We start from the raw sequence: 56,572 nt of genomic DNA on the forward strand, positions 1-56,572 counted from the left end.
ACGACGTTCTCGGACGTCGCCGGGTCGGACGAGGCGGTCGAGGAGCTCCATGAGATCAAGGAGTTCCTGCAGGAGCCGGCGAAGTTCCAGGCCGTGGGCGCCAAGATTCCCAAGGGCGTACTGCTGTACGGCCCGCCCGGTACGGGCAAGACGCTCCTCGCGCGCGCCGTCGCGGGCGAGGCGGGTGTGCCCTTCTACTCGATCTCCGGCTCCGACTTCGTCGAGATGTTCGTGGGTGTCGGCGCCTCGCGTGTCCGTGACCTCTTCGAGCAGGCCAAGGCGAACGCCCCGGCGATCGTCTTCGTCGACGAGATCGACGCCGTCGGCCGGCACCGCGGTGCGGGCCTGGGCGGCGGTCACGACGAGCGTGAGCAGACGCTGAACCAGCTCCTGGTCGAGATGGACGGCTTCGACGTGAAGGGCGGCGTCATCCTGATCGCCGCCACGAACCGGCCGGACATCCTGGACCCGGCGCTGCTGCGGCCCGGCCGCTTCGACCGGCAGATCGCGGTCGACCGCCCGGACATGCAGGGCCGTCTGGAGATCCTCAAGGTTCACCAGAAGGGCAAGCCGGTCGCGCCCGACGTCGACCTCAGCGCGGTCGCGCGCCGTACGCCCGGCTTCACCGGCGCGGACCTGAGCAACGTCCTCAACGAGGCCGCGCTGCTCACCGCCCGCAGCGACAAGAAGCTGATCGACAACCACTTCCTGGACGAGGCGATCGACCGGGTCGTGGCCGGACCGCAGAAGCGGACCCGGATCATGTCGGACAAGGAAAAGAAGATCACCGCGTACCACGAGGGCGGACACGCCCTGGTCGCGGCGGCCTCACCGAACTCCGACCCGGTCCACAAGATCACCATCCTGTCCCGCGGCCGCGCGCTCGGCTACACGATGGTGCTCCCGGACGAGGACAAGTACTCCACCACGCGCAACGAAATGCTGGACCAGCTGGCATACATGCTGGGCGGCCGCGCGGCGGAGGAGCTGGTCTTCCACGATCCGACGACGGGCGCCGCGAACGACATCGAGAAGGCGACCGCCACGGCCCGCGCGATGGTCACGCAGTACGGCATGACCGAGCGGCTCGGCGCGATCAAGTTCGGCTCCGACAACTCCGAGCCTTTCCTGGGCCGCGAGATGTCCCACCAGCGCGATTACTCGGAAGAGGTCGCGGCCCTGGTGGACGAGGAGGTCAAGAAGCTGATCGAGACCGCGCACAACGAGGCGTGGGAGATCCTCGTCGAGAACCGCGACGTCCTCGACAACCTGGTCCTGGCCCTCCTGGAGAAGGAGACCCTGGGCAAGGAGGAGATCGCCGAGATCTTCAAGCACATCGTGAAGCGCCCGTCCCGCCCCGCGTGGACCGGCTCCTCACGGCGTACGCCCTCCACCCGCCCGCCGGTGCTCGCTCCCAAGGAGCTGGCCGCGGCCAATGGCGCGGCCACCGTGACGCCGACCGTCTCCACGGAGAAGGTCGAGCTCCCGGAGGACTCCGGCAGCAGCGAGGCGTGACAGGTCGGCCGCTCGCCTCAGCGGCCCCGGAATGAATGCCGCGTCCCCCAGGTTCTAGCCTGGGGGACGCGGCATTCCGCGGTTCGTAGCGGGGTGAATGACGGAACGAGGCACGAGATGACCGACCCGGTGACGCTGGACGGCGAAGGCAAGATCGGCGAGTTCGACGAGAAGCGCGCCGAGAACGCCGTGCGTGAGCTCTTGATCGCGGTCGGCGAGGACCCGGACCGCGAGGGTCTGCTCGAGACGCCGGCGCGGGTGGCGCGGGCGTACAGGGAGATATTCGGCGGCCTCTGGCAGAAGCCGGAGGACGTCCTCACGACGACCTTCGACCTCGGTCACGACGAGATGGTGCTGGTCAAGGACATCGAGGTGATGTCCTCCTGCGAGCATCATCTGGTGCCGTTCGTCGGTGTCGCGCACGTCGGTTACATCCCGTCCACGGACGGCAAGATCACCGGGCTGTCCAAGCTGGCCCGGCTGGTGGACGTCTTCGCCCGCCGCCCCCAGGTCCAGGAGCGGCTGACCACGCAGATCGCGGATTCTCTGATGGAGATACTGGAGCCGCGTGGGGTGATCGTCGTGGTGGAGTGCGAGCACATGTGCATGACCATGCGCGGCGTCCGTAAGCCCGGCGCCAAGACGACGACCTCGGCTGTCCGCGGCCAGCTCCGCGACGCGGCTACGCGCGCGGAGGCGATGAGCCTGATTCTGGCTCGCTGAGGAAGCCCGTTCGGGCCGTGAGTACCGCCGTCAGGCGTTCAGGCGGCCCGCCAGCCAGGTCAGCGCTGCCGGGATTTCTCGGCGCCAGGTGTTGAAGTTGTGGCCGCCGGTGTCGAGGACTATTGACGCGATGCGGGTGGGGGACTTGGTGCCCGCTATGAAGCGCATCGTGTCGGCGTAGTTTGTTTCGCCCTGCTTGCTGGTGGTGACCAGCAGGTTCACCGGCGGCGGGGGCAGATGTCGCTGCCGCCACATCAGGTCGTTCTCGCGCTGGAGCTGGGCGTTGCCGGCGAAGAGGTCGCCGGTGGTGGGGTCCAGCGGGGCCTTGTAGTAACCGGAGAGGGCTACGCCCGTCGAGTACGCCTCCGGGTGGCGCATGGTCATCTTCAGGGCGCAGTAGCCGCCCGTGGAGTCGCCCATCACGCCCCAGCTGCGGGCGGTCGTGCCGGTGCGGTAGTGCGCGGCGATGTCCGCGCGCAGTTCCTTGGTGAAGAACGTTTCGGTCTGCGGGCCGCCCGGTATGTCCATGCATTCCGTGTCGCGGGGCGGGGCGACCGTCGGGCGCATCATGACGAGGATGGTCGGCCGCATTTTGCCCTGGCCGATGAGCCGGCGTTCGGTCTGGGGATAGTGCAGCTTCGTGTAGAGCGCCTCGGCGGTGCCCGGGTAGCCGGTGAGTACGACGGCCGTGGGGAAGCGGTCGTGGGCGTGCCGGGGCTGGAAGTACTCCGGTGGCAGGTAGACATACGCGGGGCTGGTGATGCCGGTGGATTCGCCGCGTATCAGGACCTTGTCCAGCCGGCCCGCGACTTCGGGGCGCCGGTTGTCGTGCGGCAGGCCGGTGCGTTCCACGCCCTGTCGTTTCAGGCCGGTGCCGCCGGGGCCGGTGGTGTGGTCGACCACGACGCCGGTCTGCTGCTCCTGGCCGAAGAGGTCGGCCCAGGACGCGTAGAAGCCGAAGGCGTTGTTGACCACGAGGCCGACCGAGGCGAAGAGGGTCAGCTGGGTCGCCAGCAGCAGTGCGATCCGGCCCGTCACGGCGCGCCAGGTACGGGCCGCGAGGCGCGGCCACAGCAGCACCGTCCAGGCGAAGAAAGCCACCGCGACCAGCACGGTGAGCGCCAGCACGGTCTTACTGGTGAGATCCATGTCCACTTCCTGCCGGGCGACCGGGCGGCCCGGTCGTCTGATGGAACCCCGGGCCCTGAAGCGCCGTCCTACAGCGCGAATTGTCCACGTAGTGGCGACTTTGATGCTCCGCGTTCTGAAGGTCAGGCGGCTTGAGGAGCGGGCGACGGGAAAGTGATGTCTGACAGGCTAGATGGCGAAAAGTCCGGAGTGGTTGCGTGGCGTCGCGCACGCTGGGTGCGGGGACCGCGCCCGGAAGCGGTGCCCACGGCGGTCGGTACGGCCTGCACGCTGATCGGTCTGCTGAACGTGGCGTCCGGAGTCTTCCCACGCTTCCGGCACAGCCGCATGCACGCGCTGGCGGAGGTGCTGCCAGGTGCGGTGAGCCCGCTGGCCGCGGCCGCCTCGATCGTGGTGGGCCTGCTGCTCCTGCTGCTGGCGCACGGCCTGAAGCGGCGCAAGCGGCGGGTGTGGATCGCGGCGGTGACGCTGCTCCCGGTGGGCGCGGCGGCGCAGTTCGCGTACCGCCACTCCGTCATCGGAGCGGTGCTCTCGCTGGCGCTGCTGGCCTATCTGGTGCGGCACCGACGGGAGTTCGCGGCGCTGCCGGACCCGCGCAGCCGCTGGAAGGCGCTGCTGAACTTCGTCGTGCTGGGCGGCGTGAGCGTCGCCCTCGGCATGGTGATCGTCAATTCCCATCCGCACCGCACCGTCGGTGACCCGACGGTCTGGGCGGAGCTGCAGCACGTCATGTGGGGCCTGTTCGGCTTCGAGGGGCCCGTGGCGTACACCCACCACGTCGACTACACGGTCGGTTACTCGCTCGGCGCGCTCGGGCTGCTGACCCTGGCGACCACCGCGTACCTCGCCTTCCGGCCCGAGCAGCCGGCCGCCCGGCTCACGGTGGAGGACGAGGACCGGCTGCGGGAGCTGCTGGCCCGGCACGGCAGCCGGGACTCCCTCGGCCACTTCGCGCTCCGTCGTGACAAGGGCGCGGTCTTCTCGCCCAGCGGCAAGGCGGCGGTCTGCTACCGCGTGGTCTCCGGGGTGATGCTGGCCAGCGGCGACCCCATCGGGGATGTCGAGGCGTGGCCGGGTGCGATCGAGCGCTTCATGGAGGAAGCGCGGGTGCACTCCTGGACGCCCGCGGTGATGGGCTGCTCCGAGACCGGCGGCGAGGTGTGGACCCGGGAGACGGGTCTGGACGCGCTGGAGCTGGGCGACGAGGCCATCGTGGACGTGGCGGACTTCACGCTCTCGGGGCGCGCGATGCGCAACGTACGGCAGATGGTCAAGCGCATCGAGCGCAACGGGTACGAGACCAAGGTGCGCCGGGTGGCCGAGCTGTCCCCGGAGGAGGTCGAGGCGGTCCAGCGGGCCGCCGACGGCTGGCGGGGCACCGACACCGAGCGCGGCTTCTCCATGGCGCTGGGCCGGATCGGCGATCCCCGGGACGGCGACGCGGTGATCGCCACGGCGCACCGCGCACCCGAGGAGGGCGAGGTGCCGGGCTCTTACGGGGACCTGAAGGCCGTACTGCACTTCGTACCGTGGGGCCCGGACGGCATGTCGCTGGACCTGATGCGGCGCGACCGCAGCGCCGACCCCGGGATGAACGAACTGCTGATCGTGGCCGCCCTGCAGGCGGCGCCGAAGCTGGACGTGGCCAGGGTCTCCCTGAACTTCGCGATGTTCCGCTCGGCGCTGGCCCGCGGCGAGAAGCTGGGCGCGGGGCCGGTGCTGCGCACGTGGCGCGGGCTGCTGGTGTTCCTCTCGCGCTGGTTCCAGATCGAATCGCTGTACAAGTTCAACGCCAAGTTCCAGCCGCGCTGGGAGCCGCGCTTCGTGGTCTTCAGGGCCACTCGTGACCTGCCGCGGATCGGCTTCGCGGCGATGCAGGCCGAGGGCTTCGTGCAGCTCGGGCTGCCCCGGCTGCTGCGCCGGCGGCGTCCGGAGCCGGTGGCGCGGCCGTGTGCGCACCGGGCCCCGGGGCTGCGCGGCACGTCGGTCGAGCGGGCCGCCTGAGGGTCCGAGGGGCGGGCGCGGTGGCGGCGGGGGAGTCGGCGATCAGGTACGTGCGCGGACGTACAGGTGTACCCATACGTCCGCGTTCGCCCAGGTACGCGCGGTGCGTGGGGCGAGCCGCCCGGTTACAGCGCCTAGGCTGGATGTATGAGTACTTTGCGTGGCCGGGTGGCCGGTCTTCCCGAGTGGGACCGGTGCGCGGTCATGGGCGTGGTCAATGTGACCCCCGACTCGTTCTCCGACGGCGGCGACTGGTTCGACACCGAGCTCGCGGTCAAGCACGGCCTGGACCTGGTGGCCCAGGGGGCCGACCTGGTGGACGTGGGCGGCGAGTCGACCCGGCCCGGTGCCGCGCGGGTGGACGAGGCCGAGGAGCTGCGCCGCGTCATCCCGGTCGTACGGGAGCTGGCGGCGGCCGGGGTGGTGATCTCCGTGGACACCATGCGGGCCTCTGTCGCCGAGCAGTCGCTGCAGGCGGGCGCGCGGCTGGTCAACGACGTCAGTGCGGGTGCCGCCGACCCGGCGATGATCCCGGTGGTGGCCGCGGCGCACGCGCCGTTCGTGGTGATGCACTGGCGCGGCCAGTCCGTCGACATGAACGACCGGGCGGTCTACCGCGATGTCGTCGGCGAGGTCGTGGCCGAGCTGCGGGTGTCGATGGACCGTGCGGTCGCCGGGGGCATCGACCCGGAGCGCATCGTGATCGACCCGGGGCTGGGCTTCGCCAAGCAGGCCGACCACGACCTGGAGCTGGTCGCGGGCCTGGAGCGGCTGCACGAGCTGGGCCGGCCGCTGCTGGTGGCCGCCTCGCGGAAGCGGTTCCTGGGCCGCGTGCTGGCCGGTGCCGGCGCCTCCGCCTCGGTGCCGCCGGCCCGGGAGCGGGACGCGGCGACGGCGGCGGTCACCGCCCTGTCGGCGCGCGAGGGTGCCTGGGCGGTCCGCGTGCATGAAGTGCGGGCGAGCGCCGACGCGGTACGGGTCGCGCGCGCCGTGGAGGCCGCCGGTTCCGCGGCCCGGCGCCCGGCGTAGAACGGGGCCCGGCAGGGCACAGGGCAGCCAGGTGGTGCGCGGTGTGCTCGGTGACGGGGGCGCGGGACACGTATGCGTGCACGTACGGGTGCACGCCCATAAAGACGCGAAGTACGCACGAGGAACATGACGGGAGCGGTGTGAGCGGTTTGAGCCCACGTACGGACATCGAGCTGGTGGAGCAGGCCAATACCGCGTTCTACGAGGCCATCGAGCGCGGTGATCACGAGGCGATGTCCGAGCTGTGGCTGGACGGCCAGGTGAGCGTGGTGCACCCTGGCTGGCCGGTGCTGCGCGGCCGCAGCGAGGTGCTGCGCTCCTATGCGCTGATCATGGCGAACACCGAGTACATCCAGTTCTTCCTCACCGATGTGGAGATCGACGTGGTGGCCGACACCGCGCTGGTGACCTGCACGGAGAACATCCTCAGCGGCGGGCCTGCCGAGGAGGACGGCTCGGTGGGACCGCTGATCGGCCAGCTGGTCGTGGCGACCAACGTCTTCCGGCGCACGGAGGACGGCTGGCGGGTGTGGTCGCACCACGGGTCGCCGGTGCTCGCCGACCGGGACGACGAGGACGACGAGGACGGCCCCGAGGACGAGGACGACGGCGTGGGCGGGCTGCCGGGCGGCCTGTGACACGTGTCTCGGCGGGCGCGACGCCGCATGCTGAGATGGCTGGGCGGGCGCGTGCACCGCGCTGACATGGGCGGATACCGTGTCGAGGTCAGCGGTCGGGGTCAGCGGGGTGACTGGGGGAGCACTCGTTCGAGCCAAGTCGCGACGGGGTAGGGGTGGAGCGCGGGGCCGCGGGGTAAATGGCCGCGCGGACGGGGACTCGGCTTGTGCAGCAGCTGTGCGGGGTGCCGTCCATGGCCCCCGTGAGCGAGCGCTGTCAGTGCTCGCAGGTAAATTCGATGACCGGGTGGTGTTCCGGACCGTGTCCGGTGCGTGCCCGGTAATCCGACGATCAGTGGTACCAGTGGGAGTGATTCGCGTGGACCGTGTCGCGCTGCGCGGGCTGAAGGCCCGGGGACACCACGGTGTGTTCGCCCAGGAACGCGAGGCGGGCCAGGCGTTCGTCGTGGACCTGGTGCTCGGCCTGGACACCCGGCCGGCGGCGGCGACCGACGACCTCGCGAAGACCGTGCACTACGGAATCGTGGCGGAGGAGGTCGTGGCGATCGTCGAGGGCGAGCCGGTCGACCTCATCGAGACGCTCGCGGAGCGGATCGCCGCCCAATGCCTGAAGCACCAGGGGGTGGAGGAGGTCGAGGTCGTCGTCCACAAGCCCGACGCCCCGATCACGGTCCCCTTTGACGACGTGACCATCACCATCACCCGGAGCCGAGTATGACCAGCAGTGACCCGACCGTACAGCCGGTGCCCGCCTCCGTGGTGGAGCAGGTGGACGCGGCGGACGTGACGCTCACCAACCCCAAACGCGCGGTGATCTCCCTGGGGAGCAATCTGGGCAACCGCCTGGAGACGCTGCAGGGCGCCATCGACGCGCTGGAGGACACCCCGGGCGTGCGCGTGAAGGCCGTCTCGCCGGTGTACGAGACCGAGCCGTGGGGCGTGGAGGCGGGCTCCCAGCCCTCGTACTTCAATGCCGTGGTCCTCCTGAAGACCACGCTGCCGCCGTCCTCGCTCCTGGAACGCGGTCACGCCATCGAGGAGGCGTTCGAGCGGGTGCGCGACGAGCGCTGGGGTCCGCGCACGATCGACGTCGACATCGTCGCGTACCAGGACGTGATCTCCCAGGACCCGGTGCTGACCCTGCCGCACCCCCGCGCCCACGAGCGCGCCTTCGTCCTCGTGCCGTGGCACGACGTCGACCCCGAGGCCAAGGTCCCCGGGCACGGCCCGGTGGCCGAGCTGCTGGCGGAGCTGGGCCGGGGCGGCGTCGCACCGCGCGCCGACCTGGAACTGCGACTGCCGGAGTGATCGTTGTCCCTGGGGCGGACACGCCCTACGGCCCTCCGGGGGCCGGTAAAGGGATCATGATGGTGTCCGGTGGACATGACGGCCGGCGCGTCCGCGTGGGCGCGTGGCCAGAACGGTGTGAGGGGCGACGAGCTCGATGAAGCAGCTACGGATCAAGGTGCTGGTCGGGCTGTTCGTGGTGGCGGGCGTACTGGCCTGGGCCGGCGCCCGGCTGTGGGACGCGCTCGGCAGCCTGCCCAGCGTGCCGCTGGCGGCCCCGATCGTGCTGGCGCTGATCGCGGCCGTGCTGGCGGCGACGGCCCTGTCGCTGCGCAGCCGGCTGAAGGCCCAGCGCGAGCGGGTGCCCGGTGCGAAGGGCGTCGAGCCGATGATGGCCGCGCGGGCCGTGCTGTTCGGCCAGGCGAGCGCGCTGGTCGCCGCGGTCGTGAGCGGCCTGTACGGCGGCGTCGCGGTCTTCCTGCTGACCTCGGGCTCCGCGGCCCAGGGCCGTACGGACCAGACGGTGTACGCGGGCCTGGCGGTCCTCGCCGGCCTGGCGGTGGTGGCCGCCGCCGTCTTCCTGGAACGCGTCTGCAAGCTTCCGGACGATGACGACGAGGCGGGAGTGGCGGCGGCCTGACCAGGGGGCTGCGCCCGTAGGCGCAGCGGCCCCGGGCGGGGCGTGTCTCACGCGTCCAGTACCGACTCCAGGGCCACGTCCGCGCGTGCGATCTTCGCCGCGTCCGCCGTGGTCGAGCGGCGCAGTGCCTCGTGGAGGCGGCCCGGGGTGAGGACGCCGAGGAAGCGGTCGCCGTCCAGTACGGCGATCCAGCCCGCGTCGTGCTGCAGCATCGTGCTGAACGCCTGCTTCAGGGGCGCCCCGACCGGCAGCCATGCCTCCATGCGCCGCGCGTGCTCCCGGACCGTGCCCTCCTCGGCGAGCGCGAGGGTGTCCGCCGCGACCCAGCCGTGCAGCCGGTCCTCGTGGTCCAGCACGACCGCCCAGCGGGCGCCGTCCGCCGCCATACCGGCCAGCGCGCGCCCCACGGGGTCGTCGAGGTGGATGACCGGCGGCTGTTCGAGGTCGCCGGTCTCGATGGGGGTGACGGACAGCCGCTTCAGCCCCCGGTCGGCGCCCACGAACTCCGCTACGTACGGTGTCGCGGGCGCGCCCAGCACCGTCGCCGGAGTGTCGAACTGTTCGATGCGTCCGGCCCCGTAGACGGCGATGCGGTCGCCGAGCCGTACCGCTTCCTCGATGTCGTGCGTCACGAAGAGCACCGTCTTGCGCAGCGAGGACTGCAGTCGCAGGAACTCCGTCTGCAGGTGCTCGCGGACGACCGGATCAACGGCACCGAACGGCTCGTCCATCAGCAGCACGGGCGGATCGGCGGCCAGCGCGCGGGCCACGCCGACGCGCTGACGCTGGCCGCCGGAGAGCTGTTCCGGGTACCGGTCGCCGTACACGGACGGATCCAGGCCGACCAGGTCGAGGAGTTCGGCGGCCCGGGCGCGGGCCTGCTTGCGGGGCCGGCCGAGCAGGTGCGGGACCGTGGCGGTGTTGTCGAGCACGGTCTTGTGCGGGAACAGCCCGATCTGCTGGATGACGTATCCGATGCGCCGGCGCAGCTCGACCGGGTCGACGGTGGCGATGTCGGCGCCGTCCAGGAAGATGCGGCCGCCGCTCGGCTCGATCAGGCGGTTGACCATCTTCATGGTCGTGGTCTTGCCGCAGCCGGACGGGCCGACGAGCGTGACGAGCTCGCCCTCAGCGACCTCGAAGGAGAGGTCGTCGACGGCCGTGGTGCCGTCCGCGTAGCGCTTGGTGACGTGCTCGAAACGGATCATGCTTCCCCATTGTCGTCGGTCCGCCCGGGGCGGGATGAACGGGATGTTGCGAGTGAATGGCGGTCCGGTCCGATTGTCAGTGGCGGGGGATAAGGTCGCAGACAGTCACCGGATTTGTGAACGAGCGGACGGGGGAGGTGACGTGGCGTGAGCACGCCCATGAGCACGGTCGCGAGTGCATACGTGAGCGCGGCCGTGAGCCCGCACAACTGCCTGCGGGCGAATGACTGGATCTGCGGTGAGTACCTCCGCAGCCGAAGCCAGGAGCTGGTGGACGCCACCGTCCAGCACGTCTGGATCACCGTCCTCTCCGTGAGCATCGGCCTGTTGGTGGCGTTCCCGCTGGCGCTGCTCGCGCGGCAGCGGCGCGGTGCGGCCGGGCCGGTGCTCGGCCTGACGACGATTCTGTACACGGTCCCGTCGCTGGCCATGTTCGCGCTGCTGACCCCGGTGTTCGGGGTCTCGGCCGCCGTGGTCGTGACGGGCCTGGTGCTCTATTCCCTGACGATCCTGGTGCGGAACATCCTCGCGGGCCTGCAGGCGGTCCCCGCGGAGGTGCGCGAGGCGGCCCGCGGGATGGGGTACGGTCCGCTGCGGCTGCTCTTCCAGGTCGAACTGCCGCTGGCGATACCCGCGTTGATGGCAGGGCTGCGGATCGCCACGGTCTCGACGGTGGCGATGACGACGATCGGCGCGGTCGTCGGCTTCGGCGGCCTGGGCAATCTCATCGACAGCGGGATGCAGGGCTTCTTCAAGGCCGAGGTGCTCACGGCATCCGTGCTGTGCGTACTGCTGGCGCTCGTCGCCGATCTGCTGCTGGTAGGCCTGCAACGGGCGTTGACGCCCTGGACCCGGGCCGGCCGGACGCGGCGGGTGCGTGGCGGGGCCGGAGGGATACGCAGGTCCGGGCGCGAGCGGAAGGCGGTGGCCTGAGCGATGGACGCGATCACGGGCGCATGGGACTGGCTGGGCTCTGCCGCCAACTGGGCGGGGGAGAACGGCGTATGGCACCGCCTCGGCCAGCACGTACAGCTCAGCGTGGTGTGCCTGCTCATCTCCTGTCTGCTGGCGCTGCCGGTGGCGCTGTATCTGGGCCACATCGGCAAGGGCGGGGCGCTGGCGGTCAATCTCGCCAACGTCGGCCGCGCGGTGCCGACCTTCGCCGTACTGGTGCTGCTGACGCTCAGTCCGCTGGGCAAGGCGGGGGACTGGCCGACGATCGTGGCGCTGGTGCTGTTCGCGGTGCCGCCGCTGCTGACCAACGCGTACGTCGGGATGCGGGAGGCCGACCGCGATGTGGTGGAGGCGGCGCGGGGGATGGGCATGTCCGGCTCGCAGCTGCTGCTCCGGGTCGAGCTGCCGCTCGCGTACCCCTTGATCATGACGGGGCTGCGGTCGGCTTCGGTGCAGGTCGTGGCGACGGTGACGCTGGCCGCGCTGGCCGGCGGCGGCGGTCTGGGCCGGATCATCACGGCGGGCTTCGGCAATTACGACACCCCGCAGGTGGTCGCGGGCGCGGTGCTGGTCGCGGGGCTGGCGCTGATCGTCGAGGCGGTGCTGGTGGCGGTGGAGCGGCTGTGCGACCCGATGCGGGGGCGCCGTCGGCGGCGGGTGTCGGACAAGACAGGTGGGCAGGAGCCGGTGTGCTCCACTGGCTGACCTCGAAGACTGGATGGGGAGTTCGGATGAACAGCAAGTCGCGTACCGCGCGGACGGCTCTCGTCGCGGGGACGGTGCTGGCGCTGGCCGCCGGGCTGTCCGCGTGCGGCGGTCAGAGCCTGGAGGAAAAGGGCGGGAAGAGCGCGGGCGGCAAGGGCACGATCGTTGTGGGTTCCGCGGGATTCACCGAGTCCCAGGTGCTCGCCGAGCTCTATTCCAAGATCATTTCCAATGCCGGGTACAAGACGTCCGTGCAGACGCTGAAGAATCGCGAGCTGTACGAACCGGCGCTGGAGAAGGGCGAGATCGATGTCGTTCCGGAATACGCCTCCACGCTCGCCGATTTTCTCAACGCCAAGGAGAACGGCGCCAAGGCGAAGTCGGTCGCGTCCAGCGACGCGGACGAGACCGTCGCGGCACTGAAGAAGCTCGCCGCGCCGCGCGGACTGAAGGTTCTTCCGCACGGCGCGGCGACGGACCAGAACGCCTTCGCGGTCACCAAGGAATTCGCCGCGAAGCACAAGCTGAAGACTCTCTCGGACCTTGGCGCGTCGAAGGAGAAGGTGAAGCTCGCGGCGGGCGAGGAGTGCGAGACCAGGCCGTACTGCCTGCCGGGCCTGAAGAAGACGTACGGCATAGCCGTGACGGGCATCGACCCCAAGGGCGTGGGCACGGTGCAGGCCAAGCAGGCGGTCAAGGACGGCACGGACCAGCTGGTGCTGACCACCACGACGGACGCCACGCTCGACAGCTTCGGGCTGGTGCTCCTCAAGGACGACAAGCACCTGCAGAACGCCGAGAATGTGCTGCCGGTGGTGAATGCCGAGAGCGCCGGTGACAGCGCGATCGCGAGTGCGCTCGGCAAGCTCACGAAGGCGCTCACGACGAAGGACTTGATCGAGCTGAACCGCCAGGTCGATGCCGACCGGCGCAAGCCGGCGGATGTCGCGACGGCCTATCTGAAGGAGAAGGACCTGCTCAAGAAGTAACCAGCGGGAAACGGATTGCAGGGCGGGGCCCCACCAGCCTCGTACGCACGGTAAATTTCAGGCCATGCCACGAGGACGCCATCGCCATTCCCCACCCCTGCACCGGCTTCTTCCCCCTACGACGGTCGCCGGTGCGTCAATTGCCTGCGCCGCCGGTGCCTGGCTGGTCGGCGATGCGCTGGTGCTCCGGGTCCTGGTCGCCGCCGCGGCCGTCGCCGCGGTCGGCGGCGCCGTGCTGGCCCGCACCTGGGACCGTACGGCCGGCAAGCGGGTCGCCGAACTCACCCGCGCCCGGGTGCGCGACGAGTGGCGGACCGAGGAGCGCATAGCCGAACTGGAGACGGACGTCGAGGAGGCCCGGGAGATCCGGGCCGCGCTGGAGACCAAACTGCGCGCCAAGCGCGCGGAGCTGGCCCGGCTGCGCAATGAACACGCGGCGCTGCTCCGCCGGTACGCCACGGCCGAGACCGAGCGGGCCAGCGCCCTGGAGGGCCGCCGCCGGCTCGCGATCGAGGCCACGGCCCCGGCGCGGGAGCTGACCGCGGGCGGCGCCGTGCCGGTACCGGGCCTGACGGCCGTCCGGCCCGCGGCCGTTGGCCCCGTCGCCGACGGCACGACGGCGGCCGCCATCACGCCCGGCACGCCGGCCGCCGCTCCGGCCGCCACCGCCGCCCCGGCCCCCACCGCCTCCGCGGCGCCCACCGCGCGGGACTTCCGCAAGGCGGACGAGGCGCTGTTGCGGCTGAACGAGAGCGCCGTACGGCAGGAGGCCGCCCGCCGCGACGCCGCCCACCGCGCGGAGCGGGAGCGGGCGGAGCGGCAGCGCGCCGCCGAACAGGCCCGCGCCGCCGCGCAGGTCCGTGCGACGGCCGAGGGCGCCCCCGCGCTGCGCCCGGTGCCGGCCGCCGCTGTCGCGCCGATCGGCGCGCAGCCGCGGACCGCCTCGCGGGCGACCGGCGGCTTCGACTTCTTCGGTACGGGCACGGTCGCCGTCCGCAACGAGGCCCCCGCGGCGCCGCTGGAGGAGGACCTGGCGGACGTGGTGGGCGACGAGGCGGTGGCCGAACAGTCGGCCCGCGCGGTGGCCCGCCGGGCCACCCGGCAGGCCGCTCCGGAGACCGCCCCGGAGGCCGTCTCCGAGGTGGCTCAGGGCGCCGAGCCCGAGGCACGGGACGAGGCCGCGCCGGAAGCCTCCGGTGAGTCCGCTGCCGGTGAGCCCGCGGCCGGCGAGGTCATCGACCTGACCGCGCACGACGAGACCGAGCAGATCGACGTCGTGGAGCTCCGCAGCGCGGCCGCACAGTAAAGCGAGAAACGCCCGCACCGGTCGATGACCGGTGCGGGCGTTTTTTTGCGTGCACCCAGGGCTCGGAAAGTTATCCACACCCTGTGGATGGCCCTGTTGGTGTTGGCCCTGGCGCTACCCCGCGTACAGCGGATCACGCCCCGCCCGTCACCCCGGGCCCGGCCGTCACTTGTCGATGTCGCCCACCACGAAGAACAGCGAGCCCAGAATGGCGACCATGTCGGCGACCAGCGTGCCGGGGAGCAGCTCCGTCAGGGCCTGGATGTTGTTGAACGAGGCGGAGCGGAGCTTGAGGCGGTACGGGGTCTTCTCGCCCTTGGAGACGAGGTAGTAGCCGTTGATGCCGAGCGGGTTCTCGGTCCAGGCGTACGTCGCGCCCTCGGGGGCCTTGAGGACCTTCGGGAGCCGCTGGTTGATCGGCCCGGGGGCCAGCTCCGCCATCCGGTCCAGGCAGGCGTCGGCCAGGTCGAGCGCGTTGTGCGTCTGCTCCAGCAGCACCTCGAAGCGCGCCAGGCAGTCGCCCTCGGAGCGGGTGACGACCTTCAGGGTGTCCTGCAGCTCCCCGTAGGCCAGGTACGGCTCGTCGCGGCGCAGGTCGAAGTCGACACCCGAGGCGCGGCCGATGGGCCCGGAGACGCCGTACGCGTGCACCGCCTCCGGGGTCAGCACGCCGACCCCGCGGGTCCGGCCGCGGAAGATCTCGTTGCCGAGGACGAGCCGGTCGAAGACGTCCATACGGGAGCGGACCTCGGACACCGCGTGCCGGGCGCGGCCGAGCCAGCCGGCCGGCAGGTCCTCCTTGAGGCCGCCGACGCGGTTGAACATGTAGTGCATCCGGCCGCCGGAGAGCTCCTCCATGACATTCTGCAGCTCTTCGCGCTCGCGGAAGGCGTGGAAGACCGGGGTGATCCCGCCCAGCTCCAGGGGGTACGACCCGAGGAACATCAGGTGGTTCAGTACGCGGTTCAGCTCGGCCAGGAGGGTGCGCGTCCAGACCGCCCGCTCCGGGACCTCCATGCCGAGCATCCGTTCGACGGCCATCACGACGCCGAGCTCGTTGGAGAACGCCGACAGCCAGTCGTGGCGGTTGGCGAGCACGATGATCTGGCGGTAGTCGCGCGCCTCGAAGAGCTTCTCCGCGCCCCGGTGCATGTAACCGATCACCGGTTCGGCGTGGCTGATGCGCTCGCCGTCCAGTACCAGGCGCAGCCGCAGCACTCCGTGGGTGGAGGGGTGCTGGGGCCCGATGTTGAGCACCATGTCCGTGCTCTCCGCCGCACCGCCAATGCCGACCATCGTCTCCGTCATGGGGACAGTCTGACAGCTCCGGCCGGCAGGCCGACCGGCTGGACCAGCCAGTGGAAGGCCCCCAGGCCGCCCGGGTCGGTCAGCTCGGCGGCCTCGCCGGCGCCGCTGAGGGCCCGCAGGTAGGCGGCCGGATCGGTGGTCGCGAGGGCCAGCGGCGGGCGGCTGCCGTCGACGCCCAGGGAGCGCAGCGCGGCCCGCTGGGTGAGCAGCAGCGCCCCGGTGCCGCCGGCCGCCGCGCAGGCGTCCAGCGCCACGTGTGCGGTGATGTCGCGGCTGCCGTCCGGTACGGGGGCCGCCTCGCGGCCGTCACGGAAGCCGGTGAGGGTGCCGTACGGCGGGCGGGCCTCCCGAAGGTGCGCGTAGTCGGCGGTCACGGCGAACCCGCGGCGCAGCGTCCGTACCGCACGCGCCCACGCCGCGTCCCGCGGCCGCCCGATCTCGGCCCGGCACCCCGGTCCGCCGTCCCCCTCCATCGGCCCGCCGTCCCCGCCGGTGGGCCACCACTCCGCCAGCCACGCCGCGTCCTCGCCCGTCACCGGCTCGCCGAGCCGTTCCGCGCCGTCCTCCGCGCGTACGAGTACGCGGCGCACCACGCCCTCCGGGTCCGTCTCGACGACGTCCACCGGGACGTTGTCCAGCCACTCGTTGGCGAAGAGCAGCCCGGTGAGCGTCCACGGGGGCGGCAGCTCGGCGAGCCAGGTGATGCGCGGGTCGAGCCCTTCGGGGCGGGGCGCCTTCTCGACGGCGTACGCGCGCAGCCGCCCCGGGAGCGAACCGGCCGACGCACCGGCGGCCTCTCCGGTGGCCTCCCCGGCGGCCGACGCCCCGGCCGCGTCCAGCGCCGCCAGGACGCCGCTCAGCAGCTCGCCGCGCCCCGCCCCGACGTCCAGGACGTCCAGCCGCTCCGGACGCCCCAGCGCCTCGTCCACGCGCTCCAGCAGCGTCGCCACGGCGCCCGCGTACTGCCGCGAGGCGTGCACCGAGGTGCGGAAGTGTCCGGCGGGCCCGGGGCCGTCCGGGCGCGTGTAGAAGCCGCCGGGGCCGTACAGCGCCCGTTCCGTCGCGTCCCGCCAGCCGCACCACTCGTTCGTCACCGCCCCACCGTACGGGCGGCCGGGGTACCGTCCGGCATCCACCTTGGGGAGTAGGGCGCGCGCCCAGGATCGCTCCTTCGGTTGACCCGTACACCTATACGTCCTGCCTACGCTGGGTGACGTGCAGCGTCTCTACGACTTCTTCCGCAGGCACCCGACAGGTGTGGACACCTTCTGGGCGCTGCTGCTCCTCGCGTTCTGCGGCCTGTGGCTGGTCTCCGACATACTCACCGGCTCCGTCCAGCGCGCCGTCGGGGTGCTGGTCGTCCTCGCGCTGTGCACGGTCGTCGCGCTGCGTCGCAAGGCCCCGCTGAGGATGTTGCTGCTGGCGACGCTCGCGGGCGTCGCACAGCTGATCTTCGACGTGGAGCCGAACCCGGCGGACTTCGCGATGCTGGTGATCATCTACACCGTCGCGTACGGGAACGTCCGCTGGGCCTCCCGGTACGCGCTGGCCGGCGGCATCCTCGCGCCGGTCCTGTCCAGGCTCCGCTGGCACCAGCCCGACCCGTACTACACGGTGTGGCAGGACGTGGTCGTCGTCGTCTTCCTGACCGTCCCGTTCGTACTGGCCTGGGTGATGGGCGACTCGCTGCGCACCCGGCGTGCCTACTGGGCGCAACTGGAGGAGCGCGCGTCGCGGCTGGAGAAGGAGCGCGCGACGCAGTCCCGGATGGCGGTGGCGGCCGAGCGCGCCCGGATCGCCCGCGAGCTGCACGACGTGGTCGCGCACAACGTCTCGGTGATGGTGGTGCAGGCCGACGGCGCGGCGTACGTACTGAAGTCCGCGCCCGAGCAGGCCCAGCAGGCGCTGGAGACCATCTCCGGCACCGGCAGGCAGGCGCTCGCAGAGATGCGCCGGCTGCTCGGCGTGCTGCGGACCGGCGAGGGGGCCGAGGGCGGCGAGTACGTCCCGCAGCCCGGCGTCGACCAGCTCGCCGACCTCGTGGAGCAGGTGCGCGGCGCGGGCCTGCCCGTGGAGTTCACGGTGGACGGCCGGGAGCGGCCGCTGCCCAGCGGCGTGGAGCTGACCGCGTACCGCATCGTCCAGGAGGCGCTGACCAACACCCGTAAGCACGGCGGGCCGGGCGTCCGTGCGACGGTGCGCCTCGTCTACGGGGAGGAGCGCCTGGAGCTGCTCGTCGAGGACGACGGCCGGGGCGCGCAGCACGAGCTGTACGAAGAAGGCGGCGCCGACGGGCAGGGCCACGGCCTCATCGGCATGCGGGAACGCGTCGGTATGGTCGGCGGCAGCCTGGACGCGGGGCCGCGACCGGGCGGCGGCTTCCGTATCAGCGCCGTGCTGCCGCTCACACCGGCGCGTTAGGGCACTTGGACGCGCCACCACATTCTGTTGACCTGATGCCCCGAAGGGACGGACCCCGCATGACGATCCGCGTGATGCTCGTCGACGACCAGGTGCTGCTGCGCACCGGCTTCCGGATGGTCCTGGCGGCCCAGCCGGACATGGAGGTCGTCGCGGAGGCGGGCGACGGCGTGGCCGCCCTGGAGGCGCTGCGTGCCACGCAGGTCGACGTGATCCTGATGGACGTGCGGATGCCGAACCTGGACGGCGTGGAGACCACCCGGCGGATCTGCGCGGGCGGGACGGCGAAGGACGCCCCGAAGGTGCTCATCCTGACCACCTTCGACCTGGACGAGTACGCGTTCTCCGCGCTCAAGGCCGGGGCCAGCGGCTTCATGCTCAAGGACGTGCCGCCGGACGAGCTCCTGGGGGCGATCCGCGCGGTGCACAGTGGTGACGCGGTGGTCGCGCCGTCCACCACCCGCCGCCTGCTGGACCGTTTCTCGCCGATGCTGCCGTCGGCCGCGCCCCAGGAGGGCCGCCCGGAGCTGCGGCGGCTCACCGAGCGGGAGCGCGAGGTGCTGCTCCTGGTGGCGCAGGGGCTGTCGAACGGTGAGATCGCCGCCCGGCTGGTCCTCTCGGAGGCCACGGTCAAGACCCACGTGGGCCGCATCCTCACCAAGCTCGAACTGCGGGACCGAGTACAGGCGGTCGTGCTGGCCTACGAAACGGGCCTGGTGCGGGCGGGCGGCGGCGCATCATAGAAGGACCGCTGTAACGAAGGACCGCTGTCTCCTACCTTCAGGGAGAGCACCGTGACCGACCGCAAGCCGCCGGGCGTCAGCTTCGAGACCTGGGTCGACCGGCAGATCAGGGAAGCCGCCGAGCGGGGCGAGTTCGACGATCTGCCCGGGGCGGGGAAGCCCCTCAAGGGCCTGAACAAGCCGTACGACGAGATGTGGTGGGTGCGGGACAAGATGGAGCGGGAGAGCCTGTCCTACCTCCCGCCCACGCTCGCGCTGCGCAAGGAGGCCGAGGACGCGCTCGCCGCGGCACGCGGCGCCCGCTCCGAACGCGAGGTCCGGCGGATCGTCGCGGACATCAACGGCAGGATCCGGGAAGCACTGAAGAACCCGCCTCCGGGGCCGCCGCTGGGCCTCACGCCGTACGAGCCGGAGGAGGTCGTCCAGGACTGGCGGGCGGCCGTACGGGAGCGTCTGCGGGGGCGCGACGCCTCCTGAACGCCGCCCTCAGCGCAGAATCCCCTCCAGGAAGTCGCTCCCCAGCCGGGCGACGACCTGGAGGTCGAGCTGGTGCAGCACGTACCGGCCGCGGCGGCGCGTCTGGATCAGGCCCGCCTTCTTCAGGGCGCCGAGATGCCGGGACACTTCGGGCGCGGTGATGCCCTGCTCCGCGGCGAGTTCGCCGGTGCTGTACGCGGTCCGGGCGAGATTGCGGCAGATCCGGATGCGCACCGGGTGCGCCAGCGCTTCCAGGCGCTGCTGGAGCAGCTCCACGGAGGCCGTGCGCGACAACTCGGGCGCGGCCACCGGGTAATGGATCACCGGCCGCCAGCCCGGCGCGTGCAGCACCATCAGGTGCGGCCAGCCGAAGGAGGACGGGACGAACGTCAGCCCGGCGCCGACCTCCGGGTTCACGGCGGTGGTCCGCCCGTTGCTCAGCTTGTCGACCGTGATGCGGCGCTGCTCCTCGTCCACCGCGAGGGCCGTGGACACCTCCGTGAGCGCGTCGGCCAGGCCCTTGCGGCGCAGCACCTCGGTCTTGTGCCGGGCGTCGGCCGCCAGTTGGACGCGGACCCGCTGCCAGACGTCCGCGAAGAACGCCTGGTCGCAGTCCTCGAAGAAGCGGCGTATCCAGGCCCGTACGGCAGGCGGGTCGGCCAGCAGCCGGCGTGCGAACTCCGCCTGGCGCGGACCGCGCGCCACCGCACGCTCCAGCGCCTGTTCCCGCGCCTCCGCGTCGACCAGCGGCGAGGGGCCGCCCCGGCTGTAGAGGCTGGCGCAGGAGATCTCCAGCGCCGCCGCGACGTACAGCTCGTCGTCCAGCCGGTCGAGCAGGTCCAGATCCTCGGTGAGGGTCGCGCCGGGCATGCCGTGGGTGTCGGCGAGCGCCGCGAACGGCATCGAGATGTCGGAGAAGGTCGGGCCCCACAGGAAGTCCGCCTCGTGCAGCCGGTCGGCGAGGTCCGGCTTGAACGCGGCGCAGGTCGCCGTGGTCCAGCCGTGCAGCCCGGGGTGGTGGCCCGGCTCGGTGAGCGCGTGCAGCGCGGTACCGAGCTCCGCGAGCGGCGAGGGGGCGAAGACGAAGCGCTCCTCCGGCAGGCCGGTGATGTCGATCTGGATCCCCACGTGTTCCTCCCCTGTGTGCGCGCCGTCGCCGGCCCGGTACGCCCATCATGCGTGACCCGGGAGGCGCGCCCGCCGACGTTTGACGGCTCCCGTCAATCGGCGTGCTCCGGGCGGCGCGCGCCGCCCACCGTGGAGGGCATGAACGCGATGCAGCAGCACATGATCGATGTCTACCGCGCAGCTCAGCGGGGTGAGGCCGCGCCGCCGTTGCCCGGGGCCGGCGACGTACGGGCGCTGCGGGCGGTACGCGACCGGCGGCGCTTCGAGGCCGTCGTCACGCCGTCCGCAGGCCGGCTGCCGGCCCGGGGCCTGCTGCGTGCCGTACGGGCCCTGCTCGGGCGCCGTACGCCCGCCTCAGCCCCCGTCGGCCACCGCCCGTACCCGCGCCAGGAAGTCCGGGAGCACGCCCCGCACGTCGGCGGCAGTCCAGCCCAGTGCGGCTGAGCCCACGTGGACCTCGGTCATCGCCACGCCCGGGACACCGCCGCCCCACCAGCGGCGGAAGAGCGCCGTACGGGTCTCCTCGGCCAGCCGCACGCTCGCCTCGTCCAGCACTTCGGGGGCGTACGGCAGCCACACCTGGAAGTCGTGGGTGTGCGGCGGGTCGGGATGCACCCGGAACCACGGCACGCCGCACTCGGCCAGCCCCTCGGCCAGCGCCCGCGCGATCACCTTGGCGTGCGCGACGTACTCCGGGAGGCGGGGCAGCTCGCGGTCCAGCCCGCTGAGCGCGGCGAGCGCGGCCGGCCACTGCTGGAACGGCAGCCCGCCGTACCGGTGCCGCCAGGCCCGCGCCTCGGCCACGAAGTCCTCGCTGCCGGCCAGCGCGGCGCCGGATATCCCGCCGAGTGACTTGTAGAACGACACGTACACGCTGTCGGCGAGATCGGCGATCTCCGGGAACGGGCGCCCGAAGTGCGGCGCCGACTCCCACAGCCGCGCGCCATCGAAGTGCACCACCGCGTCGCGCTCCCGGGCCGCGTCCACCACGGCCACCAGCTCGTCCCATGAGGGCAGCACGAAACCCCCGTCCCGTAGGGGCAGTTCCAGCGCGAGCGTCCCGAAGGGCTCGTCCAGGCCGCGTACCTCCTCGGCGGCCGGCAGCCGGGGCTCCCGCGTCGGGTGGATCATGCGCAACCCGCTGACCACGGCGTACGCGTCCCGCTCGTGCACCTCCAGGTGCGACATCGGATGCCCGGCCACCGTGGCGTTCCCCGTACGCCCCGCCCAGCAGCGCAGCGCGACCTGCTGCGCCATCGTGCCGGTCGGGAAGAACGCCGCGGCCTCGGTGCCCAGCAGCTCCGCCGTGCGCCGCTCCAGGGTGCCGACGACGCTCTCCTCGGCGGCGTAGAAGTCCACCGGGGCGTCCAGGTCGTACTCTCCGGGCGCTTCGGCGGTCAGCCGGGCCAGCCGCTCGGCGACGCTCTCGTCGCCGACGCCGCGCATCAGTGCCCGGTCGCAGCCGCGCCAGGCCGCCAGTCGGCGCGTCCGCTCCTCTTGGTCGGTCATCTGCTGCCCGCCTCCTAGGCCCGCCCGCGCTCCGCCTGTATGCGGCCCGATCATCCCGTACCGGCCGGAAGGGCGGCGAGCGACTTTCGGCGCGGCCACGAGACGCCCGTCTCACCTGCCGTCCGTCCCTCGGGGCGCGTCCGGAACACCGCGTAGCATGACCAGGAAACGTCCGGTACCCCCCGCGGACTGGAACGGAAGGCCATTGCCGCGTGAATGAGAATCCCCTTACAGAGGCCCAGGACCGCCCCGCCCGGCTCACCGTCGGCGTCGTCGGGGCAGGTCGTGTAGGGCCCGCGCTCGCCGCGTCCCTGCAGCTCGCCGGGCACCACCCGGTCGCCGTCTCCGGCGTCTCCGACGCCTCCCGGCGGCGCGCCGCCGCGCTCCTCCCCGACGTGCCCCTCGTGCCGCCGGAGGAGGTCCTCGCGCGCGCCGAGCTGGTGCTGCTGACGGTCCCCGACGACGCGCTGCCCGGCCTGGTCGCCGGGCTCGCGGAGACCGGCGCCGTGCGGCCGGGACAGCTCCTCGTGCACACCTCCGGGCGGTTCGGCGCCGGAGTGCTGGACGAGGCCACCCGGGCCGGCGCGCTGCCGCTGGCCCTGCACCCCGCCATGACGTTCACCGGCACCTCCGTGGACGTCCAGCGGCTGGCCGGCTGCTCCTTCGGGGTCACCGCGCCCCAGGAGCTGCGGATGGCCGCCGAGGCGCTGGTCATCGAGATGGGCGGCGAGCCCGAGTGGATCGAGGAGGCGGCCCGGCCGCTGTACCACGCGGCCCTGGCCATCGGTGCCAACCACCTCGTCACGCTGGTCGCCCAGTCCCTGGAGCTGCTGCGCGCGGCGGGAGTGGGCGCGCCGGACCGGATGCTCGGGCCGCTGCTGGGCGCCGCGCTGGACAACGCGCTGCGCTCCGGGGACGCCGCGCTGACCGGGCCGGTCGCGCGCGGTGACGCCGGTACGGTCGCCGCGCACGTCGCGGAGTTGCGCAAGCACTCCCCGCAGGCGGTCGCCGGATACCTCGCCATGGCCCGTACGACGGCGGACCGGGCGCTCGCGCACGGCCTGCTGAAGCCGGAGCTCGCCGAGGACCTGCTCGGCGTGCTCTCCGGAGACCCGGACCGCACGGAGGGAGGCACCCGATGAACACCACCGCACAGCACCCGGCCGGTACGGACGCCCATGTCCCGTCGGCCGCCCCCGCTCCCGCGCCCGTCGGCCGCCCCCGCCTGGTGAGCACCGCCGCCGAGCTGCGGGCCCTGCCGAGCCGCGGTCGCCGCGCCGTCGTGATGACGATGGGCGCGCTGCACGAGGGCCACGCGACGCTGGTCCGTACGGCCCGCGCGCACGTCGGCCCCGAGGGGCAGGTCGTGGTCACCGTCTTCGTGAACCCACTGCAGTTCGGCGCGGGCGAGGACCTGGACCGCTACCCGCGCACGCTGGACGCCGACATCGTGGTGGCCGGCGAGGCCGGCGCCGACGCGGTCTTCGCGCCTTCCGTGGAGGAGGTCTACCCGGGCGGCGAGCCCCAGGTGCGCATCAGCGCGGGCCCCATGGGCGACGTGCTGGAAGGCGCTTCGCGCCCCGGCCACTTCGACGGCATGGCCACCGTTGTCGCCAAACTGCTCCACCTCACGGCACCGGACGTGGCCTTCTTCGGCCAGAAGGACGCCCAGCAGCTCGCCATCGTGACCCGTATGGCGCGCGACCTGAACTTCCCCGTGGAGATCGTGGGCGTGCCGACCGTACGGGAGGACGACGGGCTGGCGCTCTCCAGCCGCAACCGCTACCTCTCGCCCGACGAGCGCCGGACCGCGCTGGCCCTCTCGCGCGCCCTGTTCGCGGCCCGTGACCGGCTGGCCGCCGAAGAGGCGCTGCGGGTCCGGGCCGGGTCCGTCACGCACTCCGAGGCGCGCGCCATGGGCCTGGCCGCGATGGGCGAGGACCGGGCGGCGGCCGACGCGCACGCCCTCGCCTACGTGGCGTCCGCCGGCAGCCCCCAGGGCCCGGCCGTGGCCCGCACGGCGGCCCGCGCCGTCCTGGAGGACGCCGCGCGCTTCGATCCGCCGCTGGAGCTGGACTACGTGGAGCTGGTCGACCCGGACGGCTTCACGGTGCTCCCGGACACCGAGCGCGCGCCGGACGAAGGACCGTACAAGGGCGGGTACGAGGGCGAGGCGGTCCTCGTCGTCGCCGCCCGGGTCGGCACCACCCGCCTCATCGACAACATCCGCCTCACTTTCGGGCCCGCCGTACCGCAGAGCGGACCCCCGTCAGCAGGAGCACCACGATGACTGCAGGAGTACCCCGATGACGGGGGCGACCGGGCCCGGCATACGACTCGACGCCCCCGCGCCCGGCTGGGCCATCGACGCGGACGTCGTCGTGGTCGGCTCCGGCGTCGCAGGGCTGACCGCCGCGCTGCGCTGCGCGGCGGCCGGCCACCGTACGGTCGTGGTCACCAAGGCCCGGCTGGACGACGGCTCCACGCGCTGGGCGCAGGGCGGCATAGCCGCGGCCCTCGGTGAGGGCGACACCCCGGAGCAGCACCGCGACGACACCCTCGTGGCGGGCGCCGGGCTGTGCGACGAGGCGGCGGTCCGCACGCTGGTCACCGAGGGCCCGGACGCGGTACGACGGCTGATCGCCACAGGGGCGCGCTTCGACCCGGACGAGGACGGCGCGGGCATCGCGCTGACCCGCGAGGGCGGCCACCACCGGCGCCGGATCGCGCACGCGGGCGGCGACGCCACCGGCGCGGAGATCTCCCGCGCGCTGGTCGAGGCGGTGCGCGCCCAGGGACTGCGCACCATCGAGAACGCGCTCGTCCTGGACCTCCTCACGGACTCCGAAGGCCGTACGGCGGGCGTCACCCTGCACGTGATGGGCGAGGGCCAGCACGACGGCGTGGGGGCCGTGCACGCGCCCGCCGTGGTGCTCGCCACCGGCGGCATGGGCCAGGTCTTCTCGGCGACGACCAATCCGTCCGTCTCCACGGGGGACGGGGTCGCGCTGGCTCTCAGGGCCGGCGCCGAGATCTCCGACCTCGAATTCGTACAGTTCCACCCGACCGTGCTCTACCTGGGCCCGGACGCCGAGGGGCAGCAGCCGCTGATCTCCGAGGCGGTGCGCGGCGAGGGCGCGCACCTCGTGGACGGCGACGGCGTGCGCTTCATGGTGGGCCGGCACGAGCTGGCCGAACTGGCGCCGCGCGACATCGTGGCGAAGGGCATCATGCGCCGCGCCCAGGAGCAGGGCACCGAGCACATGTACCTGGACGCGCGGCACTTCGGCGCGGCCATGTGGGAGCAGCGCTTCCCGACCATCCTGGCGGCCTGCCGCAGCCACGGCATCGACCCGGTCACCGAGCCGATCCCGGTCGCGCCCGCCGCGCACTACGCCTCCGGAGGGGTACGGACCGATCTGCACGGCCGGACGACCGTGCCGGGCCTGTACGCGTGCGGCGAGGTCGCCTGCACCGGCGTGCACGGCGCGAACCGGCTCGCCTCCAACTCCCTCCTGGAGGGCCTGGTCTTCGCGGAGCGCATCGCGGCCGACATCGGGCCGCGGCCGCTGCCGCACCCCGGGGAGCCGCGGCTGCCCGAGGGCCCGCCCGTACCGCTGCTCGCGCCCGAGACGCGCTTCGAGATCCAGCGGATCATGACGGCGGGCGTCGGCGTGCTGCGGTCGGCGGACAGCATCGCGGGGGCCTACAAGGAGCTCGTGCGGCTGACCTCCAGGGCCTCCGCGGAATCCGAGGAGGGCAAGGCCGCCGAGCCCGGCGTGGAAGCATGGGAGGCCACCAACCTCCTGCTGGTCGCGCGTGCCCTGGTCGCCGGCGCCCGGGCGCGCGAGGAGACCCGCGGCTGCCACTGGCGGGAGGACCACCCCGACCGGAACGACGAGGTCTGGCAGCGCCACTCCGTGGTCACCTTCCGCCCGCCCCACACGGTGGAATTCCGTGTCACGGACTCCGCCGACTTCCCCGCCACCCACCCCGAAACGGAGCCGAACCCGTGAGCACGCCCGACGACCTCCCCCTCCTGCAGATCGGCCGGCCCGGCCAGACCCCCTCGGACGCGTCCGGCGGGGGCTGCGGCGACGCCTGCGGCTGCGGTGCCGGGGACGACGCGTACGAGCTGGACCCGCTGGAGTGCGGCCTGGACCCGGACCTGGCGGCCCTGCTGGTGAACGAGGGGCTGGACCCGGTACAGGTCGAGGACATCGCGCACCTGGCCATCGAGGAGGACCTCGACCAGGGCGTGGACGTCACCACCGTCGCGACCATCCCCGAGGACGCCATCGCCACCGCCGACTTCACCGCGCGGGACGCCGGTACGGTCGCGGGGCTGCGGGTCGCCGAGGCGGTGCTCTCCGTCGTGTGCACGGACGAGTTCGCGGTCGAGCGGCACGTCGAGGAGGGCGACCGGGTCGAGGCGGGGCAGAAGCTGATCTCGGTCACGGCCCGCACGCGCGACCTGCTCACCGGGGAGCGCAGCGCGCTGAACCTGCTGTGCCGGCTCTCCGGCATCGCCACCGCGACGCGTGCCTGGGCGGACGCCCTGGAGGGCACGAAGGCGAGGGTGCGCGACACCCGTAAGACGACGCCGGGCCTGCGCTCCCTGGAGAAGTTCGCGGTGCGCTGCGGCGGCGGCGTGAACCACCGCATGTCGCTCTCGGACGCGGCGCTCATCAAGGACAACCACGTCGTGGCCGCGGGCGGCGTCGCCGAGGCGTTCAAGGCCGTACGGACCGAGTTCCCCGGTGTGCCGATCGAGGTCGAGGTGGACCGCCTCGACCAGATCCCGCCGATCCTCGCCGAGGGCGCCGACCTGATCCTGCTGGACAACTTCACGCCGGAGCAGACCCGCGAGGCCGTGGAGCTGGTCGCGGGCCGCGCGATGCTGGAGTCCTCCGGCCGGCTGACGCTCGGCAACGCCCGTACGTACGCGGAGACCGGCGTGGACTACCTCGCGGTCGGCAGCCTCACGCACTCCTCGCCGATCCTGGACATCGGCCTGGACCTCCGCGAGGGCGACGCGCACGAGGGAGCCGGGGAGGCCGGGGCCTGATGCTGCTGACCATCGACGTCGGTAACACCCACACCGTCCTCGGCCTGTTCGACGGCGAGGAGATCGTCGAGCACTGGCGGATCTCCACCGACGCCCGCCGGACCGCCGACGAACTGGCCGTACTGCTCAACGGCCTGATGGGGATGCACCCGCTGCTCGGCGAGGAGCTGGGCGACGGCATCGAGGGCATCTCGATCTGTTCGACCGTCCCCTCGGTCCTGCACGAGCTGCGCGAGGTCACCCGCCGCTACTACGGCGACGTGCCGGCCGTACTGGTCGAGCCCGGCGTGAAGACCGGCGTGCCGATCCTCATGGACAACCCCAAGGAGGTCGGCGCCGACCGCATCATCAACTCCCTCGCGGCCGTGGAGCTCTACGGGGGCCCGGCGGTCGTCGTGGACTTCGGCACGGCCACCACGTTCGACGCGGTGAGCGCGCGCGGTGAGTACGTCGGCGGCGTGATCGCGCCGGGCATCGAGATCTCGGTGGACGCGCTGGGCGTCAAGGGCGCGCAGCTGCGCAAGATCGAGCTGGCCCGCCCGCGCAGCGTCATCGGCAAGAACACCGTCGAGGCGATGCAGTCCGGCATCCTGTACGGCTTCGCCGGCCAGGTCGACGGCGTCGTCCAGCGGATGGCGCGGGAGCTGGCCGAGGACCCGGAGGACGTGACCGTCATCGCCACGGGCGGACTGGCCCCGATGGTGCTCGGCGAGTCCTCCACGATCGACATGCACGAGCCCTGGCTCACCCTCATCGGGCTGCGCCTGGTGTACGAGCGCAACGTCGGGCGGCAGTGAAGCGGAACTGAATACGGGGCGCCCCGCGGCGCCCCGTAAGGCGCGTCCGCGCAGCGCCCCGTGCGCCGCACCCGGGAATTCCAAATACCGGGGTTTTTGTCCGTTTAGTAATTAAAGTCGGGCCCATGCCCACGCCATACGGATACCGCGGCGGCATGGCGTTCAGCGCGGACGAACTGCGCGTGCTCCGCCGCGCCCTCGCCACCGCCCTCCAGCCCGCTTCCGTCCCCGCCCCCGCGCCCGCCGGCGCCGTACCCGCGACCCGCGATCCGCGGCGCGCGGAAGAGGTCCAGGAATGCCTCCGGCTCTCCGAGGCGCTGGACGAGGCGGCCCGCGAGGGCGGCCGGCTGCGCGACTTTCTCTTCGCCGACCTCGCCCGGTACCGCGACGCCCTCCCGGGCTCCGTACACGGCTACCTGGGGCGCCTCCAGGAGGCCCTGGCGGCCGGGTACGCCCCGGGCCCGGACGACCTCGGCGCGCTCCGGGTGCTGCGCTCGGTGGACGCAGGTCCGGCCGAGCGGGCCCGCCGCACGGCCCTGCTGCGCCGCTGCGAGCAGGCCGCCGAGCGCTCCGTGCGCGGCCGGCTGCGCGCCCTGCCCGGCGGCCGGCTGGCCGACGAGCCGGAGCGCCCGCCGGCCCCGCAGCCCGGCCAGCCCTCGCCGAAGCCCCCGCAGCCCGGTCCGGCGGGCCCGCAGCCGGGCCGCCGCGGCCGCCCCGTACCCACCCCCGGCGAGGTCTTCCCGCCGCGCCGCAAGCCCTCCCCGCCCCCCGCGGCCCGGACGGCCTGAGCGCGGCGCGTACTCTGGAAGCCTCGTCGCACAAGGAGGCCCTCGGCATGGATTACGTATCGGCGCTGCTGCCCCCCGTAGTGATGGCCATCGCCTTCACTGCGGTCATCGTGACGATGATCAAGAGCCAGGGCGGCGCGAACAAGGCCAAGGAAGACGCGGCCGTGGACGCCGTGCTCCAGAGTGCCGAGTCCGCCCGCCAGGAGCCGAAGGCGCACGGCGCCTGAACCTGCGCCCGGAACGGCGTGATCCGTTCCGGTCTTCGAGCTTCGCGAATGTGGCGTACGGCCCGGGATTGCACATCCCGGGCCGTACGCCTTTTTCTGCGATGAATCGGTCGCTCGCCGACGCGAACACGCGGCATTCTGGACATCTCCCACTATTGTTCTCGTGTGCCGAGACGTTTGGGTGAACTGGAAGATGCCGTCATGACGCGGGTCTGGCAGTGGAACCGGCCGGTAACCGTTCGGGAAGTACTCGAAGATCTGCAGAAGGAACGGTCCATCGCGTACACCACGGTGATGACCGTATTGGACAACCTTCACCAGAAGGGCTGGGTACGGCGAGAAGCGGAAGGCCGGGCCTATAGATATGAGGCGGTGTCCACTCGCGCCGCCTACTCGGCCGCACTGATGAACGAAGCGTGGTCCGTGAGCGACAACCCCGCGGCCGCCCTCGTCGCCTTCTTCGGGATGATGTCGCAGGAACAGCGGCAGGCCCTCAGTGATGCCATGCGCGTCGTCCAAGCGGGGACACCGGAGGAAGTCGCGGAACCCGGCTCCGGAGCGGAGGAGTCGGAACGATAGCGTCCTTGCATGCCACCGCTATCGAATGGCGTCACCGTCCGCCGGGCCCGGACCAGTGATGTGCCCGCCGTACGCCGCCTCATCGACTCCTACTCGCGTGACGGGATCCTGCTGGACAAAGCCACCGTCACGCTTTACGAGGACATCCAGGAGTTCTGGGTGGCCGAGCGCGACGAGGACGCCGAGGTGGTGGGCTGCGGCGCGCTGCACGTCATGTGGGAAGACCTCGCCGAGGTGCGCACCCTGGCCGTCGCCCCGCAGCTCAAGGGCGCGGGCGTGGGGCATCAGGTCCTGGACAAGCTGCTCCGTACAGCAAGGTGGCTGGGAGTACGCCGTATTTTCTGTCTGACCTTCGAAGTCGACTTCTTCGTCAAGCACGGCTTCGTGGAGATCGGCGAGACTCCGGTCGACGGCGATGTCTACAGCGAGCTGCTGCGTTCCTATGACGAGGGCGTCGCCGAGTTCCTCGGTCTCGAACGAGTGAAGCCCAACACCCTAGGCAACAGTCGCATGCTTCTGCACCTGTGATCAGCGTTCTATGTCCGAATCGCGCCCCTATCTCATAGCTGTCGAAGCCGGTGTTCCCCGCACCCGTCGCATCTGAACCCGACCCGGGGGTTTGTGTTTTTCCCGGAAAAGCGGTTTGCTTTCCGTCGTAATCCACATTCGATGAAAGGGAAACCGGTGGCACAGAAGGTTCAGGTTCTTCTTGTCGACGACCTCGACGGTGGCGAGGCGGACGAGACCGTGACGTTCGCGCTCGACGGTAAGTCCTATGAGATCGACCTCAGCAACGGCAACGCGGAGAAGCTGCGCGACGCCCTTGAGACGTTCGTGAAGGCCGGCCGCCGTACCGGTCGTGCCGCGAGCGGCCGTGGCAAGGCGCGTGCCGCCTCGTCCGGCAACAAGGACACCGCTGAGATCCGTAAGTGGGCCAAGGAGAACGGTTACGAGGTCAATGACCGCGGCCGCGTCCCCGCGACCGTCCGTGAGGCGTACGAGAAGGCCAACGGCTGATCACCGCGGAAGCGATCCGTTCGACCTTTTCTTACGCGCAGCAACCGGGCCCGGTGGCATTCCGTGGCCGCCACGCTCACGAGCCGTACGAGGTCGGGGGCGCGCCCCATACGTGACGTACGGGGAACCCCACCACCGCCCCCGAGACCTGCCCCGCTCCCCGTGGAGGGCAGCGTCGCCTCGACATCGCAGCCCGGCTCCGGAGGCCGTACCCATGCGGCCCCCCACGGACCGACTCCCGCAGGCAGCCCAGGCCCCGCTGCCGGGACCGGCGCCGTCGCCTCTCGCGCGGCCGCCGTCCGGGGCGCCACAGGCGGTGGCGCGGGCATCAGGTCACCGGAGCCGAGAGCGGTCAGCTCCAGGCCCACCGAGCCCCACTCCAGCCACTCCAGCACCCCTGGCAGCTCGTCCGCCGCGCCTGTGGCCACCAGAAGGCGCAGGACCGGCTCTCCGGGCTCCTGGGAGGCGTACGGGCGGCCCTGGCTCCAGCCGAGCGCGACCGGGCCCGTGCGCCCGGCACGGCGCAGCGTGGCGAATCCGGCGTCCGCGGGCATCTCCAGGACGTCGAAGCGGATTCCCGTGCGCAGCCGGAGCGGCTCACCGCCGGCCGTCGGCCAGCCCAGCGCCTGCTCGTACCACTGCCGCGCGGCAGGGCCTGCGGCGAGCAGTGGATCGCGGGGGCGCGGGAGCGCGAGGGCCATGCCCGGTGCAACTCCCGAAATGCTCAGAAGTTACGCTGGGTTGAGGCGTGGATACGTACCGTGCTCGTCCGGTGGGTATAGGACGGGCGTGCGGGCGCGTAAAACGGCGCAAGGGTGTTCGCCCGTAGCGGAGGAAGGCGGGCCGCGCGGATGGACTGTCAGAGGCAGCGGGTAAGACTTTTCTCGAGGGGAGGGACGATGAATCGGCGCTCTGAGCGGGATGTACGCAACGGCCGCGCGAGAGGCGCGGGCGTGTCGGGCAAGGCCGCGTTCGCCATGGGCGTACTGGCATGGGGCGTATATGCCTGGCCTGCGGGAACATCGTCTCGCACCATCGGGTTGGAGCAGATGTCGGCTGTTCGGGGCAGGAGGCCAAGGACGGGTGTCGGCAGTTGGAATGAGCTGTCCCGCCCCGCGGGACTAGCATGCGGAAGGACAGGGAGGGGACCGACCCCTAACTGCCTGACCGCTCTGAGGAGCGATTAACGATGTTCGAGAGGTTCACCGACCGCGCGCGGCGGGTTGTCGTCCTGGCTCAGGAAGAAGCCCGGATGCTCAACCACAACTACATCGGCACCGAGCACATTCTCCTGGGCCTGATCCATGAGGGTGAGGGTGTCGCCGCTAAGGCCCTGGAGAGCCTCGGGATTTCGCTCGAGGCGGTCCGCCAGCAGGTGGAGGAGATCATTGGCCAGGGCCAGCAGGCCCCGTCCGGTCACATTCCCTTCACCCCCCGTGCCAAGAAGGTCCTGGAGCTGTCGCTCCGCGAGGCCCTCCAGCTCGGCCACAACTACATCGGTACCGAGCACATCCTGCTCGGCCTGATCCGCGAGGGCGAGGGCGTCGCCGCCCAGGTCCTCGTGAAGCTGGGCGCCGATCTGAACCGGGTGCGGCAGCAGGTCATCCAGCTGCTCTCCGGCTACCAGGGCAAGGAGACGGCCGCCGCGGGCGGTCCCGCCGAGGGCACGCCCTCGACCTCCCTCGTCCTGGACCAGTTCGGCCGCAATCTCACGCAGGCCGCTCGTGAAACCAAGCTCGACCCGGTCATCGGGCGCGAGAAGGAGATCGAGCGGGTCATGCAGGTGCTGTCCCGGCGTACGAAGAACAACCCGGTCCTCATCGGCGAGCCCGGCGTCGGCAAGACGGCGGTCGTCGAGGGCCTGGCGCAGGCCATCGTCAAGGGCGAGGTGCCCGAGACCCTCAAGGACAAGCACCTCTACACCCTGGACCTCGGCGCCCTGGTCGCCGGCTCCCGGTACCGCGGTGACTTCGAGGAGCGCCTGAAGAAGGTGCTCAAGGAGATCCGCACCCGCGGCGACATCATCCTGTTCATCGACGAGCTCCACACCCTGGTGGGTGCGGGTGCCGCCGAGGGCGCGATCGACGCCGCCAGCATCCTGAAGCCGATGCTGGCCCGCGGTGAGCTGCAGACCATCGGTGCGACCACGCTCGACGAGTACCGCAAGCACCTGGAGAAGGACGCGGCCCTCGAGCGCCGTTTCCAGCCGATCCAGGTCGCGGAGCCGTCGCTGCCGCACACGATCGAGATCCTCAAGGGCCTGCGCGACCGCTACGAGGCGCACCACCGCGTCTCGATCACGGACGAGGCGCTGGTCCAGGCCGCTCAGCTGGCCGACCGGTACATCTCCGACCGCTTCCTGCCGGACAAGGCGATCGACCTGATCGACGAGGCCGGTTCCCGGATGCGCATCCGCCGGATGACCGCGCCGCCGGACCTCCGCGAGTTCGACGAGAAGATCGCCGACGTGCGCCGGGAGAAGGAGTCCGCGATCGACTCGCAGGACTTCGAGATGGCCGCGGGCCTGCGCGACAAGGAGAAGCAGCTCCTGGCCGCGAAGGCGAAGCGGGAGAAGGAGTGGAAGGCCGGCGACATGGACGTCGTCGCCGAGGTCGACGGCGACCTGATCGCCGAGGTCCTGGCCACGGCCACGGGCATCCCGGTCTTCAAGCTCACCGAGGAGGAGTCTTCCCGTCTCCTCCGCATGGAGGACGAGCTGCACAAGCGCGTCATCGGCCAGAAGGACGCCATCAAGGCGCTCTCGCAGGCCATCCGGCGTACGCGTGCCGGCCTGAAGGACCCGAAGCGCCCCGGCGGTTCGTTCATCTTCGCGGGCCCGTCCGGTGTCGGTAAGACCGAGCTGTCCAAGACGCTCGCCGAGTTCCTCTTCGGCGACGAGGACGCGCTGATCTCCCTCGACATGTCGGAGTTCAGCGAGAAGCACACGGTCTCCCGGCTCTTCGGTTCGCCTCCCGGCTACGTCGGCTACGAAGAGGGCGGCCAGCTGACCGAGAAGGTCCGCCGCAAGCCGTTCTCCGTGGTCCTCTTCGACGAGGTCGAGAAGGCCCACCCGGACATCTTCAACTCCCTGCTGCAGATCCTGGAGGACGGTCGCCTGACCGACTCCCAGGGCCGGGTCGTGGACTTCAAGAACACCGTCATCATCATGACGACGAACCTCGGCACCCGGGACATCTCCAAGGGCTTCAACCTGGGCTTCGCCGCCCAGGGTGACGTCAAGTCCGGCTACGAGCGGATGAAGAACAAGGTCAACGAAGAGCTCAAGCAGCACTTCCGGCCGGAGTTCCTGAACCGTGTCGATGACACGGTGGTCTTCCACCAGCTCACCGAGGAAGACATCATCCAGATCGTCGACCTGATGATCGCCAAGGTGGACGAGCGCCTCAAGGACCGGGACATGGGCATCGAGCTCAGCTCCGAGGCCAAGTCGCTGCTCGCCAAGCGCGGTTACGACCCGGTGCTGGGCGCCCGCCCGCTGCGCCGGACGATCCAGCGCGAGATCGAGGACGCTCTCTCGGAGAAGATCCTCTTCAGCGAGCTGCGTCCGGGCCACATCGTGGTCGTCGACGTCGAGGGCGAGGGGGAGAACGCCAAGTTCACCTTCCGCGGCGAGGAGAAGTCGGCCCTGCCCGACGCCCCGCCGATCGAGTCCGCCGGCTCGGGCCCGAACCTGAGCAAGGACGCGTAAGCGTCACCGCCGCTGCCCCGGAACCACCGAGTGGTTCCGGGGCAGCGGTGTTTTTACGCGTATGCCTACAGCTCCACGACCTCGATGCCCTCCGGTACGCCGGCCGGGCGCGGCAGCCGGCTGCCCACCAGGAGCGTCTCCAGGCGCGGGAAGGCGGCCAGCCAGTCCATCGGGACGCCCAGGTCGTAGGAGAGCCATAGCCGGGTCAGCGGCTCGGCGACGATGCCCTCGATGAGCTGGTCGGGGGTGAACCGCCCGGCGATCTGGAGGTGTGGCCGGCCGCCGAGCCGGCGCAGCGCGTGCAGCTCCTCCAGGTCGGACACCGGGAAGTACAGCTCGGCGTCGTCGAGGTGGGCGATGATCTCCCGCGCGTACCGCTCGGTGTCGTACCGTCGCCAGGCGCTCGCCAGCTGCGCACGCACGTCCAGGTGCGGCCGCTCCCGCAGCCCGGTGAGGTAGTCGATGGCCATGTCGTCGCCGATGGAGGTGGCGGTGAGGGCGAGGAGGTACGCCTCGGAGTTGGTGGCCTTGGCCGGGTCCGGCAGCATCTCCAGGACGATCGGCCCGATCCAGCCCAGCGCGCGGGCCCCGGCCGGGGTGGTCGGCCGCATCATGTCGCGCGTGAAGCGCTGCACCCGCCCGCGGACCTCCGGGTCCAGCTCCGTGGCGTGCTCCAGGCACGCGGCGGCCAGCAGCTTGCGGTGCCGGGCCTCCGCGGCGCGTACCCCCGCGTGCGGCGCCAGCAGCCCGTTCAGCAGCGTCGCGCACTCGTCGGGCCGGGCGAGGGCGACGGCCATCCGGATGACGTCCTCCCACTCCGTATGGTGCGCGTGGTCCAGCAGGAGGGTGAAGTCGTGCTGCTGCACGGTGGCCCGCGCGGCCAGATAGTCCTGGAACGTGCGGTGCACGAAGTCCACGGTGCCGGGCGTCGTTTCGCGCAGCAGGCCCGTGCGGTTCAGCAGGTGCCGGTAGACGTCGTCGGCGTCGCCCTGGCGGGCCGCGTCGGGGATGGCGGGCAGGTGCCGGCCCAGGGTGTCCACGGCGACGTCGCGGTCCATTTCGGACCGGCCGTTGACCAGCATCCAGCGCGCCAGCTTCTGCAGGAGCTGTATTTTCGGCTGCCGCGGCAGGTCGATGGCGTCGGTCGGCACCATCGCCCGCTCCCGGTCGCGCCGCTCCAGCAGCATCGACAGGCCCGCGTCGTACAGCTCCTTGCGCCCGCTGGGCAGGTAGCCGCGCCGGTCCCGGTGGAGCGCGCACAGCAGCCCGCACATCAGCGGGTTGGTGGCCAGCCGCCCCAGGTCGCGGGTGATGCGTACGGCGTTCAGCAGCGTGCGTTCGTAATGGCCGAGCCGGTCCAGGTCGGCGGGCGACTGCTGGGCCGCGGCGCGGTGCCAGCGCTGGATGAACGCCGCGACGTCCTCGCGGCTCATCGGCGCCAGCCGCAGCTCGGTGAACCCGTCGGCGGCCAGCCAGTCCTCCGGTACGGCGGACGGCCGGGAGGTCACCACCCAGACGTTGCCCGGGTACTGCTGCGCCCAGCCGCGCAGCCGCAGCCGGAGCCGCTCGCGCTCGTCCTCCGGGGCCTCGTCCACGCCGTCGACGAGCAGCAGCCCGCGGCCGGCCCGCAGTACCCGCTCCGCCCAGCCGGCCGGCTGGGCGTCCGCGCCCGGGTAGCCCATGGCCGCCAGGAAGCCGGCCGGCGACGGGATGCCGGAGCGGGACGCGAAGCGGCGTACGGGCAGCAGGAACGGCACCCGGCCGCGCAGCTCCCCGGCCAGTGCCGCGGGCAGCTCGCCGCGCGCCGTGGCGACCGCCAGCCACTGCAGCAGCGTCGTCTTGCCGGACCCCGCGACGCCCCGTACGAGCACCCTGTCCAGCCCGGCCAGCGCCTGCTCGGCGGGCACGGGTGGGGCCTGCGGGCCCGGGTCGCGCTGTTCGTCCGGTGTCGCGGGCAGCCGCGGCTGGCCGCGCTCGCACTGCAGCCCCAGGTAGGCCGCGTCCAGTGGCCAGCTGTCCGGCGAGTGCGCGAGGTCGATGCCGAAGATCGTGAGGTGGTTGTGGAGCACGATGGTGTCCCGCGCGAACCGCTCCTCGAAGGCGGCGTCGTCGGCGGGCGCGGCGGGGGCTGACGTCCCGTCACTCCGCGGCCCGGGAGCGGCCTGCTCCGCCAGTTGCCGGGTCTCGTCCTCCAGCGTGCGCGCGACGAAGTCGGACCGCTGCGTGAGGAAGTACAGGAGGTGTACGGCCACGACGTCGAGCACCGCCGTGAGCAGCGCGCGGCCGTCGGCGGACAGCCCGCGCTCCGCTTCCGGTGCGGCGGCGCGCAGCCGGTGCGCGAAGTCGGTGGGCGGCAGTTGTACGGCCTGCCAGTCGTCCAGCCCGCTCGCGCCGAGTACGCCGAGCGTGCGCGCCAGCGCGCCGGCCACCGGACGCGCCGCCGCCTCATCGGGAGCGGCGATCGCCACGATCCGTCCGGCGAGCGCTTCGAGGTCCTCCCCGCTGAGCGCCGGCTTCTCCCCGCGAAACGCGACGAGCCGCGCGAGGGGCACCGGCCGATCGTCCGGCACGCCCGCCTCCGCCGCCGCCTCTTCGCTCACGAACAGCGCTCTGACGAGCGGCGCGAGGGCTTCGGGAGTGAGACGGGCGGCGACGGTCGTGGGATCCATGCGGCGGTGTCCCCCGGTAACTGGTGGGCGCGGTCAACGCTGTTGGGGAGTCAGGGTAGGGGAGTGAAGGCGATGCGGGAGAGGGGGTTGCCCGGCCCGGTGGTGTAGAGATTCCGCAGTCCGGGAAAGTGCCGGGCCACGGCTTCCAGGTCGGGCTGCGCACCCGTGGGCGAGAAGAGCCTGAGGTCGGTGAGCCCGGGGAGCGTGAACCCGGGCGGACAGTCGGCAAGGCAGTCGGCGTCCACGCTGAGCCACGTCAAGGACTCCAGCGCCGCGATCTCCGCCCAGCCGGCGGCGTCCCGCGGGCAGGCACGGGGGTCGAGCAGGAGCTCCTGGAGACCCGGCCACGCCCGTACGCCGAACGGCCCGGACCAGTCCCGCGAAGCGCTGTCGCCCAGCCGCAGGAGACGCAGCCGTGGAAGGTGTCTCGGCAGGTCGTCCGGGCACCAGGAGACGTCCGGCAGGTGGACTGTCAGGGCACGGAGGCCGGTCAGCGAGGCGAGCGGGCTCAGGTCCTGGACGCCGGTGAGGCCGAAGAGTGACAGGCGCTCCAGGGGGAGGCCGGAGAGCGGGGACAGATCGGTGACCGACGCGGACAACGTCAGCTCGGTGAGTCCCGGAGTGTTCCGCAGGAAGGCGAGATCGGTGATGTTCCCGGCCCCGAGGCGCAGGTGCCTGATCCCGACCTCCCGGGTGTACGCGACGAGCGCCTCCTGCGACACCCCGTCCCGTACGTCGATCCGCTCGCGGCCGCCGAGCCCGCGCAGAATGCGCAGCTGTTCGTCGTTGTGGACGCTGAACCGCAGCCGGTCCGGATCGAGATGCCGGACGACCTCCTCCGCGTACTGCTCCGCATCGAACCGGTGCCACGCCCACACCAGCTGCGACCGCACCTGTAGTGCCGGATGGTCCCGAAACCGCGCCAGTACGGGGAGTGCGCGCTCCGACTCCACATTCGACGCGGCGACCGTGACGGCGACCGCCTCGTCCTCGCTCAGTCCCTCGGGGCCGGGCAGAAGTTCCAGTACCAGAGGCCCCGCCCCCGCCAGCTCCCGGGCCTCCTCCGCCGAGCGGGGCGGTAGCAGTTCCGCCGTGCGTTCCTCCACGGACCGGCGGACCGCCGGGTCCAGTTCGGAGGCGTGTTCCAGGCAGGCCAGGGCGAGGAGCTGGATGCGGGTGCGTACCGCGCGTTCGTCCTCGCCGCTCGCGGCGTCGGCGCGGGCCAGCAACTCCCGGAGGATCTCGGCCCGTTCACGCGGCCGGCCGTGGGCGACCGCCATCCGGATCACGTCCTCCCACTGGGAGTCGTGCGCATGGGCGATCAGCAGTCCGATGTCCCACTCCTCGACCGCGGCCCGCGCGCCCAGGTAGTCCTGGAAGGTGCGGTGCACGAAGTGGACGGCGCCCGGGGCAGGTTCGCGCAGCAGGCCGCTGCGGAGCAGCAGGTGCCGGAAGACCGCGGCCGCGTCGCCCTGGGCCGCCGCCGCGGGAACGGCCGGGAGCGCGTCCGCGATGATGCGTTCGGCGTGCTCCCGGTCCAGCTCCGTGCGCCCGTTGCGGATCAGCCAGTACGCGAGCCGCTGGAGCAGCTGGATCTGCGGCTCGTCGCTCAGCTCGATGCCGTCCGGGCCGTTCATGTCGCGCTCGCGGTCGCGGCGCGAGAGCAGCATCGTCAGCGCCGCGTCGTACAGCTCCTTGCGCCCGTGCGGCAGGTAGCCGCGCCGGTCCCGGTGGAGCGCGCAGATCAGCCCGCACATCAGCGGGTTGGTGGCCAGCCGCGCCAGGTCCGCCTTGGTGCGTACGGCGTGCAGCAGCGACTGCTCGTACGCGGCCAGCCGGTCCTCGTCCGCCGGGGCGTCCGCGCGCGCCGCCGCGTGCCAGCGCCCGATGAACAGGGCCACGCCGTCCCGGCTCATCGGCGCGAGCGTCAGCTCCGTGAAGCCGTCGGCCGCGAGCCAGTCCTCGCGTACGGCGGAAGGGCGCGAGGTCACCATCCACAGGTTGTGCGGGAACGCGTCGAGGAGGTCGCGCAGCCAGCGCCGGGTCCGGTCGCGCTCCCGTTCCGGTATCTCGTCCAGCCCGTCCACGAGGACCAGGCCGCGCCCGCTCGTCAGTACCCGGTGCGCCCACCCGTCCGGCTGCGCGCCGGACACCGGGCAGCCGACGGCCGCGAGGAAGCGGTCGGGCGTGGGGAGGTCCGCGCCGGCGCGCTGGAGCGTCCGCAGAGGCAGGACGAAGGGGATGCGCCCGTACAGGTGCGGCATGGCGACCGCGTCGCCCGCCGGGGTGCAGGAGACCGCGAGCCACTGCACCAGCGTGCTCTTGCCCGAGCCCGCCACGCCGCGCAGCAGCACCCGGCTGTGCCCGGCGAGCGCGTGGTCGGCGGGGACCGGCGGCGCGTGCGGGGCCGGGGTGTCGTCCAGGCCGGCGAAGAACGCGTCCTCGGCGGCGGCGAGCGCGCGGTCCGCGTACGTCGCCTCCAGGCTCATGTACGCCGCGTCCAGTGGCCACCGGTCCGGGGAATGGGCCAGGTCGATGCCGTAGATCGTCAGCCGGCCGTGCTTCTTGCCGAGGTAGGCGAGGTAGTCGCGCTCGAAGGCGGTGTCCGCGGCCCGCGGCGAGGGATTCCGCGCGATGAGCTCGTCGGTCAGCGTGACGAGCCGGTCCAGGCTCCGGCTGTGCTGGACGAGGGTGCGCGCGACAAAGGTCGAGCGCTGGGTGAAGAAGTGCACGATGTGCAGGCACGCGAGGCCGAGCAGGGCGTCGTGCAGCAGCTCCGCGTCCCGGGGGAGCGTGCTCAGCCGCGCCCGGTTGGCCTGCCGCAGCCGCTCCGCGAGCGCCGGGGCGCCGAGCTGGACGGCCTGTACGTCGTCCATGGCCAGCTCGCCCAGGCCGTACAGGGTCCGCGCGAGCGCGTCGGCGACGGCGCTCTCCTCGGCGGCGGGGACGGGCCGCTCGCCGGGCCCGGCCGCGCGCACCGCGCGGGTGACCAGCTCCTCGGCGATCTTCCGCAGGTCGCCCTCGGTGAGCGTGCGCTTCTCGCCCGTGAACGACACCAGCGCCGACACCCGTACCGGCTTCTCCGCCAGGCCCGCGCCGGGCCCCTCCTTCACGAAGAGCCGCTTCACGAGCGGCGCGACGACGGACGACGCCAGCCGCGCGCCGAGTGCCGAGGGGTCCATACCGGGCCCTCCCCCTTCTTTCCTGCCGGGCCGGATGCGGCCTATTACGTTACCGGGATCACAGGCCCTTGGTCCCGAAACGGACATACCAAGGGCCCCGCACAAAGCGGACGGAACGGGGGGTTCGGTGACATGCGGCACAGCGGATTCCGGGCCTACTAAAGACCTTAGGAAAGGCGCCGGACAGTGTGGTGGGACCCGTTTCCCCGGTGGGCCGGGACTTTTGGCAGGGGGGTGGGAGGGACCTGCGTCCGGGAAGTCGAGGATCAAGGGAATGGCTGGTGGGGGCGGAATCCAGGCCGAATGATCGGCTTTCGCGCAGGCCGGACCGGGATGTTTTGGAGCGGCGGAGCCGGGTAGCGCAAGGGGCTGATTCCCGTTGCTTTCAATACGGGGTGCGGTAGTAGAAAGGCTTCTTGGCAGGCCCGCGAGCGGCGGTTACCAATGAATAGCGATCCCGGTTGGTCCCGGCCGGGAGTCAATTCTTTCGGAGGTAATCCCCGTATGTCGAAGTTCTCCCTCACCCGGTATTCGAAGAAGCCCGCCCTGCGTACCCGCGCCACCGTTCTGGTGGCCGGAATGGGCGCCTCCCTCGCGCTGGGTGCCGGTGCTGCTTCGGCGATGGACGGCGGCGCGGTATCGCTCCAGGGCCTCTCCACGGACGTGGGCAGCACGGTGAGCGCGCAGGCCGACGCGCAGAAGAAGGCGATCGACGCGGAGAAGAAGGCCGAGGCCGGCCGCGCCAAGGCCGCCGCCGACCGGCACGAGCGTGCCGAGCGGCAGCTTGCCAAGACCAACGGCTGGGAGAAGCCGGTGGACAAGTACGGCATGGGCGAGAAGTTCGGTCTGGCCGGCAGCCACTGGTCGCACGGCCACAGCGGCCAGGACTTCGTGGTGCCCACCGGTACCAAGGTGAAGGCCGCGCACGAAGGCACCGTCGTGAAGGCGGGCCCGAACGGCGGCGGTGACGGTCCCGCGTACGGCAATGCCATTGTGATCAAGCACGGCAACAAGACGTACACCCAGTACGCGCACCTTTCGAAGATCCAGGTGCAGGTGGGCCAGAAGGTTTCCGCCGGCCAGCAGATCGGTCTCGCGGGCAGCACCGGTAATTCCACCGGCCCGCACCTGCACTTCGAGGTCCGTAGCACCCCGAACTACGGCAGCGCCATCGAGCCCGTCGACTTCCTGCGCGGCGAGCACGTGAACCTCTGAGCCGACCGGCCGAGGACAACTCAGCGGACAACTTAATCCTGTGGTGCCGCGGCGGTATTCGCCGCGGTGACCAATTCCAAGGCGACTTCGAGGACGGCCCTGCGCTTCTCCTCGGGGTCGCCTTCGATGTTCTGCATGGCGAACATGCCCGAGTGCAGCGACACCAGTGCGGTGATGCAGCGCGCCTGGTCCTTCAGCTCGGCGTCGGGCTCGTTGAGGAGCCCGACCATCGTGAGCATCCGCTCCTTGAACGACTCGCCGATGCTCAGGTCGCGGACGGTGGCCTGGTTCTCCTGCATGAAGCGGAAGAGCGGCGCGGCGTCGCGCAGCGCCTCGCTGTAGCGGCGGACGACCTCCGTCTTCGTCTCCAGCGTGCGCGGCCGGTCGGCGGCCCACGCGATCAGCTCGTCGCAGGGCCTGGCCAGGTCCTCGAAGAGGCTGATGACGATGTCTTCCTTGGTCTTGAAGTGGTAGTACAGGGCGGCCTTGGTGACGTCGAGGTGCTCGGCGATCTCCCGCAGCGAGGTCTTCTCGTACCCCTGCTGCGCGAAGAGGTCCAGGGCCACGTCCTGAATGCGCTGCCGGGTGTCGCCCCTGCGCGCGCGTGCTGTGCCCATGGTGCTCTCCTACGTCGTCGGTACTGGCGCCCCCGCAGGCTATCCCTGGTCACGCCCGCACCGGCATTAACTTACTTGACGCCCGGCTAGTTACCGCTTACCTTCCTCACCGTAGCCCAAACTTGCCGGGCGGCAAGTAAGTAGACGGAACGGGGGAACGATGGCCGCCACCCAGGCCACCGCACCGACGGAGCACGGCGGGAAACAGCCCGCGAGCGTACGTGTGGTGCTCTTCGCCTTGATGATCGCGATGCTGCTCGCGATGCTCGACAACATGATCGTGGGCACCGCGATGCCGACGATCGTCGGCGAGCTCGGCGGCCTCGACCACCTCTCCTGGGTGGTCACCGCCTACACCCTCGCCACCGCCGCCTCCACCCCGATCTGGGGCAAGCTCGGCGACATGTACGGCCGCAAGGGCGTCTTCCTGGCGTCCATCGTGCTGTTCCTGATCGGCTCGGCGCTCTCCGGCATGGCCCAGGACATGGGCCAGCTCATCGCCTTCCGCGCGGTCCAGGGCCTGGGCGCCGGCGGCCTGATGGTCGGCGTCATGGCGATCATCGGCGACCTGATCCCGCCCCGCGAGCGCGGCAAGTACCAGGGCATGATGGCCGGCGTCATGGCAGTCGCCATGATCGGCGGCCCGCTGGTCGGCGGCACCATCACCGACCACCTCGGCTGGCGCTGGAGCTTCTACATCAACCTGCCGCTGGGCGCGATAGCCCTGGCCATGGTCACCGCCGTGCTGCACCTGCCGAAGAAGCGCACCCAGGCGCGCATCGACTACGTGGGCGCCGCGCTGCTCACCATCGGCATCACCGCACTCGTACTGATCACGACCTGGGGCGGTACGGAGTACGACTGGGCATCGGCGCAGATCGTGGGCCTCGGGGCGCTCGGCGTGGTCTCCCTCGCCGCGTTCGTCCTGGTGGAGCGCAAGGTCAGCGAGCCCGTCCTGCCGCTGCACATCTTCCGCAACGGCAACTTCTCGCTCGTCACCCTGATCGGCTTCCTGGTCGGCTTCGTGATGTTCGGCTCGATGACCTTCCTGCCGCTCTTCCAGCAGAGCGTCCAGGGCGCCTCGGCCACCAACTCCGGGCTGCTGCTCCTGCCGATGCTGCTCGCGATGATGACGGTCTCGCTGATCGCGGGCCGGATCACCACGACGAGCGGCCGGTACAAGATCTTCGTGGTCGGCGGCGGCGCGCTGATCACCGCGGGCCTCTTCCTGCTGTCCCTGATGGACACCGGCACCAGCCGCTTCACCTCGGGCGCGTACATGGCCGTGCTCGGCGCCGGCATGGGCTTCCTGATGCAGACGACCATGCTCATCGCGCAGAACAGCGTCGAGATGAAGGACATGGGCGTCGGCTCGTCCTCCGCCACGCTCTTCCGCACGATCGGCGGCTCCTTCGGCGTGGCGATCTTCGGCGCGCTCTTCACCCACCAGGTGCAGAACACCATGACCGAGCGGGTCGGCGCGGCCGGCGGCAAGGCCATGGCGGGCGGGGCGCAGCTCGATCCCAAGGGCCTGTCCCAGCTTCCGGCCCAGCTGAAGGACGCGTACCTGCACGCGGTCGCCGACGGCACCCACCTGGTCTTCCTGTGGGGCGCGACCATCAGCGTCATCGGCTTCGCCGCGGCGTGGTTCCTCAAGGAGGTCCCGCTGCGCGGCGGCCCGGCGCAGCCGGCGGACGTCGAGCCGCAGGACGCGGCTGTGGTTCACGCCGCGTGACACATGGGGTAGTCGGTTGACAGCATGCTGCGCATGGTTATCGGAGAACAGCAGCACGAACGGGTCATGATCGCGGCCAAGAGGCCGGAGCGATACCACTGGATCCTGGCGGGCGTCCTCGTCGTGGTCGGGCTGCCGGCAGGGTTTTTGCTGGGGTCGGTCCGCCTCCTCATCGCCGCGGCCACGGCGCTCATATGCGTCCTCGTGCTGATCCGTATCGGCAAGGCGTGCAGCGTCACCGTGACGGAGAAGGACGTCCAGTACCGCGGCATCCTCGGCAGGACGCGCCGCATCCCCCGCGAGGACATCGCCGCGGTGCTCTACGCCCCGCACCTCAATACCGGCTACAACCAGCACTCGGACTGGCTGGTGCTGCTCGACGAGCACGGCAGGCGGCTGCTCCGGCTCACCAGCCACAGCATCTGGCCGCAGGAAGAGGTCAAGCGCGTGTGCGACGCGGTAGGCGGACCCACCGTCTATCTGCCCGACACGCAGGCCCGTGAGCTGCGCCGGAACTACCCCAAGGCGATGCCGTACCACGTTGCCCACCCCGCTGTCTCCGGCTGCCTCCTCGCCGTGCTCATCATCGCCGTCGTCGCCGTCGGCGTGACCGTCGTGACGGTGCTGAACCCGTAGCGGCCGACAGGGGCCCTGGTGGGTCAGTTCTCCGGGCCCGGGAGCTGGATCACCGGGAAGCTGCCCGTCGCCGTCGGGGCGTTCTCCGGGAGCCAGAGGACGGCGACGGCGCCGGTCGTGCCGTCGACGGCGGGCTCCGCGTTGCGGAAGGTCAGCCGCGCGCCCAGTACGCGTGCCTGGCCCGCCGCGATGGTCAGGCCCAGGCCGTGGCCGCGGCCGGCGCGGTCGCTGCTGCCGGTGCGGAAGCGGCTCGGGCCCTCGCGCAGCAGCGCCTCGGGGAAGCCCGGCCCGTGGTCGCGGACCCGGATCACCCGGCCCTCGACCGTGACCTCGACCGGCGGCCTGCCGTGCCGGGACGCGTTGGCGATGAGGTTGCCGAGGATGCGCTCCAGGCGGCGCGGGTCGGTGCTGACCTCCGCGTCCCGCACGACCTCGACCTCGATGTCCGGCCCCAGCGCACGCACCCGCCGCCGGACGAACTCCCCGAGGTCCACGTCCTGCAGCTCGGCCCGCTCGGCGTAGCCGTCCAGCCGGGCCACCTCCAGTACGTCCTCCACCAGCGTCCGCATGGCCTGCGCCCGGTCCCGTACGAGCTCGGTCGGGCGGCCCGGGGGCAGCAGTTCGGCCGCCGTGAGCAGCCCGGTGACCGGCGTGCGCAGCTCGTGCGCGATGTCGGCGGTGACCCGCCGCTCGGCCTCGATACGGGTCTGCAGCGCGTCCGACATGGCGTCCACGGCCCGCGCCAGCTCGTCGGTCTCGTCGCGCACCCGGCCGCCGATCTCGTCCCGTACGCGCACGGACGTGTCGCCCTCGGCGAGCTTGCGGGCCGCCCCGGCCGCCTTCCGCAGCCGCTGGGAGAGCCGGCCGCCGACCAGCACGCCCAGCGCGCAGCCCGCCGCGACGACCGAGATGGACCCGATGAACAGTGCCTGGTCCAGGTCGTCCAGGACGGTGAAGCGGTCGGGGTAGTCGTTGTGGAGGGAGAGCACCCGGCCGTCGTCCAGCGGCGCCGCGGCCCACACCTCGGGCGCGCCCTCCCCGCTGTCCTCCAGGTAGGTGGCGCGCCGGCCCTCGGCGACCTCGGCGCGCAGCTCCTCGGGCAGCTTCGGGTCGTCGATGCGGGCGCCGAACTGGAGCCGGCTGGTGGTCTCGTAGATCCGCTGGGTGAAGTTCAGCCGCTCGATCTGCACGTCGCGGCTGTTGTCGAGCATCGAGACGCGGGCGGCGTTGTGCACGACGACGCTCAGCGCGATCGCGACCAGCGCGCCGACGAGCGCGATCGCCGCGCTGAGCTTCCAGCGCAGTCCCGTACGCAGGGCGAGGCCGACCACCGGCGGGTCAGCCTCTCAGCTTGTAGCCGAAGCCGCGGACCGTCTCGATCCGGTCCTGGCCGATCTTGCCGCGCAGCCGCTGGACGTGGACGTCCACGACCCGGGTGTCGCCGCCCCAGCCGTAGTCCCACACCCGCTCCAGCAGCCGGTCGCGGGAGAGCACCGTGCCGGGCGCGTCGGAGAACTCCAGCAGCAGCCGCATCTCGGTCGGCGTCAGCGCCACCGGCTCGCCGCCCTTGCGCACCTCCATGCCCTCGGTGTCGATCTCCAGGTCACCGAAGCGCAGCAGCCCGTCGGCGGCCGGCGCCGCCGCGTCCTTGCCCGCACCACTGCGGGCGTCCGGGCCGCTCGCGTGCCCGAAGCGGCGCAGCACGGCCCGTATACGGGCCACCAGTACAGCCCCGTCGAACGGCTTGGTGACGTAGTCGTCGGCGCCCGCCTCCAGGCCGAGCACCACGTCGATGGAGTCGGCCCGCGCGGACAGCATGATCACCGGGACCGTCGACTCGTCCCGGATCCGCCGGCACAGGCTCACGCCGTCCAGGCCCGGCACCATCACGTCCAGCAGGGCGATGTCGGGCCGGGTCGCACGAAAGGCGTCCAGGCCCGACAGCCCGTCGGGCATCGCCGTCACGCGGAAGCCGTCGCGCTCCAGCGCGAGCTGGGTGGCCTCCCTGATGACATCGTCGTCCTCGACGAAGAGCACATGGGTCTCGGCCATGCCGGTTCTCAGTCCTCCGAAGGTGTCGCGCTGGTCTCGGCGCCGTCCACGGTCTTGCTGTAGTCGGTGTGGTAGCGGGAGTACTCGCTGAAGCGGTGCTTCGCCCAGCGGTACGTCATCACATCCTCGCCGGTGGGGCAGCACACCGCGTCACCGGTGCCGTACGTCTGCTTGGTGATCTCCAGCTCGCCCTTGCTCACCCCGGCGTAGACCGGCGGCTGCTCGTTGCTGAAGACGTTCTCATAGCCCTTGTCGCCCTTGCGGTACACATACGAGCCGATCCCGACGGAGTCCGCGCAGGTCATCACGTTGATGATCACGTCGGCGCTCTTCCCGCCGGTCAGCGCGGCGTACGTGACGTCTATCGGGTACTCGTCCGCCGTGCACGGCTTGGCCAGGGTCTTCTTCACGTCGGCGCCGACCTTGGGGTCCTTGCGCAGCAGCGCCCGCGCGTCGACTTTCTTGTACGCCACGGAGGACGAGGGGGAGGGCGTCGGCGTCGCGCTGCGGGCCCGGGACGGCACGGGGCTGTTGGCCGCCGAGCCCTCCGACCGGACCCCGTCACCGGTCGCGTCGCACCCGGCCATCAGCAGCCCCACCGCCGCGGTCGCCGCGAGGGCCGTACCGGCCGTGCGCCACCAGCCCCCGGGCAGGCGCGGGAAAGCGGCCGGCCGCTTCCCGGCCGGCCCGCCGTCGGCTCCGCCGCCTCTGGTCACACCGCTCCTGCTCACCATGCCCATCACCCGCCGCCGGCCCGGGGACCGCCGGCTCCGCAGCCGGTCAGGCCGCGCACCGCTCCCGCTCCTGGTCGTCACGCTCCAGTACGCGCGCGTCGGCCTCGCGGTTCACCAGCTCCTGGCGCAGCCGGGCCAGCGCCCGGTGCAGCGTGCTCTTGACCGTCCCCGTGGACATGCCCAGCGCCGCCGCGGTCTCCTCCGTACTCATCTGCTCCCAGTGTCGCAGGACGACGACGCTGCGCTGCTTGGGAGCCAGTACCGAGAGGATGTCCATCAGCAGGGCACGGTCGGCGCGCTGCTCGGTGCCGTCGTCCACGCTCGCGTCCGGGAGCTGCTCGGTCGGCACCTCCTCCAGCTTGCGCGCGCGCCACCACTCGGTCCGCGTGTTGATCATGACGCGGCGCAGGTAGGCGTCGGCGAGCGACTTGTCGGCGATGCCGTCCCAGCGCCCGTACGTGCGGACCAGCGCCGTCTGCAGGAGGTCCTGCGCGTCGACCGGGTCGGGCACCAGACGCCGCGCGCTGCGGAGCAGGGCGTCCTGCCGCGTACGCACGTATTCCTCGAAGTCCAGTACCTTGCCGCCGCTGGTCGCCATCCCGACGCCTCCGTTTCCGCCTGCGTTCCCCACGTTGTCCGTGCCGGTGGTCGTGGACCGGCCGAGCGCCTCGGCACACGGTGGTCCGTCTCCAGCACGAAGACGAAGCTACGGAGGGGGTGTTGCGGCGTCATGCGCGCCCGGCGCACAGCGGATGCACGGAAATCCGTCGGTTGTGTAACAGCGGCGCGGCGCTCCTCCTTGCGGGGGACGGGAGCGGCGGCGAGGTCCTCCTCCAGGGGGAGGACGGGCCCTCCGTACGGGGGCCCGCCGGGATCACGGCGACCGGAGCCGGTACCGGCCGGGATCAGGTCAGCGGGAGCCGGTACAGGCCGTCCGGCAGCGGTTCCACCAGCCCGTCGGCGACCAGCCCGTCCAGCGCGCGGGCCCGCTGGATCGGCTCGTGCCACACCGCGTCCAGCTTCGCCTGCGGCACCGGCGCGACGGCCTCGCGCAGCACGGCCAGCAGCTTGCCGCGCACCTGGCGGTCGGTGCCCGCGTACGTCTGGACGCGCCGCGGCGGGCCCTCGTGCTCGGGGGAGCCGGCCAGCCGCCAGGCGCACTGCGCGGCGACCGGGCAGCGCACGCACTCCGGGCTGCGCGCCGTGCACACCAGCGCGCCCAGCTCCATCGTGGCCGCGGCCCACTTCGCGGCCGTCTCCTCGTCCTCGGGCAGCAGCGCGCGGGCGAGCTTGCGCTCGGCGGCGGTGGTGGCGTTCGGCGGGTACTGGCGGCCGGTGACCGCGCGGGCGAAGACCCGGCGGACGTTCGTGTCGAGGACCGCGTGCCGCTGGCCGTACGCGAAGGAGGCCACAGCCGCGGCGGTGTACTCGCCGACGCCGGGCAGCGCCAGCAGCTGGGCGTGCTCGCGCGGTACGTCGCCGCCGTGCCGCTCCCTTATCGCGGAGGCGGCGGCGTGCAGCCGCAGCGCGCGCCGCGGGTAGCCGAGCCGGCCCCAGGCGCGCACCGCCTCGCCGGACGGCTCGGCGGCCAGGTCGGCCGGGCGGGGCCAGCGGGCCAGCCACTGCTCGTAGACCGGCAGGACACGGTTGACGGGCGTCTGCTGCAGCATGAATTCGCTGACCATCACGCCCCAGGCACCCGCCTCGGGGCGGCGCCACGGCAGATCGCGGGCGTGCTCGTCGAACCAGTCGTTGACCGGTGCGTGCAGCCGCCGGCCGGCCGCGTCGGCGGCGTCGGCGGCATCCGTGGCGGCGCCGGTGACGGATGCGGCAGCGGGGGCGGAGGCGGCGGCGGAGTCGGCGGGGCGCGGCGCCGGGGTCCCGGCGGGGCGTCCGGTGCCGGGCTCCACGGCGGCGTCGCCGGCGGACTGGGCGGTGGCAGGAGTGGAAGTCATGGCACCGCCGATCCTGACACGGGGCCCCGCGCCGGTGAAACGCGCCGGGCCCGAGCCGCCCGTTGTGCACCTGCACGTGGTAATCGGACTGCTGCAACGGGGCGTGCGCGGGGCCGCCGGGGAGGGTGCCGCGTGCCGCGTCCGGCCGGCGCGCGAGGATGCTGCCATGAACGACAGCGCGCCCCCGCCCGGCATCCAGCAGGCCCTCGCCGACCACACCACCATGACCCTCGCCTATACGGACGGCGACGGCCCCCAGGCGTGCGCCGTCCTGTACGCGCTGCACACCGGAGACGAGGCCGGACCCGAGGACCCGGTCCCCTCCCTCCTCTTCGTCACCTCCGAGTCCACCCGCCACGGCCGTGCCCTGTCCGCCGCGCAGCCGGCGGCACCGGTCGCCTTCACCGCCCAGCGCGACGGCCAGGACTGGAGCGGCCTGACGGGTGTACAGGGGCGCGGCGTGTGCCGCCGGCTGGACGGCGGGGAGCGCAGGCGCGCCTGGCGTATGTACGCCGACCGCTTCCCCTATGTAGCGCTCAACCCCAAGCTCCGCGCCGCGATGGACCACACCGCCTTCTGGGAGCTGCGCCCCACCTGGCTCCGTCTGATCGACAACGCCCGCGGTTTCGGCCACAAGGAGGAGTGGACCGCGTGAAGTCGCGGGCGAAGGTGGCCGGTTGACGCCCCGGGGTCGCTCATCCGGGCCAATTCTCCCTTCTGACCAGGAAGAACCGGGCAGATGATGGGAAAAGCCGGTGGTCCGTCGGCGGGTACTGGCTGGCATCCGGGCTGATCTCTCGTACAGTTTCCGCGTGGGATCTCTGCGCAATCCGATCGGGCCGCTTCCCTCCTCCATCTACTGGCGACGGAGGGCGGTCGCGTGCGCGATCCTTGCGCTCCTCGTGCTCCTGGTGGTGTGGGCCGTCAACATGGGCAACACCAGCGGTGACGGCAGCTCGAACAGCAAGGGCTCGGCCGGCGGTCCCGCCACGTCCATCACCCCGGGACCCAACGCCACCGACTCCGGGATCAGCCAGAAGCCGGGCGGCCGCGACGAGTCGGGCGACGGCGGTACGGGCGGCGCCGACGCGGGCGCCGGCGGCGCGGGCAGCGGCGGTTCGGGCGGCTCCGGCACCGGAACGCCGATCGGCGAAGGCGGCGGTACGGGTACCGGCTCCGGCGCGGGCGCCGGCAGCGGCGGCGGCGTGCTCGTGCCGGGCGGCTCGGCGCTCGCCGACTGCACCGGCTCCGGGACGCGACTGACCCTGCGCAGCGTCAAGAACTCGTACGGCCCGGATGCCGAGCCGCGCTTCGAGCTGACCGTGAAGAACACCTCGGACGCGGACTGCAAGGTCGACCTCGGCCGCAAGGCCGCGGTACTGACGATCAGTCACACCGACAGCGACGCCCATGTGTACGCCTCGGACGACTGCCCGCCGGACACCGGCAGCGCCTTTGTGAAGGTCCCCGCCGGGTCCGCCGTCACGCGCACCATCGAATGGGACCGCAAGCCCTCGGCCGCCCAGTGCGCCACCCCCGCCGCCAAGTCCGCCAAGCCCGGCACCTACCTCGCCGAGGCCACGGTCGCGGGCCTGAAGCCGGACAGCACGTCCTTCGTCCTCGCGAAGGACTGAGCAAGGGCTGTAAGGAGCGGTCCCCGCGCTACGGGCGCGGGGTCAGACGTACCGCTCCAGGATCGAGGATTCCGCGAGCCGACTGAGGCCCTCGCGGACGGAGCGGGCGCGGGCCTCGCCGACGCCGTCCACCGTCTGAAGGTCGTCGACGCTGGCGGCGAGGAGCTTCTGCAGGCCGCCGAAGTGGTCGACGAGGCGGTCGATGACCGCGCCGGGCAGCCGCGGGACCTTGGCCAGGAGGCGGAAGCCGCGCGGGGAGACCGCGGAGTCCAGGGTCTCGGGGGAGCCGCTGTACCCGAGGGCGCGCGCCACGATGGGGAGTTCGAGCAGCTCGGTGTGGGAGAGCGCGTCCAGCTCGGCGAGCGCCTCGGAGACCGTACGGGAGCGCTTGGCCGTCGGCTCGGGGACATAGTCCCGGGCGACCAGCTCACGCTCCGGCTCGACGCCCGCGATCAGCTCGTCCAGCTGCAGGGAGAGCAGCCGGCCGTCCGTGCCGAGCTCGACGACGTACTCGGCGATCTCGGTGGCGATCCGGCGGACCATCTCCAGCCGCTGGGCCACGGCGGAGACGTCGCGGACCGTCACCAGGTCCTCGATCTCCAGGGCCGAGAGCGTGCCGGCGACCTCGTCCAGCCGGAGCTTGTACCGCTCCAGGGTGGCGAGCGCCTGGTTGGCGCGGGAGAGGATCGCGGCGGACTCCTCCAGGACGCGGCGCTCGCCGTCCACATAGAGGGCGATCAGCCGCATGGACTGGCTGACCGAGACGACCGGGAAGCCGGCCTGGATGGACACCCGCTGCGCCGTGCGGTGGCGGGTGCCGGTCTCCTCGGTGGGGATCGAGGCGTCCGGGACGAGCTGGACGCCGGCCCGCATGATCTTGGTGATGTCCTTGTCGAGGACCAGCGCGCCGTCGAGCTTGCACAGCTCGCGCAGCCGGGTGGCCGTGAACTCCACGTCGAGGACGAACCCGCCCGTACACATCGACTCGACGGTCTTGTCGAAGCCGAGGACGATGAGGCCGCCGGTGTTGCCGCGGAGGATGCGTTCGAGTCCGTCGCGCAGTGCCGTGCCCGGTGCGACCGCGCTGAGCGAGGCGCGCATCAGACTGTCACCGCCGGAGCTACCGCCGGACCTTCCGGGGGACGACGCCCGGTCGTTGGCTGCCACTGCACTCCTCCGTCGCAAGGTCTGTCGGTGCCGCAGCCCGCCCGGAGTTGCCTTGGCCGCGTACGTACGTCGCGGACGCGATTGCGGCAGGACTGCGTTGACGGGCGAGACCAGGGCAAAGTCTACCGGCGACGCGCCGTTTACCTAGGGGAGTCCTGCGCGGGCGGCGCGGGGAAGCACACCGGAGGCAGCCTCCGGGGCTCAGCGGCCGCTCAGCGGGGACCCGGATGTCTCCTCCGCGGGCGCCTCCTTCCGCGGGGATTCGCGGCGCGGGCGGCGGGGGAGCACACGCAGCGCCTCGCCGACGTCCGCGACCTCCAGGACCCGCATCCCGGCCGGAATCTTGCCCGGATCGGTCGGCACCAGCGCGTGCGTGAAGCCCAGCCGCGCCGCTTCGGATAGCCGACGCTGCACGCCCGTGACGCGGCGGACCTCGCCGGCGAGCCCGACCTCGCCGATGGCCACGAGGTTCTTCGGCAGGGGCGTGTCGGAGGCGGCGCTGGCGAGGGCGAGCGCCACGGCGAGGTCGGCGGCCGGCTCGGAGAGCTTCACGCCGCCGACCGTCGCGCTGTAGATGTCCCGCTTGCCGAGCGCGGAGATCCGGCCGCGCTGCTCCAGTACGGCCAGCATCATCGAGACCCGGGAGGTCTCCAGGCCGGAGGTGGTCCGACGCGGGGAGGGGATCTGGGATTCCACCGTGAGCGCCTGGACCTCGGCGACCAGCGGGCGGCGGCCCTCCAGGGTGACGGTCAGGCAGGTGCCCGGCACGGGCTCGTCGCGGCGGGTCAGGAAGAGGCCCGAGGGGTCGGCGAGGCCCGTGATCCCCTCGTCGTGCAGCTCGAAGCAGCCGACCTCGTCCGTCGCGCCGTACCGGTTCTTGACGCCGCGTACGAGGCGGAGGCGGGCGTGCCGGTCGCCCTCGAAGCTGAGCACGACGTCGACGAGGTGCTCCAGGAGGCGGGGGCCCGCGATGTTCCCGTCCTTGGTGACGTGGCCGACCAGGAGGGTGGACATGCCGCGCTCCTTGGACGCGCGGATGAGCGCCCCGGCGACCTCCCGGACCTGGGCCATGCCGCCGGGCGCGCCGTCGATCTCCGGCGAGGCGACGGTCTGGACGGAGTCCAGGATCAGCAGCGAGGGCTTGACCGAGTCCAGGTGGCCGAGGACCGCGGAGAGGTCGGTCTCGGCGGCGAGGTACAGATGGTCGTCGAGGGCGCCGATGCGGTCGGCGCGCAGCCGCACCTGGCTCGCGGACTCCTCACCCGTGACGTACAGCGTGCGGTGGTCGTCGCTCGCGGCCTTCGCCGCGACGTCCAGCAGCAGCGTGGACTTGCCGACGCCGGGCTCGCCGGCGAGCAGCACGACGGCGCCGGGGACGAGGCCGCCGCCCAGCACGCGGTCCAGCTCGGCCACGCCCGTGGAGCGGGCCGTGGCCTGCCGGCCGTCGACCTGGCCGATCGGCAGCGCGGCGGTCGTGACCCGGCCCGGCGCGGTCGTCCGCACGGCCGGGCTGCCGCCGGCCTCCTCGACCGTGCCCCACGCCTGGCACTCGGGGCAGCGGCCGAGCCACTTCGCGGTGGTCCAGCCGCACTCCGTGCAGCGGTACGACGGGCGGTCCTTCGCCGGGGATTTACGGGTTGCCATGGAAGCCACCGTAGCCGTGGGGTCCGACAACGCGGCCGGGCGGCGGACTTCCCGGGGCGCGGGACGGAGGCGGCTCATGGGCGGCCGGGACGGCAGGTACGCGTGTGGGGGAGGGGATGGCTCGGACTCCTGTCCCCTTTTGAGGGAGATCGTCACCCGAAAGAATTAAAACCGGCCAAGCGCCCCTGACCGGTCCGCGCCATCTGTCTACCGTCGCCGGGTGATGAGCAGCAGGCCCGGACACCCCACGCACACCACCACCGCACCGCCCCCCGCCGGCCGGGCGGAACGGGCACAGCGGGCGGGCCGTGGTGCCCGGACGGCCGGGCCCGACCGCCACGACCCGTCCCCCGAGCGCTACGAGCCCTATATCGACGGGCTGTTCACGTACTGCCTCTCCGTCCTGTGCGAGCACGACGCGGCGACCGAGGTGCTCGGCGAGGTGCTCGCGCTCGCCGAGCGGCAGCACGGACGCCGCCCGTCCGACCCCGGCCTGTACCGCCCCTGGCTGTACGCGCTGGCCCGCTGGGCCTGTCTGCGCCGGCTCGCTGACCCCGGTGCGCCCCAGGGGCCCGCGGTCGCCGAGGAGTCCGACCGGCGGCGCGAACTGTCCGCGCTGGCCTGGCCGGAGGCCGCCGGCGCCACGCCCGAGCAGCGCGAGGCCCTGGAGCTGTCCGTCCGGCACGGGCTGGGCTCCCGGGAGCTGGCCGCCGTACTGGGCATGGAGCCGGTCGCGGCCCGCGCGCTGCTGTCCACCGCCGCCTGCGAGGTGGAGCGCACCCGCGCGGCGCTCCTCGTGGCCGAAACCGGCCGCTGCCTCGAGGTGGCGCGGCCGGCCGGGGACGGCCGGATGCTGCTGAGCACGGCCCTGCTGCGGGAGCTGGTGCGGCACGTCGACGCCTGCGACGAGTGCCGCCGTACGGCCGAGCGGGCGACGGCGGGCGGGCCCTGGCCCGGCACGGAGCCGGTGGCGCAGGGGCCGCTCCCGCTGGTCACCGCGCCGCGCGCGGCGGCGCGTGTGGCGATGCGGGCGGCGCTGCGGTCGCGTACGGGCCGGGCGGTGGAGCTTCCGGAGAAGGGGGCGCAGGGGCGCACGAAACGGGCGGTCGGCGTAAACGGTTCTGCACCCCGCTACGACCGCAGCGGGTTCCCGCTCGGGCCCAAGGACCGGGCGGCCCGCAACGCCCGGCTGCGCAGCCGGGCGCTCACCACGACCGTGGTGGCCACCGTGGTCGCGGCGCCCGTGCTCGCGCTCTGGGCGGCGTACCGGGGCGCGCCGCTGACCGGCGAGACCGACGGCACGGCCGTCACCGCGGGCGACAGCGAGGGGGACCGGATCGGCGGCCGCCCGTACGAGAAGGCCGGCAGCGCGCAGCTGACGCCCGACCCGCGGTTCCGGCCCGGTGTGCATACGCCGGACGTCTCGGTGGAGGTGATCGGGACGCGGGAGCGGCCGGGGGAGGCCCGGCCGAGCCCTTCGCGGTCCCGCTCCGGACCGGGGCGGCTGACCGTCGCGGCGCAGCCGAGCGGCGACCTCACGGTCATCACGCTGGCCGCGTCCGGCGGGACGGCGGTGCGGTGGGCGGCGCATACGGGGGCGCCGTGGCTGCAGTTCAGTACGACCGCCGGGGTGCTGCAGCCGGGCGAGACGACTTCGATCCGGGTGTACGTCGACCGTGACCGGGAGCCGGCCGGTTACTGGCGGGCGCGGGTCTCCGTCGAGCCGGCGGGCGCGGTGATCACGATCGAGGGCCGCGGCGCGACGCGCCCGGCTCCGGGCGGGCCCCGCCCGACGCCATCGGCTCCGCCGAGCTCCCCGGCGCCTACGCCGACGCCGTCACCCTCAGACCCGTCGCCATCGGACCCGCCGCCCAGCGACCCGACACCGTCGCCGACCCCGACCCAGTCCGACCCGCCGCCGAGCGACCCGCCGCCGTCACCGTCCGATACGGCCAGCCCGTCGGGCTGAGCCGCGGGGGCGCTGCCCCCGGCCCCCCGGTCCTCAAACTCCCCCAGCTACCGCTGGGAGGTGCCCCCAGACGGGGTGGGGCCCTTCAAACGCCGGACGGGCTGGATTTGCCGGGCCGAGGGCTGGACTCAGCCCTTGGGTACCACCGGCATAGGCAGCAGCACCGGATCCGCCGGATGCGGGGCCATCGGGCGTTCCGTTGCCAGGCGTTCCGCGCAGAGTTCTGCGAGGTGGGTGTAGGCGTCCTTGCCCATCAGCTCGATGAGCTCAGGGGCGTACGACTCGTACACGGGCTTGGACGCGCCGTGTGCGGACGTTGCCGACGTGCACCACCAGTTCAGGTCGTGGCCGCCGGGGCCCCAGCCGCGGCGGTCGTACTCGCCGATGGTGATCTGGAGCACGCGGGTGTCGTCGGGGCGGTCGATCCAGTCGTACGTGCGGCGGACCGGGAGCTGCCAGCAGACGTCCGGCTTGGTCTCCAGGGGCTCGCGGCCCTCCTGGAGGGCCAGGATGTGGAGCGAGCAGCCGGCGCCGCCGGCGAAGCCGGGGCGGTTCTGGAAGATGCAGGAGCCCTTCCAGCGGCGCGTCTGGCGCTCGCCGTCGTCCTCGTCCTCCTCGACCCAGCCGGTCGTGGTGCCGACGTCGTGGAACTGCCAGATGTCGGGAGTGAGGCGGTCCACATGTTCCGCGACCCGCTGCTCGTCCTCCTCGTCGGAGAAGTGCGCGCCGAGCGTGCAGCAGCCGTCGTCGGCGCGGCCCGCCTCGATGCCCTGGCAGCCGTTCCCGAAGACGCAGGTCCAGCGGGAGGTGAGCCAGGTCAGGTCGCACCGGAAGATCTGCTCGTCGTCGGCCGGGTCGGGGAACGTGACCCAGGCGCGGGCGAAGTCGAGGCCGACCTCGTCGGTCACCTCGTCGGGCGCCGCCCCGCGCGCTTGTTGCTTTTCCATCTTTTTGCGGGCCTTTTCCTGCTTCGCCTTTTTCGTCTTCGCCACCTCCCCAGCGTAAAGGCGCGAGGTGACCGCAGTAGCTTTCTGTGTATGAGACTCGGTGTCCTCGATGTGGGTTCGAATACGGTCCACCTGCTGGTGGTGGACGCGCACCCCGGCGCGCGCCCGCTCCCCGCCTACTCCCACAAGGCGGAGCTGAAGCTGGCCGAACTCCTCGACGGGGACGGGAACGTCGCAGGTCCGGGCGTCGATCGGCTCGTCGCCACGATCCGCGACGCGATGCAGGTCGCGGAGGACAAGGGCGTCGAGGACGTGCTGCCGTTCGCGACCTCGGCCATACGTGAGGCACCCAACGGCGAGGACGTGCTGGCCCGCGTCGCCGAGGAGACCGGCGTCACCCTGCAGGTCCTCTCCGGGGAGGACGAGGCGCGGCTCACCTTCCTCGCGGCCCGCCGCTGGTTCGGCTGGTCCGCCGGGCGGCTGCTGCTCCTGGACATC

The 56,572-nt window shown here is 72.2% G+C and carries 52 protein-coding genes (2 of these 52 cut by a window edge); 34 read left to right on the forward strand and 18 right to left on the reverse strand.

Going from position 1 to position 56,572, the window contains the following annotated elements:
- Together ftsH and folE are read left to right on the forward strand one after the other, a co-directional pair.
- Nucleotides 1-1,515 carry the 3' portion of an ATP-dependent zinc metalloprotease FtsH gene (gene ftsH / locus IF04_RS0121775; protein ID WP_030260343.1) on the forward strand. It extends 501 nt beyond the left edge of the window, so only the last 1,515 of its 2,016 coding nucleotides appear in the window; its start codon lies beyond the left edge, outside the window; it ends in the stop codon at nt 1,513-1,515.
- 117 nt (nt 1,516-1,632) lie between these two features.
- Nucleotides 1,633-2,238 (forward strand): GTP cyclohydrolase I FolE, encoded by a 606-nt coding sequence (folE, locus tag IF04_RS0121780; protein ID WP_030260345.1) that lies wholly within the window; start codon nt 1,633-1,635, stop codon nt 2,236-2,238.
- Nucleotides 2,239-2,268: 30 nt separating this feature from the next.
- Here the strand turns inward: folE and IF04_RS0121785 are convergent, their stop codons facing one another.
- Nucleotides 2,269-3,387, reverse strand: a complete 1,119-nt coding sequence (locus IF04_RS0121785) for an alpha/beta hydrolase (RefSeq protein ID WP_030260347.1) — start codon at nt 3,385-3,387, stop codon at nt 2,269-2,271.
- A gap of 156 nt (nt 3,388-3,543) precedes the next feature.
- On the opposite strand from IF04_RS0121785, the gene IF04_RS0121790 reads away from it, so the two are divergent.
- From IF04_RS0121790 to IF04_RS0121815, 6 genes are all read left to right on the forward strand, one after another.
- A complete protein-coding gene (locus IF04_RS0121790; RefSeq protein ID WP_030260349.1) occupies nt 3,544-5,391 on the forward strand; it encodes a phosphatidylglycerol lysyltransferase domain-containing protein in 1,848 nt (615 codons plus the stop codon).
- Between the two features lie 147 nt (nt 5,392-5,538).
- A complete protein-coding gene (gene folP / locus IF04_RS0121795) occupies nt 5,539-6,420 on the forward strand; it encodes a dihydropteroate synthase (RefSeq protein WP_078600576.1) in 882 nt (293 codons plus the stop codon).
- Nucleotides 6,421-6,569: 149 nt separating this feature from the next.
- Entirely contained in the window at nt 6,570-7,058 is a 489-nt protein-coding gene (locus tag IF04_RS0121800; RefSeq protein WP_030260354.1) for a nuclear transport factor 2 family protein, read from the forward strand.
- Nucleotides 7,059-7,416: 358 nt separating this feature from the next.
- Complete coding sequence (gene folB / locus IF04_RS0121805) at nt 7,417-7,776, forward strand: dihydroneopterin aldolase (RefSeq protein ID WP_030260356.1); 360 nt, start codon at nt 7,417-7,419, stop codon at nt 7,774-7,776.
- Nucleotides 7,773-8,366: a 2-amino-4-hydroxy-6-hydroxymethyldihydropteridine diphosphokinase gene (gene folK, locus IF04_RS0121810; RefSeq protein WP_030260358.1), complete on the forward strand. Its 594-nt coding sequence runs from the start codon at nt 7,773-7,775 to the stop codon at nt 8,364-8,366. Before folB ends, folK begins: the two co-directional genes overlap by 4 nt.
- 136 nt (nt 8,367-8,502) lie before the next feature.
- Nucleotides 8,503-8,985: a DUF3180 domain-containing protein gene (locus tag IF04_RS0121815; protein WP_030260361.1), complete on the forward strand. Its 483-nt coding sequence runs from the start codon at nt 8,503-8,505 to the stop codon at nt 8,983-8,985.
- Between the two features lie 47 nt (nt 8,986-9,032).
- On the opposite strand, the gene IF04_RS0121820 is transcribed toward IF04_RS0121815, so the two are convergent.
- The gene (locus IF04_RS0121820) at nt 9,033-10,193 is read right to left on the reverse strand and encodes an ABC transporter ATP-binding protein (protein WP_030260365.1); all 1,161 of its coding nucleotides are present in this window, start codon (nt 10,191-10,193) and stop codon (nt 9,033-9,035) included.
- Nucleotides 10,194-10,352: 159 nt separating this feature from the next.
- On the opposite strand from IF04_RS0121820, the gene IF04_RS0121825 reads away from it, so the two are divergent.
- The 4 genes from IF04_RS0121825 (at nt 10,353) to IF04_RS0121840 (ending at nt 14,147) form a co-directional block, all read left to right on the forward strand.
- Nucleotides 10,353-11,126 carry an ABC transporter permease gene (locus IF04_RS0121825; RefSeq protein WP_051831427.1) on the forward strand — a complete coding sequence of 258 codons (774 nt, stop codon included), beginning with the start codon at nt 10,353-10,355 and terminating at the stop codon, nt 11,124-11,126.
- 3 nt (nt 11,127-11,129) lie between these two features.
- Nucleotides 11,130-11,852 (forward strand): ABC transporter permease, encoded by a 723-nt coding sequence (locus tag IF04_RS0121830; RefSeq protein ID WP_051831428.1) that lies wholly within the window; start codon nt 11,130-11,132, stop codon nt 11,850-11,852.
- 26 nt (nt 11,853-11,878) lie between these two features.
- Nucleotides 11,879-12,841: an ABC transporter substrate-binding protein gene (locus IF04_RS0121835; RefSeq protein WP_030260375.1), complete on the forward strand. Its 963-nt coding sequence runs from the start codon at nt 11,879-11,881 to the stop codon at nt 12,839-12,841.
- Nucleotides 12,842-12,905: 64 nt separating this feature from the next.
- A complete protein-coding gene (locus tag IF04_RS0121840) occupies nt 12,906-14,147 on the forward strand; it encodes a cell division protein ZapB (RefSeq protein WP_030260378.1) in 1,242 nt (413 codons plus the stop codon).
- 165 nt (nt 14,148-14,312) lie between these two features.
- Here the strand turns inward: IF04_RS0121840 and IF04_RS0121845 are convergent, their stop codons facing one another.
- Both IF04_RS0121845 and IF04_RS0121850 read right to left on the reverse strand, forming a co-directional pair.
- Entirely contained in the window at nt 14,313-15,455 is a 1,143-nt protein-coding gene (locus tag IF04_RS0121845) for an NADH-quinone oxidoreductase subunit D (RefSeq protein ID WP_030260381.1), read from the reverse strand.
- Nucleotides 15,452-16,549 carry an SAM-dependent methyltransferase gene (locus IF04_RS0121850; protein WP_030260384.1) on the reverse strand — a complete coding sequence of 366 codons (1,098 nt, stop codon included), beginning with the start codon at nt 16,547-16,549 and terminating at the stop codon, nt 15,452-15,454. Before IF04_RS0121850 ends, IF04_RS0121845 begins: the two co-directional genes overlap by 4 nt.
- A 121-nt stretch (nt 16,550-16,670) precedes the next feature.
- Between IF04_RS0121850 and IF04_RS0121855 the strand changes: the two genes are divergently transcribed.
- The 3 genes from IF04_RS0121855 to IF04_RS0121865 are packed head-to-tail and all read left to right on the forward strand — an operon-like array spanning nt 16,671 to nt 19,096.
- Nucleotides 16,671-17,876, forward strand: a complete 1,206-nt coding sequence (locus tag IF04_RS0121855; RefSeq protein WP_030260386.1) for a sensor histidine kinase — start codon at nt 16,671-16,673, stop codon at nt 17,874-17,876.
- 59 nt (nt 17,877-17,935) lie between these two features.
- On the forward strand, nt 17,936-18,619 hold the full coding sequence (locus tag IF04_RS0121860) for a response regulator (protein ID WP_030260390.1): 684 nt from the start codon (nt 17,936-17,938) through the stop codon (nt 18,617-18,619).
- A 51-nt stretch (nt 18,620-18,670) separates the two neighbouring features.
- The gene (locus tag IF04_RS0121865; protein WP_030260394.1) at nt 18,671-19,096 is read left to right on the forward strand and encodes a DnaJ family domain-containing protein; all 426 of its coding nucleotides are present in this window, start codon (nt 18,671-18,673) and stop codon (nt 19,094-19,096) included.
- 9 nt (nt 19,097-19,105) lie between these two features.
- Here IF04_RS0121865 and IF04_RS0121870 read toward each other — a convergent pair whose 3' ends face one another.
- The gene (locus IF04_RS0121870; protein ID WP_030260397.1) at nt 19,106-20,218 is read right to left on the reverse strand and encodes a DUF5937 family protein; all 1,113 of its coding nucleotides are present in this window, start codon (nt 20,216-20,218) and stop codon (nt 19,106-19,108) included.
- 144 nt (nt 20,219-20,362) lie between these two features.
- Here IF04_RS0121870 and IF04_RS0121875 point away from each other — a divergent pair, with 144 nt between their 5' ends.
- On the forward strand, nt 20,363-20,668 hold the full coding sequence (locus IF04_RS0121875; protein ID WP_030260400.1) for a hypothetical protein: 306 nt from the start codon (nt 20,363-20,365) through the stop codon (nt 20,666-20,668).
- Here IF04_RS0121875 and IF04_RS0121880 read toward each other — a convergent pair.
- Complete coding sequence (locus tag IF04_RS0121880; RefSeq protein ID WP_037960077.1) at nt 20,579-21,733, reverse strand: threonine aldolase family protein; 1,155 nt, start codon at nt 21,731-21,733, stop codon at nt 20,579-20,581. The genes IF04_RS0121875 and IF04_RS0121880 overlap by 90 nt on opposite strands.
- Nucleotides 21,734-21,945: 212 nt before the next feature.
- On the opposite strand from IF04_RS0121880, the gene IF04_RS0121885 reads away from it, so the two are divergent.
- The 10 genes from IF04_RS0121885 to IF04_RS0121930 all read left to right on the forward strand — a co-directional run bounded on the left by IF04_RS0121885 (nt 21,946) and on the right by IF04_RS0121930 (nt 30,209).
- Complete coding sequence (locus IF04_RS0121885) at nt 21,946-22,875, forward strand: Rossmann-like and DUF2520 domain-containing protein (RefSeq protein WP_030260405.1); 930 nt, start codon at nt 21,946-21,948, stop codon at nt 22,873-22,875.
- Nucleotides 22,872-24,023: a pantoate--beta-alanine ligase gene (gene panC / locus IF04_RS0121890; protein WP_078600580.1), complete on the forward strand. Its 1,152-nt coding sequence runs from the start codon at nt 22,872-22,874 to the stop codon at nt 24,021-24,023. Before IF04_RS0121885 ends, panC begins: the two co-directional genes overlap by 4 nt.
- A gap of 16 nt (nt 24,024-24,039) precedes the next feature.
- Nucleotides 24,040-25,749: an L-aspartate oxidase gene (locus tag IF04_RS0121895; RefSeq protein ID WP_030260412.1), complete on the forward strand. Its 1,710-nt coding sequence runs from the start codon at nt 24,040-24,042 to the stop codon at nt 25,747-25,749.
- Complete coding sequence (gene nadC / locus IF04_RS0121900; protein ID WP_037960082.1) at nt 25,746-26,801, forward strand: carboxylating nicotinate-nucleotide diphosphorylase; 1,056 nt, start codon at nt 25,746-25,748, stop codon at nt 26,799-26,801. The genes IF04_RS0121895 and nadC overlap by 4 nt, the downstream gene beginning before the upstream one ends.
- Nucleotides 26,801-27,598, forward strand: a complete 798-nt coding sequence (locus IF04_RS0121905) for a type III pantothenate kinase (protein WP_030260419.1) — start codon at nt 26,801-26,803, stop codon at nt 27,596-27,598. The genes nadC and IF04_RS0121905 overlap by 1 nt, the downstream gene beginning before the upstream one ends.
- A 125-nt stretch (nt 27,599-27,723) precedes the next feature.
- Complete coding sequence (locus tag IF04_RS0121910) at nt 27,724-28,386, forward strand: hypothetical protein (RefSeq protein WP_245654455.1); 663 nt, start codon at nt 27,724-27,726, stop codon at nt 28,384-28,386.
- A 47-nt stretch (nt 28,387-28,433) separates the two neighbouring features.
- Nucleotides 28,434-28,613, forward strand: a complete 180-nt coding sequence (locus tag IF04_RS0121915; RefSeq protein ID WP_030260426.1) for a hypothetical protein — start codon at nt 28,434-28,436, stop codon at nt 28,611-28,613.
- Between the two features lie 165 nt (nt 28,614-28,778).
- Nucleotides 28,779-29,192 carry a BlaI/MecI/CopY family transcriptional regulator gene (locus IF04_RS0121920; protein ID WP_078600582.1) on the forward strand — a complete coding sequence of 138 codons (414 nt, stop codon included), beginning with the start codon at nt 28,779-28,781 and terminating at the stop codon, nt 29,190-29,192.
- A 9-nt stretch (nt 29,193-29,201) separates the two neighbouring features.
- Complete coding sequence (locus IF04_RS0121925; protein ID WP_051831430.1) at nt 29,202-29,720, forward strand: amino-acid N-acetyltransferase; 519 nt, start codon at nt 29,202-29,204, stop codon at nt 29,718-29,720.
- Between the two features lie 156 nt (nt 29,721-29,876).
- Nucleotides 29,877-30,209, forward strand: a complete 333-nt coding sequence (locus IF04_RS0121930) for a histone-like nucleoid-structuring protein Lsr2 (RefSeq protein WP_030260437.1) — start codon at nt 29,877-29,879, stop codon at nt 30,207-30,209.
- Here the strand turns inward: IF04_RS0121930 and IF04_RS37665 are convergent.
- Nucleotides 30,140-30,910 (reverse strand): SCO3374 family protein, encoded by a 771-nt coding sequence (locus IF04_RS37665; protein ID WP_078600584.1) that lies wholly within the window; start codon nt 30,908-30,910, stop codon nt 30,140-30,142. The two genes, IF04_RS0121930 and IF04_RS37665, sit on opposite strands and share 70 nt — an antisense overlap.
- 488 nt (nt 30,911-31,398) lie before the next feature.
- Between IF04_RS37665 and IF04_RS0121935 the strand changes: the two genes are divergently transcribed.
- Nucleotides 31,399-33,918: an ATP-dependent Clp protease ATP-binding subunit gene (locus tag IF04_RS0121935; RefSeq protein WP_030260440.1), complete on the forward strand. Its 2,520-nt coding sequence runs from the start codon at nt 31,399-31,401 to the stop codon at nt 33,916-33,918.
- Nucleotides 33,919-33,983: 65 nt separating this feature from the next.
- On the opposite strand, the gene IF04_RS0121940 is transcribed toward IF04_RS0121935, so the two are convergent.
- Both IF04_RS0121940 and IF04_RS0121945 read right to left on the reverse strand, forming a co-directional pair.
- Nucleotides 33,984-36,587, reverse strand: coding sequence for an NACHT domain-containing protein (locus IF04_RS0121940; RefSeq protein ID WP_030260441.1), 2,604 nt, complete (start codon nt 36,585-36,587; stop codon nt 33,984-33,986).
- Between the two features lie 50 nt (nt 36,588-36,637).
- Complete coding sequence (locus tag IF04_RS0121945) at nt 36,638-39,769, reverse strand: NACHT domain-containing protein (RefSeq protein ID WP_051831431.1); 3,132 nt, start codon at nt 39,767-39,769, stop codon at nt 36,638-36,640.
- A 504-nt stretch (nt 39,770-40,273) separates the two neighbouring features.
- Between IF04_RS0121945 and IF04_RS0121950 the strand changes: the two genes are divergently transcribed.
- On the forward strand, nt 40,274-40,984 hold the full coding sequence (locus tag IF04_RS0121950; RefSeq protein WP_030260444.1) for a M23 family metallopeptidase: 711 nt from the start codon (nt 40,274-40,276) through the stop codon (nt 40,982-40,984).
- 32 nt (nt 40,985-41,016) lie between these two features.
- Here the strand turns inward: IF04_RS0121950 and IF04_RS0121955 are convergent, their stop codons facing one another.
- Nucleotides 41,017-41,601: a TetR/AcrR family transcriptional regulator gene (locus IF04_RS0121955; RefSeq protein WP_030260447.1), complete on the reverse strand. Its 585-nt coding sequence runs from the start codon at nt 41,599-41,601 to the stop codon at nt 41,017-41,019.
- A gap of 160 nt (nt 41,602-41,761) precedes the next feature.
- On the opposite strand from IF04_RS0121955, the gene IF04_RS0121960 reads away from it, so the two are divergent.
- Both IF04_RS0121960 and IF04_RS0121965 read left to right on the forward strand, forming a co-directional pair.
- Nucleotides 41,762-43,336, forward strand: a complete 1,575-nt coding sequence (locus IF04_RS0121960; protein ID WP_051831432.1) for an MDR family MFS transporter — start codon at nt 41,762-41,764, stop codon at nt 43,334-43,336.
- 33 nt (nt 43,337-43,369) lie between these two features.
- Entirely contained in the window at nt 43,370-43,972 is a 603-nt protein-coding gene (locus IF04_RS0121965; protein ID WP_157847693.1) for a hypothetical protein, read from the forward strand.
- 23 nt (nt 43,973-43,995) lie between these two features.
- On the opposite strand, the gene cseC is transcribed toward IF04_RS0121965, so the two are convergent.
- From cseC to IF04_RS0121990, 5 genes are all read right to left on the reverse strand, one after another.
- Nucleotides 43,996-45,303 (reverse strand): two-component system sensor histidine kinase CseC, encoded by a 1,308-nt coding sequence (gene cseC / locus IF04_RS0121970; protein ID WP_030260455.1) that lies wholly within the window; start codon nt 45,301-45,303, stop codon nt 43,996-43,998.
- A 7-nt stretch (nt 45,304-45,310) separates the two neighbouring features.
- Complete coding sequence (cseB, locus tag IF04_RS0121975; protein ID WP_030260459.1) at nt 45,311-46,024, reverse strand: two-component system response regulator CseB; 714 nt, start codon at nt 46,022-46,024, stop codon at nt 45,311-45,313.
- 8 nt (nt 46,025-46,032) lie between these two features.
- Entirely contained in the window at nt 46,033-46,611 is a 579-nt protein-coding gene (locus tag IF04_RS0121980) for a hypothetical protein (protein WP_037960277.1), read from the reverse strand.
- A gap of 193 nt (nt 46,612-46,804) precedes the next feature.
- Nucleotides 46,805-47,356 carry a SigE family RNA polymerase sigma factor gene (locus tag IF04_RS0121985; protein WP_030260466.1) on the reverse strand — a complete coding sequence of 184 codons (552 nt, stop codon included), beginning with the start codon at nt 47,354-47,356 and terminating at the stop codon, nt 46,805-46,807.
- A 307-nt stretch (nt 47,357-47,663) separates the two neighbouring features.
- Nucleotides 47,664-48,713 carry an HhH-GPD family protein gene (locus tag IF04_RS0121990; RefSeq protein ID WP_078600586.1) on the reverse strand — a complete coding sequence of 350 codons (1,050 nt, stop codon included), beginning with the start codon at nt 48,711-48,713 and terminating at the stop codon, nt 47,664-47,666.
- 166 nt (nt 48,714-48,879) lie between these two features.
- On the opposite strand from IF04_RS0121990, the gene IF04_RS0121995 reads away from it, so the two are divergent.
- Complete coding sequence (locus IF04_RS0121995; RefSeq protein ID WP_030260473.1) at nt 48,880-49,368, forward strand: pyridoxamine 5'-phosphate oxidase family protein; 489 nt, start codon at nt 48,880-48,882, stop codon at nt 49,366-49,368.
- A gap of 157 nt (nt 49,369-49,525) precedes the next feature.
- Nucleotides 49,526-50,347: a hypothetical protein gene (locus tag IF04_RS0122000; protein WP_030260477.1), complete on the forward strand. Its 822-nt coding sequence runs from the start codon at nt 49,526-49,528 to the stop codon at nt 50,345-50,347.
- Between the two features lie 42 nt (nt 50,348-50,389).
- Here the strand turns inward: IF04_RS0122000 and disA are convergent, their stop codons facing one another.
- Complete coding sequence (gene disA, locus IF04_RS0122005; RefSeq protein ID WP_030260480.1) at nt 50,390-51,514, reverse strand: DNA integrity scanning diadenylate cyclase DisA; 1,125 nt, start codon at nt 51,512-51,514, stop codon at nt 50,390-50,392.
- Between the two features lie 201 nt (nt 51,515-51,715).
- Entirely contained in the window at nt 51,716-53,158 is a 1,443-nt protein-coding gene (gene radA / locus IF04_RS0122010; RefSeq protein WP_030260484.1) for a DNA repair protein RadA, read from the reverse strand.
- Between the two features lie 223 nt (nt 53,159-53,381).
- On the opposite strand from radA, the gene IF04_RS0122015 reads away from it, so the two are divergent.
- On the forward strand, nt 53,382-55,127 hold the full coding sequence (locus IF04_RS0122015; protein ID WP_030260487.1) for an RNA polymerase sigma factor: 1,746 nt from the start codon (nt 53,382-53,384) through the stop codon (nt 55,125-55,127).
- A 128-nt stretch (nt 55,128-55,255) separates the two neighbouring features.
- Here IF04_RS0122015 and IF04_RS0122020 read toward each other — a convergent pair whose 3' ends face one another.
- Nucleotides 55,256-56,119 carry a DUF3109 family protein gene (locus IF04_RS0122020; RefSeq protein WP_078600590.1) on the reverse strand — a complete coding sequence of 288 codons (864 nt, stop codon included), beginning with the start codon at nt 56,117-56,119 and terminating at the stop codon, nt 55,256-55,258.
- Nucleotides 56,120-56,164: 45 nt separating this feature from the next.
- On the opposite strand from IF04_RS0122020, the gene IF04_RS0122025 reads away from it, so the two are divergent.
- Nucleotides 56,165-56,572, forward strand: partial view of a Ppx/GppA family phosphatase gene (locus IF04_RS0122025; protein ID WP_030260493.1) — the 5' portion only. Its footprint extends 546 nt past the window's final position; 408 of the gene's 954 nt are visible here — the first part of the coding sequence; it begins with the start codon at nt 56,165-56,167; its stop codon lies beyond the right edge, outside the window.

Source organism: Streptomyces violens (assembly GCF_000717745.1).
Lineage (GTDB): Bacteria > Actinomycetota > Actinomycetes > Streptomycetales > Streptomycetaceae > Streptomyces > Streptomyces violens.

Coding starts and splice junctions, on each gene's coding strand:
- IF04_RS0121790 (WP_030260349.1), top strand. CDS start 3,544: ATGTCTGACAGGCTAGATGGCGAAAAGTCCGGAGTGGTTGCGTGGCGT.
- IF04_RS0121820 (WP_030260365.1), bottom strand. CDS start 10,193: ATGATCCGTTTCGAGCACGTCACCAAGCGCTACGCGGACGGCACCACG.
- panC (WP_078600580.1), top strand. CDS start 22,872: ATGAACACCACCGCACAGCACCCGGCCGGTACGGACGCCCATGTCCCG.
- radA (WP_030260484.1), bottom strand. CDS start 53,158: ATGGCAACCCGTAAATCCCCGGCGAAGGACCGCCCGTCGTACCGCTGC.
- IF04_RS0121940 (WP_030260441.1), bottom strand. CDS start 36,587: ATGGATCCCACGACCGTCGCCGCCCGTCTCACTCCCGAAGCCCTCGCG.
- IF04_RS0121950 (WP_030260444.1), top strand. CDS start 40,274: ATGTCGAAGTTCTCCCTCACCCGGTATTCGAAGAAGCCCGCCCTGCGT.
- IF04_RS0121825 (WP_051831427.1), top strand. CDS start 10,353: ATGAGCACGGTCGCGAGTGCATACGTGAGCGCGGCCGTGAGCCCGCAC.
- IF04_RS0121875 (WP_030260400.1), top strand. CDS start 20,363: ATGAACGCGATGCAGCAGCACATGATCGATGTCTACCGCGCAGCTCAG.
- folP (WP_078600576.1), top strand. CDS start 5,539: ATGAGTACTTTGCGTGGCCGGGTGGCCGGTCTTCCCGAGTGGGACCGG.
- IF04_RS0122015 (WP_030260487.1), top strand. CDS start 53,382: ATGAGCAGCAGGCCCGGACACCCCACGCACACCACCACCGCACCGCCC.
- IF04_RS0121785 (WP_030260347.1), bottom strand. CDS start 3,387: ATGGATCTCACCAGTAAGACCGTGCTGGCGCTCACCGTGCTGGTCGCG.
- folK (WP_030260358.1), top strand. CDS start 7,773: ATGACCAGCAGTGACCCGACCGTACAGCCGGTGCCCGCCTCCGTGGTG.
- IF04_RS0121990 (WP_078600586.1), bottom strand. CDS start 48,713: ATGACTTCCACTCCTGCCACCGCCCAGTCCGCCGGCGACGCCGCCGTG.
- IF04_RS0121845 (WP_030260381.1), bottom strand. CDS start 15,455: ATGACGGAGACGATGGTCGGCATTGGCGGTGCGGCGGAGAGCACGGAC.
- IF04_RS0121840 (WP_030260378.1), top strand. CDS start 12,906: ATGCCACGAGGACGCCATCGCCATTCCCCACCCCTGCACCGGCTTCTT.
- IF04_RS0121915 (WP_030260426.1), top strand. CDS start 28,434: ATGGATTACGTATCGGCGCTGCTGCCCCCCGTAGTGATGGCCATCGCC.
- IF04_RS0121945 (WP_051831431.1), bottom strand. CDS start 39,769: ATGGACCCCTCGGCACTCGGCGCGCGGCTGGCGTCGTCCGTCGTCGCG.
- IF04_RS0121815 (WP_030260361.1), top strand. CDS start 8,503: ATGAAGCAGCTACGGATCAAGGTGCTGGTCGGGCTGTTCGTGGTGGCG.
- IF04_RS0121955 (WP_030260447.1), bottom strand. CDS start 41,601: ATGGGCACAGCACGCGCGCGCAGGGGCGACACCCGGCAGCGCATTCAG.
- IF04_RS0121925 (WP_051831430.1), top strand. CDS start 29,202: ATGCCACCGCTATCGAATGGCGTCACCGTCCGCCGGGCCCGGACCAGT.
- IF04_RS0121960 (WP_051831432.1), top strand. CDS start 41,762: ATGGCCGCCACCCAGGCCACCGCACCGACGGAGCACGGCGGGAAACAG.
- IF04_RS0121935 (WP_030260440.1), top strand. CDS start 31,399: ATGTTCGAGAGGTTCACCGACCGCGCGCGGCGGGTTGTCGTCCTGGCT.
- IF04_RS0121995 (WP_030260473.1), top strand. CDS start 48,880: ATGAACGACAGCGCGCCCCCGCCCGGCATCCAGCAGGCCCTCGCCGAC.
- folE (WP_030260345.1), top strand. CDS start 1,633: ATGACCGACCCGGTGACGCTGGACGGCGAAGGCAAGATCGGCGAGTTC.
- IF04_RS0121905 (WP_030260419.1), top strand. CDS start 26,801: ATGCTGCTGACCATCGACGTCGGTAACACCCACACCGTCCTCGGCCTG.
- IF04_RS0121860 (WP_030260390.1), top strand. CDS start 17,936: ATGACGATCCGCGTGATGCTCGTCGACGACCAGGTGCTGCTGCGCACC.
- IF04_RS0121965 (WP_157847693.1), top strand. CDS start 43,370: ATGGTTATCGGAGAACAGCAGCACGAACGGGTCATGATCGCGGCCAAG.
- IF04_RS0121985 (WP_030260466.1), bottom strand. CDS start 47,356: ATGGCGACCAGCGGCGGCAAGGTACTGGACTTCGAGGAATACGTGCGT.
- cseB (WP_030260459.1), bottom strand. CDS start 46,024: ATGGCCGAGACCCATGTGCTCTTCGTCGAGGACGACGATGTCATCAGG.
- IF04_RS0121830 (WP_051831428.1), top strand. CDS start 11,130: ATGGACGCGATCACGGGCGCATGGGACTGGCTGGGCTCTGCCGCCAAC.
- IF04_RS0121910 (WP_245654455.1), top strand. CDS start 27,724: ATGCCCACGCCATACGGATACCGCGGCGGCATGGCGTTCAGCGCGGAC.
- IF04_RS0121895 (WP_030260412.1), top strand. CDS start 24,040: ATGACGGGGGCGACCGGGCCCGGCATACGACTCGACGCCCCCGCGCCC.
- IF04_RS0121980 (WP_037960277.1), bottom strand. CDS start 46,611: ATGGCCGGGTGCGACGCGACCGGTGACGGGGTCCGGTCGGAGGGCTCG.
- IF04_RS0121835 (WP_030260375.1), top strand. CDS start 11,879: ATGAACAGCAAGTCGCGTACCGCGCGGACGGCTCTCGTCGCGGGGACG.
- IF04_RS37665 (WP_078600584.1), bottom strand. CDS start 30,910: ATGGCCCTCGCGCTCCCGCGCCCCCGCGATCCACTGCTCGCCGCAGGC.
- IF04_RS0121880 (WP_037960077.1), bottom strand. CDS start 21,733: ATGACCGACCAAGAGGAGCGGACGCGCCGACTGGCGGCCTGGCGCGGC.